Raw genomic sequence first — 57,671 nt, 5'->3', positions numbered from 1 at the left:
TCGTTGATGGTGACGTTCTTGTGCGCAATGATGCGCTTGGCGTCCACATCCAGGTCGACAACCTTGTCGACCAGCAGGAACGGATAGCGGTGCGGGATCAACGTCTGGATGATGTTGACGTCGATGGGCATCTGCAGCGGTGCGTTCATTCTTTCTCCTTGCTCACAGCCAGGATGCGCCTTGCCAGCGAATCGAGCTGCTTGAAGCGCGCGGCGTTTTTGCGCCACGTGCGGTTGTCGGTCAAAGGGGTACCTGACGAGTATTCGCCCGGTTCGGTAATCGAGTTGCGCACCACAGACTTGCCGGTGATGACAACGTGGTCGCAGATTTCCAGGTGGCCAACCACGCCGACGGCGCCGCCTAGCAGGCAGTAGCGGCCGATCTTGGCGCTGCCGGCGATGCCGGTGGAGCCTGCGATGGCGCTGTGTGCGCCGATCTGTACGTTGTGGGCGATCTGCACCAGGTTGTCCACGCGGACGTCTTCGTCCAGCGTGGTGTCTTCCAGTGCGCCGCGGTCGATGCAGGTATTGGCGCCTATTTCGCAATCGTCGCCGATGCGCACGCCGCCCAGCTGCGGCACCTTGATCCAGTGGCCGTTGTCCATCGCCAGGCCGAAGCCCTCGGCACCGAGCACGGCACCCGGATGGATGCGCACGCGCTTGCCCAGTTTGACCCGGGCAACCAGGGTGACGCGGGCCAGCAGTTCCGTGCCGGCTTCGACCACGCAGTCATCACCGATGATGCTGCCGACGCCAATGATGCAGCTTTCGCCGATCACACTGCGCGCGCCGATGCAGACGTGCGGGCCGACATGGGCGCTGGCTGCCACCGTCGCGCTGGGGTCGATGACCGCGCTGGGGTGGATGCCGGGCTCACGGACTGGCACCGTTTCGAACAGCGCGCCGATCTTGGCGAACGTGGTGTAAGGGTCCTTGGCAATCAAGGCGGTGCCCGGCGCGGCTTCGGCGTCATCGGCGCGCAGCAGCACGATGGATGCCTTGCTGTCAGCGAGTTGGGCCCGGTAGCGCGGATTGGCCAGGAAGGTCAGTTGCCCGGGGCCGGCATGCGCCAACGTGGCAACACCATGGATGGCAACCGACGGGTCACCGTGCACCTGCAGGCCGAAACGGTCTGCAAGTTCCTGAGCGGTATAGGTAGGAGTATTCACGCAGCAAGTTTACCGTGTGCGCCGATGGCGGTCATGCGAACGGACGTTATCACCCTTGCAGGGCAAGGGCAGCGGGGTAGGCGTGTCGCCCGAAGTTGTTGGTGCTCTGGCGGGGGCGAAGCATGGCCGCGGTGGGCGGGATGCCTTTCCACAACCTGCACGTGCAAAGCCCTTAAAAGCAAACCCCGGGACTGTATCGCTTCCCGGGGCAGCTTGAGGCAGTAATTCTGGTGTAGAGCCCCCGTTTGTAAAGGGGGCGCGCTGAAAGGCGCGGGGAATCGGTGGACCGAAGCGCGCCCGAATGTCATGCCTGTGACATGACATTCGGTACCCGGGGCTTCACCCCGGGTCAGCGGGTCAGTTCGTCAGAACTGACCACCGAAGGTGAACTGCAGGCGCTCGATCTCGTCGCCTTCTTCCTTCTTCAGCGGGATGGCATAACTGATCGAGATCGGGCCGACCGGTGCGCGCCACAGCAGGGCCAGACCGGCCGACGCGCGCAGTTCATTGGCCTTGAAGTTGCTGGTGCCGTTGTAGACGTTGCCGAAGTCGAAGAACGCCGAGACGCGCGCCGACGGGCTGTCGAACAGCTTCGGGAAGTAGGCTTCGATCGAGCCGACCGTCTTCACCGAACCACCCAGCGGCTGGCCGTTGTAATAGCCGCCGATGATTTCCGAGCGCGGACCCAGGGTGTTGTCTTCGAAGCCACGTACCGAGTTGGTGCCGCCGGCGTAGAAGTTCTCGAAGAACGGCAGACCACTGGCCCTGACCTGGCGGTGGTTGGCGGTCGGGTTGCTGCCGCAGTCGACCACCTGGGTGGTGCCCATGGTGCCGGGGGTGCCTGGTACCGCCGGAGTTGTCGGGGTGGCCGGCGTTCCCGGGGTGCCGGGGGTGCCCGGAATGTCGTTCCAGCAGATATCGCGGACCTTGTCCTTGCCGTAGGAGTCGCCGTAACCCAGTTCCAGACGGGTGTTGATCACCAGTGACGGGATGATCGGCCAGTACTTGGAGAACTGGTAGCTGAGCTTGTAGTACTCAACGGTCGAGCCCGGCAAGGTGGTCTCCAGGCCGAGGCGCTGGTAGGTGCCGCGGGTCGGCATGAAGTAGTCGTTACGGGTGTCGCGTGCCCAGCCCAGCTCCGAACGCCAGGAATGGAAGGTGCGCGTGCCGACCGCATCGATGTAATCGATGATCGCCTTCGGGGTGTAACCCTGATAGGTGGTGATCTGGTTGCTGTCGATACCGAACATCAGCGAGAACGCATCGTTCTCGGTGATCGGAATGCCGAACACCACCTGCGCCGAACCGTTGGTGCTGTTGTACTGCGCGGTGTTGAAGTCAGAGTAATCGAGCTCGCGCCAGGACAGGTTGTAACCCAGCGAGACGCCGTCGTCGGTGAAGTAGGGATTGGTGTAGCTGAAACCATAGCGCTGCAGGTAGCTGCTGCGCGATGCTTCAACCGACACGCGGTTGCCGCCGCCGAGGAAGTTGTTCTGCGACAGCTGCACCGAGGTGGTCATGCCATAGGACTGCGAATAGCCCAAGCCGAACACGAAGCTGCCCGAAGTGGTTTCCTTGACGTTGTAGACCACGTCCACCTGGTCGTTGCTGCCGGTAACCGGCTGCGTCTCGACGTCGACCGACTCGAAATAGCCAAGGCGCTGCAGACGGATCTTGGAGCGGTCGATTGCAGCCTGGGAATACCAGCTGTTCTCGAACTGGCGCATTTCACGGCGCAAGACCTCGTCGCTGGTGCGCGAGTTGCCCTTGAACACGATGCGGCGCACGGCCACGCGCGGGCCCGGCACCACCTGCATGTTCACCGCCACGGTACGTTCGGCGCGGTTGCTGGTCGGGATCGGGTTGACCTTGGCAAAGGCGTAGCCAACGTTGGACAGGCTGTTGGTGATGCCATCAGCGCTGAACTCCAGCAGGGCGCGCGAGAAGGTATCGCCGCTCTTCTGGATGACCATCTTCTCAACGTCTTCCTGCGGCAGGATGGTGTCGCCGGTGACCTTGATCTCGGAAATCTTGTATTGCTCACCCTCGGTCACGCCGGCGGTGACGAACATGTCGCGCTTGTCCGGGCTGATCGAGACCTGGGTGGAGTCGATGCTGAAATCGACGTAGCCGCGGTCCAGGTACCAGGAGTTGAGCTTTTCCAGGTCGCCGGACAGTTTTTCCTTGGAGTACTGGTCATCGCGGCGGTACCACGAGGCCCAGTTGTGCTCCTTGGATTCCCACATGTCCAGGATGTCCTCGGCCGGGAACTTCTCGGTGCCGATCAGGTTGACGTGGCGGATCTTGGCTGCCTTGCCTTCCTTGACGGCAATGGCAACGTCGACGCGGTTGCGGTCCAGCGGGCTCACCGTCGGGGTGATTTCCACATTGTATTTGCCGCGGTCGTTGTACTGCCTGCGCAGTTCCTGGGTCACGCGGTCCAGGCTCAGGCGGTCAAAAGTGCCGCCTTCGCTCAGGCCGATGTCGCTCAGGCCCTTGAGCAGCTGCTCGCTCTTGATGTCCTTGTTGCCGGTGACGGTCAACTTGTTGATCGCCGGGCGCTCCTTGACGGTGACAACCAAAATGTCGCCCTGGCGGTCCAGCTGCACGTCTTCGAAGAAGCCGGTCTTGTACAGGGCGCGGATGGTGTCGCCGGTCTTGGCGTCATCAACCACGTCGCCGCGTTCCACCGGCAGGTAGGTGAACACGGTGCCGGAGGAAATGCGCTGCAGGCCGTCCACGCGGATGTCGCTGGCGGTAAAGGGCTCGGCTGCCTGTGCGAGCACAGGCAGGGCCAGACCAGCGGCAAGTGCGAGGGCCAGCAAGCGGCGATTGGGAAGTCGCGTCATATCACGTCCGGTTGGAGTCGATTTCGATAATGCGTGGGTGCCGGCGTAAGACGACGACAACGGGAAAAAGTTCATCGCGGAACCAAGCTGAGGATGTCGTTGTAGAACGCCAGTCCCATCAGCCCGGCCAGCAGCGCCAGACCGATGAATTGGCCGGCAGCCATGGCACGCTCGCTAAGCGGGCTGCCCTTGACCAACTCGATAAGGTAATACAGCAGATGCCCGCCGTCCAAGATGGGGATGGGCAACAGGTTGATGATGCACAGGCTCAGCGACAGCAAAGCCAGGAAATACAGGAACCAATCCAGCCCGCGTTCAGCCGAGGCGTTGGCGACGCGGGCGATGGTGATGGGCCCGGAAATGTTCTTTACCGAGGCGTGGCCGGTCAGCATGCGGCGCATCATGCCCAGCGAATCTGCTGCCAATTTGCCTGTTTCGCGCACTGCAGCGGGCAGCGCAGCCAGCACGCCGTATTGCTGGCGTGCGTCGTAAGCGGGGGCCTGGTTGGTGGCAAAACCGACCCCGATCAGCCAGCGCGGCTTGCCATCCGGGCCTTGGCCGGCCTGCGGCGTCAGCTCCAGCGCCAGCCGTTCACCGTTGCGCTCGACCTCGACCATGCCCGGGCCTCCGCGCTGACCAAGCTGCTGGATCAACGGCGTAACCTGGTCGGCACTGTCCACGCGCTGGCCGTCCACGGCCAGGATCAGGTCGCCCGGCTGCAGCAGGCCGGTGGCAGCCGAGTCGGCCGAAACCGAGTCAACCTGGGCCGGTTGCAACCAGAACTGCCAGATGAAGCCGGCCTGTGCAGGCACCTGACGTTCATCAAAACCCGCCGGCAGCTGCGACAGCGGCAGCACCCGGGTGCGCTCATTGTCGAGGTTGTCGCGGACGCGCACGTGGGCATCCTGGCGGTCCATGGCAGCGGTGGTGAAGGCCATGCTGGCCTCGGCCCAGGTGTCGACGTTGCGGTCTTCGACGGCGAGGATGCGGTCACCGGCGACAAAGCCGGCTTGGGCTGCCATGCCGGTGGTGCGGCCGATGGTGGCTGAATAGTCCTGGCGGCCGATCACGAACATCGCCCAGAGCAGGGCGATGCACAGGATCAGATTGGCAGCAGGGCCGGCGGCGACAATGGCGATGCGCTGCCAGACGGTCTTGTTGTTGAAGGCGACGGCGCGTTCAGCGGCCGGGACTTCGACCTCACGCTCGTCCAGCATCTTCACGTAGCCACCCAGCGGGATGGCGGCGATGGCGAACTCGGTACCGTTGCGGTTGCGGCGGCTCCACAGTGGCTTGCCGAAGCCCACCGAGAAGCGCAGCACCTTTACCCCGCAGCGGCGGGCAACCCAGTAATGGCCGAATTCATGAAACGTCACCAGCACGCCGAGGCTGACGATCATCCACCACACGGACCCCAGGAAATCAGCCATGGGCACAGCTCGGTTGTAAGGTGGAATCAGACATTCGGCAGGCGGGCGATGGCGGTTTCGGTGATATGGCGGGCCTGGGTATCAGCTGCCAACAGGGCGTCCAGTGTATCGGCCGCCGCGTAAGGCAGGGTAGAGAGGGTGTGCTCGACCAGTGCCGGAATCGACAGAAAGCCTATGCGGCCCTGAAGAAACGCTGAAACTGCCACTTCGTTGGCGGCGTTCAGGATGGCCGGGGCGCTGCCGCCGGCCTCCATCGCCTGCCAGGCCAGACGCAGGCAGGGGAAGGCGTCCATGTCCGGTGCCTCGAAATCCAGCCGGCCCTGGGTCAACAGATTCAGCCCGCCAACGCCTGATTCGATGCGTTGCGGCCAGCCAAGGCCAACGGCCAAGGTGGTGCGCATGTCCGGCAGGCCGAGTTGGGCCAGGGTTGAGCCGTCGATGAACTCGACCAGCGAATGCACCAGGCTCTGCGGATGGACCAGCACGTCGATGCGCGCGCCGGGCACGTTGAAGAGATGATGGGCCTCGATGACTTCGAGACCTTTGTTCATCAACGTCGCTGAATCGACCGATATCTTCGGGCCCATCGACCACTTTGGGTGGGCAACGGCCTGTGCCACGGTCACCGTTTCCAGTTCGGTACGGCTGCGGCCGCGGAACGGGCCACCGGAGGCGGTCAGGATGATGCGGCGGACACCGGCTTCCAGTCGCGCATCGCGCGAGCGCAGGCATTGGAAGATGGCGTTGTGCTCGCTGTCGATCGGGATGATCTCGGCGCCGGCGTTGGCCGCCTCGCGGGTCAGCAGCTCACCGGCCAGGACCAGCGATTCCTTGTTGGCCAGCAGCAAGCGCTTGCCGGCGCGGGCGGCGGCGAGCGTCGAGGACAGTCCGGCGGCACCAACAATGGCGGCCACGACGGTATCGCAGCAGTCGCTGGCAGCCAATGCATCGATGGCTTGATGGCCGGCATGCGCTTCGGTCGCCAGTCCGGCGTCTTGCAGGCCGTCACGCAGGCATGTGAACAGCGCCGGGTCGGCAATGGCGGCGTGATCCGGGCGGTGTTGCCGGCACAGTGCTATCAATGCATCCACATTGCTGCCCGCGGCCAGCACGCTGGCGCGCATCTGCTGGGGATGGCGGGCCATCACATCCAGCGCCGAGGTGCCGATGGAGCCGGTGGCGCCAAGGATGGCGACCTGACGTATAGATGAGGTGGACATGCTCAGAAACCGAAGATTTCCTTGCCCAGTGCGAACACCGGCAGGGCGGCCAATACGCCATCAATGCGATCCAGCACGCCGCCGTGGCCGGGAATGATATGCCCCGAGTCCTTGGCGCCGGCATGCCGTTTTAGCAGGCTCTCAAACAGATCGCCGAGTACCGAGGCCAGCACGGCGACCGCGGTGACCAGCATCAGCCAGCCGAACTGTGAGGTCTGCACGCCGGCAAACCAGCCAAATACGCCGGCGGTGACCAGGCCGGCGACCAGGCCGCCAAGCAGGCCTTCAATGGTCTTGTTGGGGCTGATGCGCGGCGCCAGCTTGTGCTTGCCAAAGGTGCGGCCAGCGAAATAGGCACCGGAATCGGCCGCCCAGACCAGCGACAGCGCGGTCAACAACCACAGGTGGCCGTTGGTTCCGGCATGAATCAATACCAGCGAAGCCCAGGCGGGAATGATCGCCAGGCTGCTGGCGGCGAGCTTCAACATGCGCGCGCTGCTTTCCTCGTGCGCGCCAAAGTCGAAGAAGCGCAGCCATAGCAACGCCAACAGCCAGAAGCCGACGCCGACCAGTGCCGCCAGTTGGAACAGCACCATGCTGCCGTCCGAGGCCCATACCAGCAGCACCATAAGCAATAGGTTCAGCGCCACCAGCACGGTACGCGGCAGGCCAACCACACCGGTGAGCTTGAGCCATTCCCACAGGCCGATCAGGAACACCAACGCGGCAGCGGCGGCCAACCATTGGCTGGGCAGGAACAGGATTGCGCAGATCGCCACCGGGGCCATGATCAGCGCTGCAATCACACGGGTCTTTGTCATGAATGTGCGCTCGCTGCCGCAGCGGCGGCAATCTGGGCGCTGGTCAGACCAAAGCGGCGCTCACGCCTTGCATAGTCATCCAGTGCCAGTTGAAGGACGGCCGCATCGACATCCGGCCACAGCACGTCAGTGAACCACAGCTCGCTGTAGGCCAGCTGCCACAACAGGAAGTTGCTGATGCGGGTGTCGCCACCGGTGCGGATGAACAGGTCTGGCGGTGCCATGTCGGCCAGCGCTACGTGCTGGCCCAGGGCCTGCTCGTCGATCTGCTCGGGGCGCAGGGTGCCGGCGGCAACCTGTTCGGCCAGGGCGCGTGCAGCCAGCGCGATATCCTGGCGGCCGCCGTAACTGGCGGCGATGCTCAGGGTCATCGCGGTATTGCCGATGGTGCGTTGCTCGGCCTTGTCCATGCGCTGGACGATGCTCCCGGCAAAGCGGCTGCGGTCACCGATGAAGCGCACGCGCACGCCGCGGCGGTGGAGTTCATCCACTTCGCGGTCCAGCGCACCGAGGAACAGCTTCATCAGCGAGTCGACTTCTTCCTGCGGGCGGCCCCAGTTTTCACTGGAAAACGCGAACAGGGTCAGTGCGCCGATGCCGCGTTCAAGGCAGAAGTCGATGCTGCGGTTGACCGCGCGCGCGCCGGCACGGTGGCCGATCATGCGCGGCCGCCGGCGTTGCTGCGCCCAACGGCCATTGCCATCCATGATGATGGCAATGTGCCCCGGCAATGCCGGGGCAGCGGTGTCGTCGTGCAGGACGGAGGGCACGCCTCAGACCGCCATCAGTTCCTGTTCTTTGAGCTTGACCACTTCGTCGACGTCCTTGATCGCCTTGTCGGTCAGCTTCTGGATGTCTTCCTGGCTGCGGCGATCGTCATCCTCGGTGATCGCCTTGTCCTTGAGCAGCTTGGCTACTTCCTGGTTGGCATCACGGCGAATGTTGCGGATGGCGATCTTGGTTTCTTCGCCTTCCTTGCTAACCGACTTGGCCAGTTCCTTGCGGCGCTCTTCGGTGAGCGGCGGCAGGTTCAGGCGGATCACGGTACCCATGGTGGTGGGGGTGATGCCGATGTCGGAGGCGTAAATGGCCTTCTCCACTTCCTTGATCATGTTCTTGTCGAACAGGGTGATCACCAGCGAGCGTCCTTCGGACACGCTGATGCTGGCCACCTGATTCAAGGGGGTGTCGGTCCCGTAGGCTTTGACCTTGATGCCTTCCAGCAGGGCCGGCGAAGCGCGGCCCGTGCGGATGGTGGTAAGGGTATGGCGCAGAGCATCAATGCTCTTGGTCATGCGCGCCTGCGCATCTTGCTTGATATCGTTGATCATCGGCCGAATCCTGGATGTTTCTAGAACCGGCCGATTATAGGCGATTACCCCTGCCCACCGCGCCGGCGGCGTGGGTTAGTGTGCGTCGCGGCCGTGGACCAGGGTGCCGATATGCTCGCCGTGCAGGATTTTCAGTAGTTCGCCGGGCTGGCTCATGTCGAAAACGCGCAGCGGCAGGTCGCTGTCGCGGGCCAAGGCAAAGGCGGCCGTGTCCATGACTTCCAGGCCCTGGCTGATGACCTGGTCGTAGCTCAGGCTCTCGTAACGGACCGCATCGGCGTGCTTGTTGGGGTCCTTGTCGTAGACGCCGTCGACCTTGGTGGCCTTGAGCAGCAGGTCGGCGCCGATCTCGATCGCGCGCAGTGCGGCGCCCGAATCGGTGGTGAAGAATGGATTGCCGGTGCCGGCGGCGAAGATCACCAGGCGGCCCTTTTCAAGGTGACGGATGGCGCGGCGGCGGATGTAGTCCTCGCACACGTCGTTGATCTTGATCGCGCTCATCACCCGGGCCTTGCCGCCGGCCTTTTCAAGCGCGTCCTGCATGGCGAGGGCGTTGATGACCGTTGCCAGCATGCCCATGTGGTCGCCGGTGACGCGGTCCATGCCGCCTGCGGCCAGGCCGGCGCCGCGGAAGATGTTGCCGCCGCCAACCACCAGTGCGATTTCAACGCCGGCGCTCTGGGCCTCGATGACTTCGTGGGCCAGACGGTTGATGACCTTGGGGTCGATGCCGTAGTCCTCGTCTCCCATCAGCGCCTCCCCGGAAAGTTTCAACAGGATGCGGCGGTAGGCGAGCTTGGACATGGTGACCTCAGATGGCTGGAAAACGCGGGGGATTCTAACGGATGCCGCAGTTTCAGGTGACATCTATTGTTGCAATGCAGCGACAAATTGCCGGTCAATCGCAATCTGGTTCAGCAGGCGGTGGGGTGGGGGTCCGGTGCGCGGGCGATTACCCGGTTGCGGCCAAGGTTCTTGGAGCGGTACAGCACGTCATCGGCGGCCTTGAGCAGGTCGCGCATGTCAGTGAAGCGCTCATACGCGCCATGGGTGGCGACGCCGGCCGAGAAGGTCACATGCAGCGGCATGTCCGCCACGGTGACGATCGGGGCCTGGGTGATGGCGCCAAGCACGCGGCGTATCACCTCCAGCGCGGTCTGCTCGTTGGTGCCGGGGAACAACACCACGAACTCTTCGCCGCCGAAGCGGGCCACGGTATCGCTGCCGCGCAGCTGACCCTGCAACTGGCTGGCGAACGCCTGCAATACCTGGTCGCCGACCAGATGGCCGTGCTGGTCGTTGATCTTCTTGAAATCGTCCAGGTCGATGAAGGCCACCGACAACGGGCGGTCGGCACGGCCAGCACGGTCGAATTCCTGCGCCAGTACCACTTCCAGCTGGCGCCGGTTCAACAGGCCGGTGAGCGCATCCAGGTGTGCCTGTTCGGTCAGGCGTCGCGCTTGCTGCTCGAAGTCATCGGCGCGTCGCTTGGCGGCGCCAGCGTCCTGCAGTTCGCGCAGATTGCGCAGGGCCATTAATTCGGCGGCGTGATCGAGCAGGTAGGTGATGCGCGCGGGTGAGGGCACTGGCACGTCGAACAGCGTGCTGATCTCCGGCAGCATCTGGCTGACCTGTTGCAGTACCAGTTCGAACTGACTGCTGTCCATTTCCAGCTGTGCATGCACCAGACGCAAAGCGGTGTCGCGGGCCTGGTCGGTGTCCTTGCTCAGCCAGATCTCGGCAATGCTGCCTGACAGGGCAACACAGCGGCCGAACAGATCGGTCGGTTCGGCCGGCGCTTCGCTATGCCTTATGGCGTCGACCAGGTAAGGCGGCAAGCCCCATTGCTCGCACAACTCGGCGCCAACGTCGGCGTGGCTGCAGTCGAATATGGCGCGTTCGTGAGCGAGCAGTTCGTCATTGCTGCCGGCGCCGGCAAGCAGGCCCGGGTAATTGTCGCTGCGCAGCTGCAACAGGGCGAGGATGCCGATGTCCTGCAGCAGGCCGGCCAGCATCAATTCTTCCACGCGGCGCACGTTGCGGGCCAGTCCGAGGTAGCGGGCGGCCAGGGCGCTGAGGATGCTGCGTCGCCAGACCGCTTGCAGCAGCTGGGCGTGATCTTCGTCTTCGCGCAGTGCGCGTGACAGGCTGAAGCCCAGGGCCAGCTGCAAGGTGGCGTTGAGGCCCAGCATGGTCAATGCCTGGCCCAGATTTTCAATGCGGCGGCGACTGGCGTACAGCGGCGAATTGGCGATGCGCATCATGCGTGCGCTCAAGCCCATATCCAGTGCGATCACGTCGGCGGCGCTGGCGATGTCGGTTTCCGGATCCTGCGCAAGCTCAATCAAACGGACAGCGATGGCCGGTGGCGAGGGTAGGTTGCGGCAGAGGGACAGGGCTGCAGTGAGCTCGGGGGACATGTCAAGGAAGCAGGCGGCAGTGGCGCAAGCATACAGGATGCCTTAAGCAAAGACGGGCTGTTGCAGTCCAGTGCCGGGAGTGTGGTGTCGCGGGTACTTTGCGGCAAAGAAAAAGCCGCGGAAATCCGCGGCTTTTTCGGATGTTGCGGGCGGCGGGTGCTTAGACCTGCATCGCCTTGGCAACTTCGGCGGCGTAGTCTTCCACCACCTTCTCGATGCCTTCGCCAACGGCCAGGCGCTGGAAGCCGACGACGTCGCCGCCAGCGGCCTTGACGGCCTGCTCAACGGTCTTGTCGCCGTCCAGAACGTAGTTCTGGCCGTACAGGGTCACTTCGCTGATGATCTTGTTGATCTTGCCGCTGATGATCTTCTCAAGGATTTCAGCCGGCTTGGCCTTTTCCTTTTCGCTCATCTTGGCCAGCTCGATTTCCTTTTCCTTTGCAACGAAGTCGGCCGGAACGTCGGCAGCCTTGTTGTGCGGCGGGTTCATCGCGGCCACGTGCATTGCCAGGCCCGAAGCCAGCTCGGCGTTGCCGCCAGCCAGTTCAACCAGTACGCCGATCTTGCCGTTGCTGTGCACGTAGGTGCCAACGGTGTTGGCGCCGTCAATCTTGACCAGGCGACGGATCTGGATGTTTTCACCCAACTTCTGGATCGCGGTGGCGCGGGTTTCTTCAACGGTTTCGCCGCTGGCCAGCTTGACCGACTTCAGGGCTTCAACGTCGGCGGCGCCAGAAGCCAGGGCGGCAGCGGCGACGGCGTCGACGAACGCCTTGAAGTTGACGTCGTTGGCAACGAAATCGGTTTCCGAGTTCACTTCGACCAGCACGGCCTTGCCACCTTCGCTGGCAACGCCAACGCGGCCTTCAGCGGTGACGCGGTCGGACTTCTTGTCGGCCTTGGCAGCGCCGGACTTGCGCAGGGCTTCAGCCGCTGCGTCGATGTCGCCATTGGTCTCGGACAGAGCGCGCTTGCACTCCATCATGCCGGCGCCAGTGCGCTCGCGCAGTTCCTTGACCAGGGAAGCAGTGATTTCCATGGAATTACCTCATCAATAGAAAGGGGTAGGCCGGCCATGATGGCCGGCCGTTGTTACGCAGCCCTGTCAGTGCTCGGCGCCATTGGTGCCGGTACAGGGGCGGGGGGGGGGGGGGGGGGGGGGGGGGGGGCGGGGGGGGGGGGGGGGGGGCGGGGGGGGGGCGGGGGGGGGGGGGGGGGGGGGGGGGGGCGGGGGGGGGCGGGGGGCCCACGCCGCGCGCCCCCCGGGGTGGATCAGGCCGAAGCTTCGTCGCCCTTCGCGGCGGCAGCCTTCTTGGCCGGAGCGCGGCGAGCCGGCTTGGCTTCTTCGCCAGCAGCGGCGTCAGCGAACTCTTCTTCGCGCACGTTGGCGGCGTTCGGAGTAGCGGCCTTGCCTTCCAGCACGGCGTCAGCAGCGGCGCGAGCGTACAGCTGCACAGCGCGGATGGCGTCGTCGTTGCCCGGGATGGCGTAATCAACCAGTTCCGGGTTGTAGTTGGTGTCAACCACAGCGATCACCGGAATGCCGAGCTTCTTGGCTTCCTTGATGGCGATGTCTTCGTGGCCGATGTCGATGACGAAGATGGCGTCGGGCAGGCGGTTCATTTCCTTGATGCCGCCCAGCGAGGCTTCCAACTTGTCGCGCTCACGGCGCAGGCCCAGCACTTCGTGCTTGACGAGCTTGTCGAAGCTGCCGTCGGTTTCACCGGCTTCCAGTTCCTTCAGGCGAGCAACCGACTTCTTCACGGTGGCGAAGTTGGTCAGGGTGCCGCCCAGCCAGCGCTGGTTCATGAACGGCATGCCGCAACGCTCTGCTTCTTCCTTGATGGATTCGCGTGCGCTGCGCTTGGTGCCCAGGAACAGGATGGTGCCGCGCTTCTGTGCAATCGAGGAGATGAAGTTCATCGCATCGTTGAACAGCGGGACGGTCTTTTCCAGGTTGATGATGTGGATCTTGCCGCGGGCGCCAAAGATGTACTGGCCCATTTTCGGGTTCCAGTAACGGGTCTGGTGGCCGAAATGGACGCCGGCTTCCAACATCTGACGCATGGTGATCTGGGGCATTGCAAAACTCCTGATGGTGGAACTGACACCGCGCGCGACCGGTTTGTTGGGGGTCATGCTGCGATGCGCGGCTTCTATATATAGAGCGCGCAAACAGTTCCGGGGTTGGGCTTCCCTGTTGCCTCCGTGGCCGAACCCTGTAAAACAGGGCACCCCGGCACGGATGGGGGCGACAGGTGAGGATTCACCGGTTGACGCCCGGTGTCAGCGCGCTTCAAAGGACAAGAGCCCGAAAAAGCCGGCGAAGTATAGCCCTTGGCTGGGCTGGGCGCAATTTGCCCGGTCGGCCGGCGATTCTGGCCGCCTTAGTAGGTAAGTGTGACTGTGATCGTGTCGCTGTAACTGCCTGGGATGGGAGCCAGCTGTGGGAATACCCGGCCGTATACCGTGAACGATACGTCCTCGTTTTCACCAACATCACTGGCGCCGGTGGCTGGGGTGTCGCCCCAGGGGACAAGCAGCGCCGGGTCGCGATACAACTCGTAAGACAGGAAATTGCCATTTGAGGCCAACCGCCGTTGGCCGTTGGCGGCGTTTTCGCCGTTGTTCAGGGTCATGGTCCATTCGACATCGGTTGCACAGCGCATCCGGATCAGCGACGCCTGGTCAAGTGGGACATCCAGCCGACTGGTGCTGCCGAAGTCCATATCGGAAGCGATACTGATCAGGCAAGCATCGGGGACGCGGGCAGCCACGGAGCCAAACAGGAACTGTTGCTGACCGGCGCCGCCCAGCAACGGAAAGGTGCCATCGCGGCAATTCTCGGGGGTGGGGGCTGGGAGCAGCTGGGAGCCGTAGCTATAGCGCAGGATCGAGTTTCCAATGAAGTTCTCATACAGGTAGGCGGCCGGCAGTACTTGGCCGGCGGGGACGCGGGCATAGATGTTGAAGGTGATCTGTTGTTGGCTTAGCCCCCCTACCTGGACGGAGATGGCATAGACCGGCTGGCTGCCGCCAAAGGCACCGAGCAGCTGGGTCATGGCCGGGTTTGAATACAGGTCGTAATTCATCAGGGCGCCAGCGTTGTTGGTCAAACGCCGGGGGGCGACGCCAGCGGGAAGGCCCTCGCCCGGAAAGATGCAGGCAGTTATCTGGGTGCCGAACACCGGCGGGCCTTGGCAGGTGACGACGAGGGAGGCGGTCGCGGTGGTGTTGGCGGTGAGCGAGACATTGCCGAAATCAATGCTTGGACTACGGGTCACCTGGCAGCTTTGTGCCCAGACCGAAGCTGCTGGCCACGCAAGCAGTAGCAGCATGATCAGTTGTCGGGTGATGTGCAGGCATCGCTGCGGCGGTTTGATGGTTGGGGTCATGGTGGGCACTGCTGCACCATGGTGTCGCCAGGCGCGACTTGGTATGCAGCGATAGGGAGTGTGATCACGCAATCGGTGCCGTCGTCGGTTGTGATGTGCAGCAGCGCTCCGAGGGGCGAGTCCTGCAAATACACCTCGCCCTCATGGCCAACGATGGTAGTTGCGACGGTCTGGCCGCCAAGTTCGACGATGACCGTGCTGCCGGTGCCCAGCCACTTGCCGTCCGCGCCGCGTACCTGCAAGCGCATCGGGTGGCTGAGCTGAAGTTTGAAGTCCACGCGAGCACCGCTGCCGGATGCGGGCACTACCTGCCGTTGTGGGGCATCCAGCCGCATGTCCATCGGCAGGTCCAAGGTGTCGATACTGATCAGGTTGCGCTGCCACGCGCGCAGCGGTGTCACCAGCAATTGACCGCGCGCGTCGGTGTTGCCGATCAAGCGGTTTTCCAGTCGCACCGGGACCTGAGCCACGCCATTGGTGGAGACCAGGGCGAAGGCGTCATCAACCTGCCGCAGGAGGTGCACGCCCTGGCCAAACCACACGGCGCTGCCGTTGGTATCGGCATAGACAAACGTGCCGCCGATGGCGCTGTAATCCATGCCGATGCGCCATTGGCCGGCATCGCCAAGATGGCGCAGCTCGGCGCTGGCGCTGCGGTGCGCGCCCATGCTCGCCTGCGCGCGCCAGCCCCAGCCGCCAGCATCCATTGGCAAGCTGCGATTTGCCTCCAGTGAGAGCGCCTTGCCATCAGTGCCGTGGCGCAGCGAGCTGCTGAGCTGGGTAAGGCTGCCCAAGGGCAGCGAAAAATAGAGGTTGGCGCTGTCCATCTGGCGGTTGTCCAGATCGTGCTGGAACTGCGCGCTGAGCCAAGCATTGCCGCGCAGATTGCGTGACCAGCCCAGGCCGGCCCGGCGCGTGCGCGCCTGGCCGGGGTAGTTCTGGGAAACATAGCTGAGACTGAACTGGCCGTTGTGAGTATTGCCCATGCCCACAAAAAACTGCTCGGTGCGTCGCGGCAAGGGGGCATTGGCGAGAAACGCAGCCGTATCGCTGAAGCCCGCACTGCGTCGCTGGGTGCTGGCTGAGACACTGAAGCCGCCCGCGTTCCATTGATAGCCGAGCGTCTGCTGGCGGCCCTGCAGCGCGCCAGCGCGACTACTGGTGAAAGAGCTGCTCAGTATCCCGGCGCGCTTTCCGAGTAGGCCAACCGCGCCGATGCCGGCCAGTTGCAGGTCCGTACTGAGTTCTGCATGTGCTTCGATGGTCAGTTGGTTGTACAGGCCGTAGCGCACACTGCCGCTGGCCATCGGCCTGCCGCCATAGGCGAAGGAGCGCAGGCCGTAGTCCTGGCGCAACACGCCGATATCCAGCGACCAGTCCGTAAGTCCCGTCTGCAGCAGTTTTGGCGCCCCGTACAACGAAAATTCCAACATGCGTTGCTGGCCGTTGATGTCGGTCAGCAGCAGCTGTGCCTGGCCGCTGCCATTGAGGGCGGGTGCGGTATCCAACTGGAACTGCCCGGGTTGCACGTTGCGGCTGGCCTGGCGGATGCCGTTGATGTACAGGTCAACCGTCGACGGCAGCACGGCGTCACCAGTGAAGGAGGCAAGGGGCGTGGTCACCCGGTAGGGCTGCAGCGAAAAGTTGCGTGACAGGTGTATGCCGCCGATGCGGGTGGCGCGCGACCAATCAAGCGAGCCGGTTATGTTGTCGCCCACGCTGAGGCTGAGCATCGGGCCGGGCAGGTCCAGCTGCCAGCGGCTGTCCAGACGGGTGTTTTTGCCGCGCGGATTGCCGCTGCCAGAGTCCAGGCGGGTGCTTTGGGTGCTGGACCAGATGCCGGGCCCCGCACCGAACAGGCGCAGTTCGGTGAAGCCGCTGGCGCTGCGGAAGCCATTTTGTTGTTGCGCATGCAGGTCGTAGTTGAGCAGGAGTCCGGGGCTGCTGTCGCTGACTGCAAGCGTGGTGGGTGTGGTTGCAATGCTCAGGTGGGCAAGCGGGCGATTCAATGCTGTCAGTGGGGCCTGCAGTGCGAGGCGCTGATTGGCTGCGTCGTAGTCGATCTCTATGTCGGCCAGTTGCGCAAGGTCAACGGATGGCTGGTCGCTGGTGACGCCTGCGGGCAGGCTCAGGCCGAGTTCCAACAAGGTTGCTGCGCTGGTAGACAGATGTGGCCCGGAAACAACGAAACGCGCAAGTTGGCTGGCCTTGCTCTGATTGATCTGCACTTCCAGATACAGTTCCTGCTGTTGTTCGATAACGGCCGTAGGTGCTGCATCCGTGTGGACAAGTGAGGCAGCGCAAATTGAGGAACTGCTCGCCATGAGCATTGCCAGGTCAAAGGTCAACAGAGGGTAGCGGCTGCGGGATGGCGGCATCGTTCAGCCTGGCCTGCAAAGTGCCGGTGAGGGGGAAAGGAGTTGGTAGCTGCACGGTCCATTGCATGTGTTGGCCCGCGAGCACATAGCCCAGCAGGCCAGGCGTCAGCTCGATCGGTGGGCCGCTCTCAGGCAGCCAGCGCAGCTGGCTCAGGCGCACCCGCTGGGCACCTGCGTTGTGCACCTTCAGGGTCAGTAAGCCGGCCTCCACCCGCCAGTTGGCACGCAGTTCGGCGGTATCAACCGCGGCCCTGGTTGCCCGCTCGCGCGGCAGCGCGCCAGCGGGCAGTACGAATGCCGGGATGGAGTAGCGCAGCAGAAAATTCAAGCCCTGGGCAGGCTTGGCCTGGACACCGGGCAGCTCATCCACCAGCAGGCGATAGGCCTGTTCCTGTACGCCGGGCGCTGGTGACGGTAGCGCCCGCAGTATGCGCACCAATTGCCGCTGGCCAGCGCCGATCTGGACGATGGCCGGGCGTGCCAGCAGCATCTGCGAAGGCTCAAGCACATCGTTCGTGCTGCTCTGGGTCCAGCGCTGTACCCGCACCTGCGCGTGCAAGGGATTGTCGCCGGTGTTCTCCAGCCACAGCGCCTGTGCCTGTGCGTCATCGCTGAACTCGATCAGGATGGGCGAGACTTGCAGATTGCCGGCGCAGGCCAGTGGCGCCACCAACAACACAGCCCACATGGTCCACCTTGAGGTACGTGGCGCCATATTGGATGGACGCCCATGGTGCAGATGCATCAGGCCGGGGCTCAGTAGGTGATCGTGGCAATCACCGTGTCGCCATAGCTGCCGGCTGGCGCATCGGTGGAAGGTACGCGGCCATAGACCGGAATGGTCTGGGCACTGGCAGTACCGGTGCCGGCCAGAGTGTCGGTACCGATCACCTCACCCCAGAAATTCAGCCGCCCGGCATCGCGGTACAGCCCATAGGCAACGAAATTGTTGGCGCCATCGCTCATGCGCCGGTTGTCGGCGGCAGCGGTGGTGCTGGTGGCATTGGCGCCAGGATTCATGCCGATGGTGTAAGGGGTGCCGTTGGTGCAGTTCACCTCAAGTGTGCCTTGCGCTTCAACCGGAGTGCCGGTGGCGCGGGCCAGGCTGCCAAAGTCGATGTCGCCAGCGGCGACGGTCTGGATGTCGCAGGACTCGGTGATGACGATGCGAACCTGGAACTGTGCGGTCTGGGTTGCCGCCTGCGTGAGACCTGCAGATCCGGTCAACGCAATGCTGGCTGCGGTGATGAAAAGCGTGCGCGTGAGCATTTTGATTCTCCCGGCGATTGGCGGCAGCGGCGATGCCATGGGACATGCCGTCGGTGTGCGCGCAAAGCTAAGCATGTCAAGCCGGCGCTGACACGTGTTCACGCTGGCAGCTTCGCCTGAACAGGGGATCTTGCTAAGTTCAGTCAATTGGGGCCTCGTGCCAGCAATTCCGGGTTTCCCCTGACGGCTCGGGGTTCGCCGGTGCCCGCTGTGGTCAGGTGCCTGTTCTGCACGACTCGCATCCGTATGGAAGACGGCTACTGGCCGGGCTTCCCCAGTCAGGAGCGTCCGGGTCGGGTCCGGGCTGGGTGCTCAATTCCGCGTTCATTAATGTGAAATACTTAGCGAAATAGACCAAATGGGGGATAATCGGCCCATGGCAATCAACCTGAAAACCCCCGAAGAAATCGAGAAGATGCGCATCGCCGGCCGTCTGGCGGCTGAGGTGCTCGACATCATCACCCCGCACGTCAAGCCCGGTGTCACCACCGAAGAGCTGGATCGCATCTGCAACGACCACATCATCAATGTGCAGGGCACCATCCCGGCCAATGTGGGTTACCGCGGATTCCCCAAGACCGTGTGCACCTCGGTCAACAACGTCATCTGCCACGGCATTCCCAGCGAAGCCAAGGTGCTCAAGGATGGCGACATCGTCAATATCGACGTGACTGTCATCAAGGATGGCTGGCACGGTGACACCAGCCGCATGTACTACGTCGGCACCCCATCGGTGATGGCCAAGCGCTTGGTGGAGACCACCAAGGAAGCCATGTGGCGCGGTATCCGTGCGGTCAAGCCGGGCGCGACGCTGGGCGATGTGGGTCATGCGATCCAGGAATTCGCCGAAGGCGAGCGCTTCAGCGTGGTGCGCGAGTACTGCGGTCATGGCATCGGCAAGGTCTACCACGATGAGCCGCAGGTGTTGCATTACGGGCGCCCGGGCCAGGGTCTGGTACTCAAGGCGGGCATGACCTTCACCATCGAGCCGATGATCAACGAAGGCACCCGTTACACCAAGGTGCTGCCGGATGGCTGGACCGTGGTGACCAAGGACCGCAAGCTCTCGGCGCAGTGGGAACACACCATTGTGGTGACCGAGGATGGCGTTGAGGTATTGACGTTGTCGCCAGCGGAATCCGCGCAGGCATGACCTCACTGCCGGCGGGCCCGATTCTGGACACGCCGGCAGATCCTGCCGGTGACGCGCAATGGGCCGCCGATGCACGGCAGTCACTTGCCCACACCGATGCCCGTCTGGGCAAGCGCTTCGAGCAGACCGAGAATGTCGAACGTCTGCCCGGTCTGCGCGCGCGCGCGGTTGATCAGCTGATCATCGAAGCCTGGCAGCGCTGCATTCCTGCGGCGGCTGGTTTGGCTCTGTTCGCGGTCGGCGGTTACGGCCGTGGCGAGCTGTTCCCGCGCTCGGACATCGACCTGCTGGTGCTGGCCGAAAGCGATGTGCAGCAACGTCACGAGGCCGCGCTGGCACGTTTGTTCGCCTTGTTGTGGGATGCCGGCTTGCCGGCCAGCCATGCGGTGCGTTCGGCAACGCAATGTGTTCACGCCGCAGCGGATCAGACGGTGCTGACCGCCTTGATCGAGGCGCGCCCGCTAGTCGCCGATGCAACCGCCCAGCACGGTCTGGCGCGGGCAGTCGCGCCGAGTCTGGTATGGCCGCCGCGCGAATATTTCCTGGCCAAGCGCGAAGAGCTGCTGGCGCGCCACCAGCGTTTTGGTGACACCGCCGACAACCTCGAGCCGGACATCAAGGATGGCCCGGGCGGTCTGCGTGATCTCAATACGCTGGGCTGGATGGCGCTGCGCGCCTTCGGCGTCAGCAATATCGATGCGTTGGTCGGGCTGGGCCATCTGGGCCTGGACGAGGCCGCGGCACTGAAGCGCGAACGCCAGGTGTTGGCGCGGCTGCGCTTTGGCCTGCACCTGGTCGCACAGCGTCCAGAGGAGCGGCTGCGTTTCGACTACCAGAAGACCTTGGCTGCGCGCATGGGTTTTGGCGACGACGCCGAAAGCCTGGGCGTGGAAAAAATGATGCAGGGCTTCTATCGCAGTGCGACGGTGATCCGCCGCATCAGCGACCGTCTGCTGCAGCGCTTTGAAGAACAGTTTGACGGCGAAGCCACGCCACTGCCGGTAGGCGAGGGTTTCTCGCTGCGTCGCGGCTATCTGTCTGCTGATGATCCGTTCTGGCCGCATGGTGATATCCGCAGCATCTTTGCGCTGTTCGCCTGCTGGGCACGCACTTCTGAGGTGCGCGGCCTGCACTCGATGACCGCACGCGGTCTGGCCGAGATGCTGGACGAAATTCCCGCCTATACCGCCGTGGACGAAGACGTTCGCGAGCAGTTCATGGCATTGCTGCGCGGCCCGCGCGCGGTCGATACGCTGGCGCGGATGGCGCGCCTGGGCGTGCTGGGTCAGTGGATTCCTGCATTCGCGGCGGTGTCCGGGCGCATGCAATTCGACCTGTTCCATGTCTACACGGTGGACCAGCACACCTTGATGGTGCTGCGGAACATGGCATTGTTTGCCAGCGGCCGAGCTGACGAGCGCTTCTCCATCGCGCACGAAGTGTGGCCGCGCCTGCGCAAGCCGGAATTGCTGCTGCTGGCCGGCCTGTTCCATGACATCGCCAAGGGCCGTGGCGGTGACCATTCCGAACTGGGCGCGGTGGACGCGCGCGAGTTCTGCAGCACACATGGCTTGAGCAGCTCCGACACCGAGCTGGTGGCGTGGCTGGTCGAACAGCATCTGCGTATGTCGATTACCGCGCAGAAGCAGGACATCACCGATCCTGAGGTGATCCACCGTTTTGCCGGTCTGGTCGGCGACCGGGACCGTCTCGATTACCTGTACCTGCTGACCTGCGCCGACATCGCCGGCACCAGCCCCAAGATGTGGAATGCATGGAAGGACCGGCTGCTGGCCGACCTGTACTTCGCCACCCGCCGCGCGCTGCGCGAGGGCTTGGAGCATCCCTTGCCGGAAGCGGAACGGGTGCAGGAAGCGCGCGACAACGTGCGCGAACAGATGCGCCTGCTTGGCCACGACGATGCAGTGATCGACCGCCAGTTCGCGGCCATGCCTGACGAAAGCTTCGTACGTTTCCGCCCCGAACAGCTGGTCTGGCAGGCTGCGTCCTTGGTGGAAATCCACAAGGGCGGCACCTTGGTCAAGGTGCGGCGGATCACCCCCGAGAGTGATGCGCTGGAAGTGTTCGTGCACTCGCCCGATCGCGACGGCATGTTCGCCGCCATCGTGATGACGCTGGACCGTGCCGGCTACGGCATTCACCGTGCCCGCGTACTTGATGGCCCCGATGACACCATTTTCGATACCTTTGAAGTGACCCCAGCAGGCAGCTTCGCCGATGGCGACGCTGCGCGCCTGGAATCCGTGCTGCGCAAGGCGCTGGCCGGTAATATCCTGATCCTGCGCCCATCGCGACGGGTGATGCCGCGCCAGCTCAAGCACTTCCGCTTCGCCCCGCGCATCGAGTTTCTCGACGCCAGTCATGAAGGCCGGACGGTCTTGAATCTGGTGGCGCCGGATCGCCCCGGCCTGCTCGCCGATGTGGCGCATGTGCTGCGTGACCAGCGCCTGCGCGTGCAGGATGCGCGCATTGCCACCTTCGGCGAGCGCGCCGAGGATCAGTTCCAACTTACCGATCGCCACGATCACCCCCTTACCGAAACCTCCATGCAGGCTTTGCGCGATGCACTGCTGACCTGCCTGGATCCCGATAACAAGCCAGGAGACCCCCACTGATGGCAAGCAAGCCCGCAACCAAAAAGACCGTGACCAAGAAGACCGCCAAGAAGGCTGCGCCTGCAAAGGCCGCGCCGAGCAAGGCCGTAGCGCCGAAGAAAAAGGCCGCAGCGACCAAACCGGCCGCCAAGCCTGTTGCGAAGACGGTCAAAGCACCGGTCAAGAAGGTTGCCGCTGCCAAGCCGAAGTCGGCCAAGCCGGCGACGCCATCGGTAGGCCCGCGCAGCCTGCGCAAGCCGCCGGCGCCGGGCGTGGCCGAATTGAAGTTCGGTATTGAAAGCGCATTCGAGCGCCGCACCATGCTGACCATGGACGAGATCGAAGGTTCGACCCGTGCGCTGGTCAATCGCGTCATCGACGGCCTGGAGTCCGGTGAATTCCGCGTCGCCGAGCCCGATGGCAACGGTGGCTGGAAGGTCAACGAGTGGTTGAAGAAGGCCGTGCTGCTGTACTTCCGCGTCAACGACATGGCAGTGATGGACGGCGCTCCGGCGCCGTTCTGGGACAAGGTCGAGTCGCGCTTTGAAGGCTACGACGAAGCCGCCTTCCGCCAGGCCGGCGTACGCGTGGTGCCGGGAGCGATCGCCCGCCGCGGCACGCACTTCGGCAAGGACGTGGTGCTGATGCCGAGCTTCACCAATATCGGCGGTCACGTAGGTGAGGGCACCATGGTCGATACCTGGGCCACGGTGGGTTCGTGCGCGCAGATCGGCAAGCATTGCCACCTGTCCGGCGGCGCCGGTATTGGCGGCGTATTGGAGCCGCTGCAGGCCAGCCCGACCATCATCGAAGACCATTGCTTCATCGGCGCGCGTTCGGAGGTGGTGGAGGGCGTGGTTGTCGGCCACCACAGCGTGATCGGCATGGGCGTATTCCTGAGCCAGAGTACCCGCATCTACAACCGTGCCACCGGCGAAGTGACGTATGGCTATGTGCCGCCGTACAGCGTGGTGGTCAGCGGCTCGCTGCCGTCCAAGGACGGTACGCATTCGCTGTACTGCGCGGTCATCGTCAAGCAGGTGGACGCCAAGACCCGCAGCAAGACCAGTGTCAATGATCTGCTGCGTGGGTTGGCTGACTAAGCCAGCTGGAGGTGCAGCGCCGTCCCTTCTCCCGCGAGCGGGAGAAGGTGCCCGTAGGGCGGATGAGGGGAAGCTTTAGCTTCGCTCTTGCTCTGCGGCTTGTAAGCTTTGATTGCTAGCTAGAAGCTTTCCCTCACCCCCAGCCCCTCACTCCGTGCCCCGGCCCTCGCGCTGACGCGAGTGCGCTCTCCGAGTCGCGAACCTTTGGTTCGCAAGCGACTCGGGTTCGCCCCGCAAGCGGGAGAGGGGAGCACATCATCGCGAGCTTTGAGCAATGACCACCATCTACGGACTAAAAAACTGCGACACCTGCAAGAAAGCCATCAAGTGGCTGGACCGCTTCAACGTCGCCCACACCTTCGTTGACTACCGCGACAACAAGCCCAGCCCGGAAACCCTGCTCGAATGGGCCGGCAAGGCTGGCGGTTTCGCGGCGATGATCAACAAGTCCTCGACCACCTGGCGGCAGTTGCCGGACAACCGCAAGTCGCCCGAGTCCGATGCCGAGTGGAAGCTGCTGTTGCGCGAATACCCGCAGCTGATCAAGCGCCCGCTGGTGATAACCGACGACGGCAGTCTGAGCCAGGGCTTCAGCGACAACGGCTTCAAGGCCCGCTTCAACATCGCCTGATCCGTCCTCCAATAATTGTGGGAGCGGCGTAAGCCTCGAACCCATCGACCCAGAAGGCCGCAATGAACGACGTACTAGCCCTGACCTGCGACCTGATCGCACGCCCCTCGGTAACCCCGGAAGACGCCGGCTGCCAGCAACTGATCGCAGGCCGCCTCAAGGCTGCAGGCTTCAACTGCGAGCACCTGCGCCTGGGCGAAGTGGACAATCTTTGGGCCACCCACGGAAATGGCGCACCGGTACTGGTGCTGCTCGGTCATACCGACGTGGTGCCGACCGGCCCGGTCGAGGCCTGGAGCAGCGATCCGTTCAAGCCGGAAGTGCGCGACGGCGTGCTGTACGGGCGTGGTACTGCCGACATGAAAGGCAGCGTTGCCGCCTTCGTGGTGGCTGCCGAACAGTTTGTAGCCGCACACCCCAACCATCCCGGCACGCTGGCGGTGCTGCTGACCAGCGACGAGGAAGGCGATGCCATTGATGGCGTGCGCCACGTCGCCAAACTATTCGTCGAACGCGGCCAGGGCATCGACTGGTGCATCACCGGCGAGCCTTCGTCCACCGCCAAACTAGGTGACCTGCTGCGTGTCGGCCGTCGCGGCAGTCTCTCGGCCAAGCTGCGCATCAAGGGCGTGCAAGGTCACGTGGCGTACCCGGACAAGGCGAAGAATCCCATCCATCTGGCCGCGCCAGCCTTGGCTGAGCTCACGGCTCGCCATTGGGACGATGGCTATGAGAGCTTCCCGTCCACCAGCCTGCAGATCTCCAATATCAACGCCGGCACCGGCGCCAACAACGTGATCCCGGGCGAGCTGCAGGTGATGTTCAACCTGCGCTACAACCCGCTCTGGAACGCGGACAAGCTGGAAGCCGAGATCGGCGCGCTGCTGGACCGTCACGGTCTGGACTACGACCTGCAATGGCATCGCAGCGGCGAGCCGTTCTATACCCCGGAAGGCCGCCTGCGCAGCGTTGCCCGCGAAGTGCTGGCGGAGTTCGCCGGTGCCGCGCCGGAAGAGAGCACCGGCGGTGGTACCTCCGACGCCCGCTTCATCGCACCCTTGGGTGCGCAGTGCATCGAAGTAGGGCCGGTGAATGCCAGCATCCACCAGGTGGATGAGAACGTCCGCGTTTCCGACCTGGAAGCGCTGCCTGACCTGTACCGGAAGCTGATCGAAAAACTGCTGGACTAAGCTGTTACGGTGCCGGTGCACAATCTTGCCGGGGGGCGAGATGGACAGTGTTCGAATGTGGTTCCGGAAAGGGCTGATGGCGTTTGTGCTGGTGTGCGTACTGCCATTCGCGCATGCCACCACCACGATGCATGGCCCGCCGCCGCTGCGTCAGGTCGCCACCAGCCAGCTACCCGCGTCGCCAACCTATCCAGGCGTAGTTGTTGATCGCGCTGGCAATCTGTATGCGGCCAGTGGCGAAGGGGTGATGATCTTCCGCAGTGGCGTGTGGAAGCTGCTGGAGGCTGCTGGCGAAGCGCCTGTCTACTCGATCATGCTGGCGCGCGATGGCAGCATCTATGCCGCCGGTGCGGGTGTGTTCGGGCAACTGCGACGTCTGCCAGATGGCACGCACAGATTCATCGACCTGTTGCCACGCTTGGCCAATGCTGGTTTGGTGCAGAACCCAGTGGATGTCTACTCGCTGGGAGAAACGTCCCGTAGCATTCATGCAGTTAGCGCCGGGGCATTGTTCTTGCTCGAAAAGGATGGCGGCACTACGCGGCTGCAATTTCCCGTCGGTGCGCGTACGCGCCCACTGGTGGCAGGCGATGTCGTCTATTTCCGGGTTCCCGGAGAAGGCCTGTACCGCGTGGATGGGGCCGCAATGGTTCGTGTCGAGGGAATGGATGCATTGGCAAAATTGCGTGTCCCTGCTGCCTGGGCGTATCGCGGCGGCTTGTTGTTCGACGCTGCTGATGGTTTCCATTTCACTGATGGCGAACGCCTGCGCAAACTCGATGCTCTGACGAAGGCTGGTCGATATATAGGAACCGATGATGATGATGCGGAGTGCTTTTCTTGCCCTGACGGCGACCCTTGGTCTGTTTGCCGTTCCTCATGTGGGTGTTGCGACTGAGGCAGTCCACTTGGAGGAAGTTCCTCTTTGGCCCGGGGACTCTCAGGTCATGAAGGACGGAATCAGGGAACTTGCCGGAGAGGCATGGGCGCTCACCCGTCCAACACTTCTGGTCTATCGTCCGAAAACAGGTTCAGCTCGTGCCGCTATTCTGGTTTTCCCCGGTGGCGGCTACAAGGCTCTGGCAATTGGGCCGAACAGCACGATCGGACTCAATGGAGCCGATGTCTGCAGGTGGCTGACGGACGCAGGGATCACCTGCATTCTCGTGAAATACCGGGTTCCAAACACCGGCTGCAACTGGAACCAGGAAACCAGGCGGCACGAAACACCTGATGTGCCGATGGCTTTACAAGATGCGCAAAGGGCTGTTTCGCTCGTGCGATTCAACGCGGCTGCGTACGGTGTCGACCCGAACAAGATCGGCGTCATGGGGTTCTCAGCCGGCGGCAACCTCGCCATCCTGTCCAGTACTGCGTTCGCGTCCCGCTCATACGCACCGTTCGATGAGCTTGATCTCGTCAGTAGCCGCCCGGACTTTACAATCCCGGTTTACCCGGGGCACCTGACCATGGAGCATAAAAACAGAACCCCCAGAGCCACGGCCGCGCAAGAACTCAATACCGACATTGTGGTCTCGAAAGATGTACCACCGACGTTGCTGATACATGCTGCAGACGATCCTGTCGACCCGGTTCACTACTCTGTGGTGTATGAGCGGGAACTGCGGAAGGCTGGCGCCCATGTTGAACTCAATATCTACGAAACCGGTGGGCATGCCTTTGGAGTTCGGAAGCAGGGAAAGGATTCCGACCGATGGACCGAGGATGCTATTCGCTGGCTTGGTGAGATCAAGATCCTCTGACTCTGTCCCTCCCTGCGTCCGTACCGAATCGCTTGCCTGGTCTAAAGGGCTGAGGGCAATATCGGGTATGACAGGGCTTCAAAAGGTGTTCGAGGAGAGCCGATAGGGGGCGGCGCAGCTTGGTCAGCTCTGACCAGCAGTATTTTCGGTGGCGGCTCGCTTGGTTTCCTGTCGCAACCTCTCAATCAGCAGCAACGGTAGCTGGAGAGGGCTAAGCGACGATCAATCCAAACGCAGCCAACGCCGCCGCAGCTTGGCGCTGAGAGATCACCGCCTTCTTGAAGTACTTCGTATCCATCACGTTGAGCCCGCTGATATCGGTATCACGCAGATCCGCGCCTTCGAAGCGGGTCAGCCGGGTCTGCGCGTTGCGCAGGCTGCCGCCAGTGAACACGGCGTCACGGAAATCGCAGCCGGACAGGTCGGCATCGGAGAAATCCATACCTTCCAGTTCCGCCTTGCGGAATGACAGCCCGCGCAGGTCGGCGCTGACCAGCAGGCAATCGCGGAACTCCAGCGCCCAACCGCTTACTTCCTGCAGGTGGGCGCCGGTCAGCTTGCAGTCCTTGAACTGTACCGACGAGAGCGTGGCGCGTCGCCAGAAGCTGTTGTTGAGGTCGCAATGATCGAAGCGCGAATCACTGAGCTGCGCGGAACTGAAGTCGCAGTGGCTGCCGCGGCATTTCAGCCACTGGCTTTCTTCCAGTGATGCGGCCAGCCAGTTTGCCCTGCTCAGCGAGCACTGCTTGAACTGGAAGCCGTCCATGTCCAGGCGCGAGAAATCGCCTTCGTCCAGCGTGCAGGATTCGAATATCGCTGCACGCGGGTGCGCGCGGATGATCTGCTGCATGCGCGCGCGGTCGATGGTTTCTTCGCGGTAAACGGCTGTGTTCGTCATGTCCAATTCTGCGGATGCCAGCGCTTCATTCTGCGCGACATCGGCGTGCCGATGCAGTCTTGTCGCGCAGGTGTATGTGTGTACAGACCTTGGATCTACTCGAAGATGAAGAACGGTGGCGCGATGGCCCGGCGCCAGTACGACTCCTCGGCCAGATAGAACTCCTGCGCCTGGGCGCGCGCGAACCATGCCGCCGCAGCAGCCTCATCTTTCGGCAGGCTTTTGCTGCCGCGACCGAGCGCCAGGCCGCTGAAGTACTGGCCGTAGACATTGCCCTGTTCGCCGGCGCGCTGGTACCAGCGCAGCGCCTCGCTCATGTCCTCGGGCATGCCGATGCCCGCTTCGTGCAAGGCGCCAAGATCGACCTGGGCCTCGGCATCGCCGCGCGCGGCACGCCGCTGGATGCGGGCGATGGTCGCATTGGTGGAGGGCTGGTCGGGGGCAAGGCGCGCGGCTTCGGTTGAGGCGAGGGTTGCCTTGCGCAACGCATCCAGCTTGTACAGCTCACGCATGTACACCGCCGAACGCAGGCGCCAACGCAGTGCGCCCGCCATGTCGTCCTGGCGTTCGTACCAGCGTGCCAGATCGGACATGGCATACGGCGAGCCGTGGTAAGCGGCACTCTGGTACCAGCGCAATGCTTTGCGTGGCGATGGCTTGAAGCGAATGTCCTCGGGCTTCTGCGGTTCGTCACCGCTGTCGAGGCGGCCGCGCTCAAGGATTCTGCCGAGTTGCTCTTCAGCGCCGGTGCTGCGGTGGGTGCGTGGCGTTGTCGCCGCTGCGCGCGCGTACCAATCCAATGCGCGCGGGTCGTTCCAGGCCTGGTACATCTTGGCCACCCGCAGGGCGGAATCGAACTGGCCGTCAGCGGCTGCGGACAGCGCGTCGCGCTCGGTGTCGCTGGGTGGGCGGGTGCTGGGCCTTGTCGCGCAACCGAGCAGGATGAACAGGGGCAGGGCGTACAGCAGCACGCGGGGAGTGGGACGGGGCATCCAGCAGATCCGGGCAAGGCGGCGGGCGATTATCGCGGAGTGCGCCGGCCCGGCCGCTGAATCGGTTGCCAAAGCAACAGTTGCGCGGGTGCCGAAAGCGGGATACGGTCAGCGCCATGTCCTCGTTCCTGGCCACCGCCGTCAACAATAACAACCGCAATAATCTGCGCGCGAATAATCGTGCGCGGCCACTGCGGGACTGCGACCAGAGCTAGAACAGGCAACACGCTCAGGACACCAGAAAACCCGCATCGGCCGATGCGGGTTTTTTTTGTGGCCGGGGCGGGAACACCGAACGACTGCAGGTCTTGAGGCCGTTGCTTCCAATGTTTGTCCCCACACAACCCAGGAGCTTTCCCATGTGTTCCATCTTCGGCATTTTTGGCCTGCAATCCGGTGACGACCTGCAGGCGCTGCGTCGGCAGGCGCTTGAACAATCCCAGCGCCAGCGGCATCGCGGCCCGGACTGGAGCGGCGTCTACGTGGACGACGGCGCCATCCTGGTGCATGAGCGCCTGGCCATCGTCGACCCGGCTGGCGGTTCGCAGCCGCTGCTGTCCGACGACGGTCAGCTGGCGCTGGCGGTGAACGGTGAGATCTACAACCACCAGGAGCTGAAGAAGGAGCTGACTCAGCCCTACGCCTTCCAGACCGGCTCGGACTGCGAAGTGATCAACGCGCTGTACCGCGAGGACGAGCCGGCGTCCTACTTGAACAGGCTCAACGGCATCTTCGCGTTCGCGTTGTGGGACCGCGCCAAGCAGCGCGTGATCATCGCCCGTGATCCGATCGGCGTGGTGCCGCTGTACTGGGGCCACGACAAGCAGGGCCGGCTGTGCGTGGCCTCGGAAATGAAGTCACTGTCAGATACCTGCGCTGATGTGGCGCAGTTCCCGCCCGGACATTGGTATGACAGCAGCACCGATACGCTGAGCAAGTATTACGAGCGCCCGTGGCGCGAGTACGACGCGGTGGAAGGTGTGGATGTATCGCTGGCCGAATTGCGCGAGGCCTTCGAGCGTGCCGTGCACCGCCAACTGATGACCGACGTGCCCTATGGCGTGCTGCTGTCCGGTGGCCTGGATTCGTCGCTGGTCGCCGCGGTTGCGGCGCGCTATGCACGTAACCGCATCGAGGACGGCGGTCAGAGCGAGGCCTGGTGGCCGCGCCTGCACAGCTTCGCTATCGGTTTGAAGGGCTCGCCCGACCTGGCCGCGGCCAAGGTGGCGGCGGAAATGCTGGGCACCGTGCATCACGGCTTTGAGTACACCTTCGAGGAAGGCCTGGATGCGGTGCCGGAAGTGATCCGCCACGTCGAAACCTACGACGTCACCACCATCCGCGCTTCCACGCCGATGTTCCTGCTTGCGCGACGGATCAAGGCAATGGGCGTGAAGATGGTGCTGTCCGGTGAAGGCAGCGACGAGATCTTCGGTGGCTACCTGTACTTCCACAAGGCGCCGAATGCGCGTGAGTTCCATGAAGAACTGGTGCGCAAGCTCGATGCGCTGAACAACTACGATTGCCTGCGCGCAAACAAATCGATGATGGCGTGGGGCGTGGAGCCGCGCGTACCGTTCCTGGATCGCGAGTTCCTCGATGTCGCGATGAAGATGGATGCGAGCCACAAGATGGTCGACAAGGCCAGCGGCCGCATCGAGAAGGCGGTGCTGCGTGAAGCCTTCGAAGGCTATCTGCCCAAGGAAATCCTGTGGCGGCAGAAGGAGCAGTTCAGCGACGGCGTCGGCTACGGCTGGATCGACGGTTTGAAGGCGCATGCCGAAGCGCAGGTCAGCGACCGCGTGCTGGCCGCCGCCGACAAGCGTTTCCCGCACAACCCGCCGCAGACCAAGGAGGCGTACTACTACCGCCACGTCTTCGAGCAGTTCTTCCCCAGCCACGCGGCCTCGGAAACCGTGCCGGGCGGCAAGTCTATTGCCTGTTCGTCACCAGCGGCGATTGCCTGGGATGCCAGCTTCGCCAGCATGGCCGATCCGTCCGGCCGCGCCGTAGCCGGGGTGCACGAGCAGGCCTTGGCCGGCTGAGTCATGGCGCGCGGCCCGTAGTGATGCGGGTCGTGCGCTTGCAGCTGCCGCAGTGCAGCCGTGGGCCGTATCATCGCCGGCTTACGCAAGGGAAGATCATGGACGCAGGAACGCATCGCCCCGGCTCGCGGGTGCATTGGGGCTGGCTCTATCTGCTTTGGGCCGCACTGCCGCTGCTGGCGGCGCTGCTATTGGCCCGCTACGCCGGGATGGATGTGCCGGCGCCGATGCAGCAGGCGGTCAAGGCCGGCTCGGCGGCACTGCATTCGAGTTCTCCCTTGGGTCTGTTCCTGCTGCAGTTGCTGGTACTGCTGCTGGTGGCCAAAGGGGCTGGACGGCTGTTGCGCTGGTTTGGCCAGCCGGCCGTGATCGGTGAGATGGCGGCCGGCTTGATGATGGGGCCGCTGCTGTTTGGCAGTGTCTTCCCGCAGCTGCAGGCTGCGCTGTTTCCGGCCAGTTCGCTGGGCCCGCTTGGTCTGGTCAGCCAGCTCGGTGTGCTGATGTTCCTGTTGGTTGCCGGAGCGGAGCTGGACATGGGGCGGTTGCAAGGGCGGCGGCGCTTTGCGATTGCAGTCAGTCACGCTGGTATTGCTGTGCCATTTCTGTGTGGCGTGTTGCTGGCGATCTGGTTGTTTCCGGCGCACGGCCCGACAGGTGTGGGCTTCACTTCGTTTGCGCTGTTCATCGGTATCTCGCTGAGCATTACCGCCTTCCCGGTGCTGCTGCGCATTCTTGCCGATCGCGAGATGACGCATAGCCCCTTGGGGCAGACCGCGATCGCCTGTGCAGCGCTGGGTGACGCGACGGCCTGGTGCATGCTCGCGTTGATTGTCGCAGCCACCCAGGCCGCCGGCTGGGGCGCGGCAGGTTTCAGTCTGGCCTGTGTGACGGTTTTCATCGGGCTGATGTTGGGCGTGGTGCGGCCTTGGTTCGCGCGGCAACAGATTGCCGCCGGGCGCGAAGGCGCATGGTTGCTGGGCATGCTGTTGCTGACCCTGGCCAGTGCCTTGTTGACCGAGTCGCTGGGCATACACGCACTGTTTGGTGCGTTTGCCGCCGGCGTCGCCGCGAACGCCAATGCGCAGCTGCGCGAATTGATCATCAACAAGGTCGAACCCTTGGCGGTGACCTTGCTGCTGCCGCTGTTCTTCGCGATGACTGGTTTGCGCCTGCGTGCCGATGCCTTGCAGGTCAGCGATCTATGGCTGTGTCTGCTGGTGATAGCGGTCGCCAGCGTCGGCAAGCTGCTTGGCACGTTTGCCGCTGCGCGCAGTGCGGGCATGCCGGCCCGCGATTCGCTGCGCTTGGGTGTGTTGATGAACACCCGCGGTTTGATGGAGCTGATCGTGCTCAATCTTGGTTATGAGCTTGGCTTGTTGGGCGATCGCCTGTTCGCGGTATTGGTGATCATGGCCTTGGTGACGACGGCGATGACTGGCCCGTTGCTGAGCTGGAGTGCGCGTTGCAGGGCCAAGGCAGGCTGAGCTTCCTCGTAAGCGTATTTCGTTGGTGTTGTTCCTCTCAATTCAAAAGGATTTCCGATGCGCGTATTGCCGTTGTTGATGCTGGGGTTGTTGAGCAGTCCAATTGTCGCGACAGCGACCGAGGTGTCGCTGGAACGGCATCAACTGGGCAGTTGGGAGGCGGATATCGGTTACACCGGCGTGGTCCGCGATGGCGACACACTGCATGTTTCTGGCGTGCCCTGCAGGGGCGCGGACATGCAGGCTGCGGTACGTGATTGCTACGGCAAGCTCACCAAGATCCTGCAGCAGTTTGATGCCGACAGCAGCCAGGTGGTCAAGGAGACCGTGTTCACCACCGATATGGATGGCCTGATCAAGGCCATTCCCGATCGCAAGACCTTCTTCGCTGACGGCAAGTATCCAGCCGCGAGCTGGGTGCAGATCAGTCGCCTGTTCGACGCCGAGGCCAAGCTCGAAGTGGAGTGGACGGTGCGGCTGAAGTAAGGCCGGAACAACCCAGACCCGTCGTTTGTGGGAGGGGCGAAAGCCGCGATGCAGGAACACCATCAGGTTGCACGCGCATCAAGGGTTCCCGAAAATCCAGCTTCGCGGTTTACGCCGCTCCCACAGCCACATGCCATCCGGTAAGCGCAGCGCTTGCCGGGGCTACGTGTCTCTGCGTACAGGCGTGTGCTGCTTGCTCAGCGCGGGCTCAAGCTCAAGCTGTGTGCGGGCTGCCCCGGCAGGAACGGGGTTGGCCGACCTTCGACCCAGTCGTCGTGGCCTGCGCCCCAGAATGGCGATAACGGATGGCCGCTCTGGCCGCCGGGCATGTGTACGATGCCGTCGGCTTCGTGGCCGGGTGACACCACCATGCGCTCGGAGGCACCGAACTTCGGCCCGACCACGCGCGGCATGTTGTCGTCACCGGCCAATGGCTGGGCCGGCATGCACAACCAACGCTTGAACAGGCCCGGCAGCGCTACCGAGACCGGATGGCAGATCGCGGCGGTGTTGCGCTCGCCCCAGCTGCGTTGCGTCAGATCCGCGCCTTGTGCGGCCAGGTCCTTTTCCAGTTGGCGGGCACCGTCCGCCAGCAACGCATCCCAGCTTTGATAGGGCGGTGGCAGCAGGTGCTGCGGACGTTCGCTGAGCAAAGGCCACAGCACGCCTTCGAACTGGGCCAGTTTGGGTGGGATGTAACGTTCGCCCAACCGCTCCTTGGCCGGTGCCAACAGCGCGCCTTCCATGTTGTCCATGAGGATGCCGCGGAAGCCGCGCGCCATCCGGTAACTGACCGAATCAGTAGAAGCGCGGCCCTGCCACTGGCGGCTGGCGGCTTCCAGTCGCTTCAGCGCCGGATCGTCGCTGTGCTCGACGGTCTGCCGTAGCAGCTTCCACCAACGCTCCATCAGCACGGCGCGGTCATCCAGCTGGATCGCCAGCAGGTCAGTTTCCTTGAAGCTTTCACGGGCAAACAGGCCATCGCGGATCTGCTTGGCGCGTGCACCGAAGTCATAGCCGCCGTCACCGGCCTCGGCCAGGGCGGCGCCATCGAGTACGCGGCCATTGGCCGTCCACAGGCGGTGATCGGGTGGGTCGATCAGCGCTGGCGCCTGATCGGTGCGGATCGGCCACGGCGAGCAACTGGCCTGCGCCGCTGCGTCGGCATGGCAGCTCGGGTCACGAGCGGGGCGCGCGCCGATCAGGCGCCAGGCGATGCGGCCGCTGCGATCAGCAACCAGCAGATTCTGTGCGGGGATGCCGGAGCGATTGGCCACCGCAAATGCAGAATCCAGATCGGCGGCCTTGGCCATGTCGGCAAAATCCAGGCGCACCGCACCGGCTTGCTGACCAACCCAGCGCAGGGCGAGCAGCTGACCGTCGGGTTCCTCGTGCAGGATCGGGCCCCAATCGCTTTCGCGCACCAGTAGCATTTCCGGGCTGGAACCGGCGACGGCGATTGCCTCGTTGAAGGTGCGCAGTGACGCATTGGCGGGCAGGGTGGTGTAGTCGGCGGTGTCGATATAGCTGTTGGTGAAGGCCCAGGCCACCCGCGTATTGCTGCCGACGATGACCGCAGGCAGGCCGGGCAGGGTAAATCCGGCAACATCAACCTTGCCCTCCGGTGCGGTCGGGTCGGCGTAGCGCAGGCGTGCGCGGAACCAGATATTCGGCGCACGCAGGCCCAGATGCATATCGTCGGCGATGATGGCGCGGCCGTCGGCGGTCAGAGCACCGGCTACTGCGAAGTTGTTGCTACCTAGGACACCAGAGTCCGCCGCGACCGGCGCGGGTGGCGCAGTGCCAGTTTGCTTGCGCAGGTCCAATGTAGCCGCATCCGGTAACACCGCATCGCCACGGGGTTCGCCGAACAAGGGTGCATCCCAGCTGCTGCCGTCGTGTGCAAGCAGTGCGTAGAGGGCAGGAGGGACAACGCTGCGGATACGCGCCATCGCCAGTTCACGGGTATTGCTCGAGTCCTGTAGGTCGGCATACATGGCCAGCCCGGTCAGCACCGAGTCCTCCAGCTCCCACGGGCGCGGTTGCTGGCGCAGTAGCAGATAAGGCCAGGGCCTTACCGGCAAGGCGGCAAGGCCGGCATTGACGCCGTCGCGGTAGGCTTCGACGACGCCGCGCTTGTCACCCAGGGCCGCGCCCAGGTTCTGCTGGGTGTGGGCGCGCAAGCGGTGTACACGCATGCGCTTGTCCAGCGGCAAGGCCTTGGCGCCAAACAGTTCCGACAGTTCGCCAGCGGCCGAGCGCCGCATCAGGTCCATCTCGAAGAAGCGTTCCTGCGCGTGAACATAGCCCAGGGCGCGGGCCATATCGGTCTCATTGGCGGCCTCGACGGTAAGCACCCCCAGCGCATCACGCTGGATGCTGACCGGTGCCGACAGCCCCGGCAGGGCCAGCTCCCCGTCCAGCTGTGGCAGGCTGCCGCGCAGCAGTCCCCAGACAATCAGTAGCAATACCAGCAAAAGCCCCAATACAACCCAAAGCGAACGCAGTAGCCAACGCAGCACAGGCCTACCCCCGGTAGCGGTTCTGTGGCGATTGTAGACAGCTTGTGAAGCTGAAAGAGAGGGAATCGCAACTGAAAGTGATTCTGATTAGATCATTGGGTTTTCAGATGGGGCACCCTATGCACCATCGAATCATCAGGAGCACCCCCATGCAGGGCAAACCCGAAGTCATTGAGTGCCTGAAGGAACTGCTGCGCGGCGAACTGGCTGCGCGCGACCAGTACTTCATTCATTCCCGTCGTTATGAGGATCAGGGCCTGCTGGCGCTGTACGAGCGTATCGGCCATGAGATGGAAGAAGAGACCGAACACGCCGATGCACTGCTGCGTCGCATCCTGTTCCTCGGTGGTAACCCGGATATGCGTCCGCACGCCTTCGAGCCGGGCGTGACCGTGATGGAGATGCTGGAGAAGGATCTGCAGGTGGAATACCAGGTGCGCGCCAATCTGGCCGCCGGTGTGAAGCTGTGCGAAGCGCAGGGTGACTACGTCAGCCGCGACATCCTGCTGCTGCAGTTGCGTGACACCGAAGAAGACCATGCCTGGTGGCTGGAGAAGCAGCTGGGCCTGATCAAGCGAATTGGCCTGGAGCTGTACCAGCTGAGCAAGATGGATGCCAAGGGCAACCCGGCGCATTGATGTTGTAGTGCCGACCCATGGTCGGCATTTGAATTTATCGGTAACGCCCCTGCCGACCATGGGTCGGCACTACGGGCATTACAGGCGCTGCAGTCTGTAGACGGCTGTGGATAGTGCAGTTACGCCGTCAGCGCGGAAGTCCGGCTGCTGATCGAGGATGTCGCGACGCTCCAGCAGGCCGGCCTGCCACGGGCTGGCGAACAAGTGTTGCACTTCGGCTTCCTCCACTGAGAACGGAGGGCCCTGCTTTTCGTCCTGCGGGTATTCGAGGGTGATCAGCACACCTTGGCAACCTAGCGGCAACTGCCCATACAAAGTGTCGCGGTAGTGCTGGCGCAGGTGCGGCGGCAGGGCTATCAGCGCGGCGCGGTCGTAGGCGGCGGCGATATCCCCCAGCAGCTCCGCACCCAGTGCGAAGGCATCGCCACAGATGATTTCAATCGGCCCGGCGCTGTAGTGCTCGCCGTACTGGCTGCTGTGGCGCTGCGGAGTGACGTCGGCTTCGGCGAAGAACTGCTCGATCGCCATTGGCGACAATTCAACGCCGAGGACGCGGTGGCCTTGCGCTGCCAGCCAGTGCATGTCCAGGGTTTTGCCGCACAGTGGAACCAGCACGCGGCTACCTGCCGGGAGTTGCAGTTCGGGCCAGTGCTTCTGCAGCAACGGCATGACCTCGTTGCGATGGAAGCCGATTTGACCGTTCTGCCAACGTTGTAGCCAGAAGTCGGGTTGCATGGTGGGTTCTCCAGTTGCGTTTGCTGGTGACATGTAGGAGCGGCGTGAGCCGCGAAGCTGATAGCAATGGATCAAGAGTGGTCTATGGTCACTGGGGTTTGCTGGTTCAGTGGCTTCGCGGCTTACGTCGCTCCTACAAAAGCATAAAAAAAGAAGGCCGGGCAATGCCCGGCCTTCTCTTGTTACTGGACTTCCAGGCCTTCGACCTTCTGCCAGCCTCTCGGCAACAAATGCCCGCGCGTCGCCCGTGTGCCCAGATACGTCTCCAGGTCCTTGAACGACAGGTTCATGGTGCGCTGGCCACTGCGTACCTGCAGGGTGTTGCCCGGGCTCACCGCGACCACCGCAACCACGCGCTCGGTGGAGAGCTTGGCCTTGGGGATCTCGATGATCTTGTTGCCCTTGCCCTTGTCCAGCTCAGGCAGATCGCTGGCCGGAATGGCGAGCATGTTGCCGGCGCTGGTGACCGCGACGATGCGGTCGGTTTCCGGGTTGGCGACCAACGAAGGTGTCAGCACCGCCGAGCCGGTGGACAGGTTGAGCATCGCCTTGCCGGCCTTGTTGCGGCCGGTGAGGTTTTCGAAGCGGGTGACGAAACCATAACCATGCGTGGACGCCAACACGAAGCGGGTGTTGTTGTCGCCGCTGGCCACGGTAACGAAGCTGCTGCCCGAGGCCGGCGAGAAGCGGCCGGTCAGCGGCTCGCCATTGCCACGTGCCGAGGGCAGGGTATGCACCGGCGTGGAATAGGCGCGGCCCTCGGTATCGAGGAAGGCCACCTGCTGCGTGCTGCGGGTACGTGCCACTGCCAGCAGGCGGTCGCCGTCGCGGTAGTTCAGGGTTGAGCCGTCGACGTCGTGGCCCTTGGCCGCGCGTACCCAGCCCTTCTCCGACAGCACCACGGTCATCGGTTCGCTGGGCACCAGCTCGGTTTCGTCGATGGCCTGGGCGGCACCACGCTGCACCAGCGGCGAGCGGCGCTCGTCGCCGAACTTCTTGGCGTCGGCCAGCAGTTCGTCCTTGACCAGCTTCTTCAGCTTGGCGCTGCTCTGCAGGATGGACAGAATCTTGTCGCGCTCCTTGGCCAGCTCATCCTGCTCGCCGCGGATCTTCATTTCTTCCAGACGCGCAAGCTGCTTCAGCTTGGTTTCCAGAATGTAGTCAGCCTGCTCTTCACTCAGCGCGAAGCGTGCGATCAACGCAGCCTTGGCATCGTCCTCGCTGCGGATGATGCGGATCACTTCGTCCAGGTTGAGGAAGGCAACCAGCAAGCCTTCCAACAGGTGCAGGCGACGCTCGACCTTCTGCAGGCGGTGGTTGAGGCGGCGGGTGACCGTGTCCTGGCGGAAGCGCAGCCACTCGCTGAGCAGCATCTTCAGGTTCTTGACCTGCGGACGACCGTCCAGCCCGATGACGTTGAGGTTGACGCGGTAGCTGCGCTCAAGGTCGGTGATGGCAAACAGGTGGCCCATCAGCTGCTCTGCATCGACGCGGTTGGAGCGCGGCATCAACACCACGCGCACCGGGTTGGCATGGTCGGACTCGTCGCGGATGTCTTCCAGCCACGGCAGCTTCTTGGCGCGCATCTGCGCGGCGATCTGCTCGATCACCTTGGACGGCGAGACCTGGTGCGGCAGCGCATCGATGACGATGTTGCTGCCTTCCTTCTTGAAGGTGGCACGTGCGCGCACGCTGCCGTTGCCGGTCTCGTAGATGTTCCGCAGGTCCGACGGCGAGGTGATGATCTCGGCGGTGGTCGGGTAATCCGGGCCCTTCACGTGCTCGCAGAGCTCGGCGATGGTGGTGTCCGGCTCGTCGATCAGACGCACCAGCGCGCTGACGATCTCATTGAGATTGTGCGGCGGCACGTCGGTGGCCATACCCACGGCGATGCCGGTGGTGCCGTTGAGCAGCAGGTGCGGCAGGCGTGCCGGCAGCCAGGTCGGCTCTTCCAGGGTGCCGTCGAAGTTCGGGGTCCAGTCGGTGGTGCCATGACCCAGCTCGCCCAACAGCATCTCGGCGATCGGGGTCATCTTGGATTCGGTGTAACGCATGGCCGCGAACGACTTGGGGTCGTCGCTGGAGCCGAAGTTGCCCTGGCCCTCGATCAGCGGGTAGCGGAACGAGAACGGCTGCGCCATCAGCACCAGCGCCTCGTAGCAGGCGCTGTCACCGTGCGGGTGGTACTTGCCGATGACGTCACCAACGGTGCGGGCGGACTTCTTGGGCTTGGCGGCAGCGCCCAGGCCCAGTTCGCTCATCGAATAGATGATGCGGCGCTGTACCGGCTTCAGCCCGTCGCCGATGAACGGCAGGGCGCGGTCCAGAACCACGTACATGGAATAGTCGAGATAGGCGCGTTCAGCGTATTCGCGCAGTGGCTGCTGTTCGAAGCCATGGTAAGCGGGGCGTGCAGAATCAGTCATTGCGGGTGGGTGCTACCTGTTGTGCGGGGCCAAGGCGGGGACCGCCAGCTTCCTGATCCGTCGATTATCCGGATGGCGGCGGAGATGCCAAGCCACGGACCGGATCGAGTCCGCCTTCCAGCCCCTGATTGGCCCGGCTCTGATAGCGGCCCGGGGGCAGGCCGAAGTGGCGGCGGAACACGATCACGAAGGCGCTCGGGCTGCTGAACCCCAGTGCGTGGGCGATATCGGCCACGCCATGACCCTCGTTGAGGCGGCGCAGTGCCTCGGCCAGCCGCGCCTGCTGCCGCCACTGGGCGAAGCTCAATGTGGTCTCATCGCGGAAGTGGCGGCTCAGACTGCGCGGCGACAAGCCCGCCCACTGCGCCCATTGCGCAAGGCTGCGGTCGTCGGCGGGCTCGGCCAGCAGCTGCGAGGCGATCCGCAGCAGGCGCCGATCGGCCGGCATCGGCAGGTGCATGCGCTGGCGCGGCGCCTGCCGTATTTCGTCCAGCAGTACATCCATCATGTGCTGCTGGGGCAGAGACAGCGGTTGTTCCGGCGACCAGTCGCTGATCCGCTCGGCCAAGGCATTGAGCAGGCGGGAAATGCCGATCACGCAGGGATCGTCGGGTAAATCAACACAGATCGGGCTGGCCAGGGCCATACCCCAGCCGCGCAGCGGGCCGTCGATCACCACCGTATGCGGCTCGGCAGCGGGCATCCAGCCGCCCGAACCCGCCGGCAAGGACCAGGTGCCGTGGCGGGTGCGGGTGGTCAGCAGGCCGCGCTCGACGCAGATCAGCTGTGCCCGTGCGTGCTGGTGCCAGTCCACCTCGCGGGCCAGGCCTTGCGGGCTGTCGAAGCGGAAGCCGAAGACCGGCGGTCCGTCGTCGCGCTCGAACCAGTCCAGTTCCTGATCACGCAGCAGCGGGGCGGGCAGCTGCATGTCAAACCCCTGCGGTGCCCTGCGCCGGACCGAAGAGAGGGTTGCGCCTGCGCTTGGCTGGATTTCGTCATTCATTGGCTTGATTGTATTACCGGGCCACGGGCACAGCCATTACTGTGTCCATGTCGGCCGCAGACACCATTGGTGCAACACAGCATTTGATACCAAGTAGAATATTTCCATTGAGAAATATTCCATCTGGAAGGAAGATGCCCGCCCATGATCTGTGCCGACACCACCCAGCCCCCCAGCTTTGGCCTGTTGCTGCGTCAAGTCCGCGACGGCCTCGCCCGGCAGCTTGATGCCTCCATGGCCGAAGAAGACCTCGGCCTTGGATTCAGCCACTACATCGGTCTGAAGACCTTGATGCACATGGCGCCCTGTACCGCCAACCAGCTTGCACGCGGCCTGGACCAGGTCCCCAGCGCGGTGACCCGTCTGCTGGATAAGTTCGAAGCGCTTGGTTGCGTGCGCCGCGAGACGCATGCGCAGGACCGTCGTGCATTGCAGATCGTGCTCACCGATGAAGGCCGTGCCCTGTGGCTGCGTTTGAAACAGCGTGGCGACAAGGTGATGGAAGACGCCATGCGTGACCTGCAGGCGGAGGAGCGGGAGATGCTGATGTCCCTGCTGCTCCGTATACGTGACTCTTTGATGACCCCATGAAAACCATGTCCTCCCCCACATCCCTGGTTTCACCCGCCCGCGGCCTCCTGGCCGCGGCGCTGGTTCTTACGCTGGCCGCGTGCGCCAGCAGCCGTGGCCTGCAACCGCAGGGGCGACTGCTGGATGCCGACAGCCTGCAAAGCAGCCGCAGCCTGGCCGGCACGCCACTCAGTGCCGCAGGCTTTCCTGCCGCCGACTGGTGGCGTGCACTCGCCGACCCGCAGTTGGATGCGCTGATCGATGAAGCCCTGCGCGGCTCTCCGTCGCTGGAGGCGGCCGATGCGCGTCTGCGTCAGGCGCAGGCACACGCTGCCAGCAGCAATGCCGAGCGCAAGCCCAGCCTCTCGTTATCACCGGGCTATACCGGCATGCGCCTGCCCGAATCCATGGCCGGTGATGAAATCGGCGGCCGTTACATGGGCAGCGTGCAGGCCGTGGCCAACTTCAGCTATGGCGTCGACCTGTGGGGCGGCAAGCGTGCCGCCTGGGAAGCCGCCGTCGACAGTGGCCACGCCGCTGCCGTGGATGCGCAGGCTGCGCGCCTGGACCTGGCCGCCGCCATCGTCCAGGGCTACGTGCAGCTGGCCCATGCCGGGCAGCTGCAGCGTGTTGCCAATGACGAACTGGCGCGCGCCGAGAAGACCCTGCAACTGACCCGCCAGCGTCGCGCCGCTGGTATCGATAGCGAGCTACAGGTGCAGCAGGCGCAGGCACGGCTGCCGGCCGCGCAGCAGCAGCAACTGGCCGCGCAGCAGCAGATCGATATGTCGCGCAATGCGCTGGCCGCGCTGCTTGGCAAAGGTCCGGATCGCGGCCTGGACATCAAGGTTCCGGAAGAATTGAATCCGCTGGCCCTGCAGCTGCCAGGTGTAGTTCCCAGCGAACTGCTGGGCCGGCGTCCGGATATCGTTGCCGCGCGCTGGCGCGTGGAAGCGGCGGACAAGCAGGTCAAGGTCGCCAAGACCCGTTTCTATCCCAATCTCAACCTGACGGCTTTGGGCGGGGTCGTGTCCAGGGACCTGGGCAGCCTGCTGGAAAGTGGCTCTACTTTCGGCCTACTGGCACCTGCGCTGAGCCTGCCGATCTTCGATGGCGGTCGCCTGCGCGCCGGCCTGGCCAGCAGCGATGCCGACTATGACCTTGCCGTGGCCAACTACAACCACACCCTGGTGGAGGCCCTGCGCGACGTTGCCGACCAGGTCAACGCCAGCCGTTCGCTGGCCGAGCAGGTGCAGGCGCAGCAGCAGCTGCGTGGCATCGCGCAGACCGCCTACGAGCTGGCGCAGCAGCGCTACCGCGCCGGTATCGGCAACTACCTCGATGTACTCAGCACCCAGGACCGCCTGCTGCAGGCCGACCAAGGGCTGAGCAACCTGCAATCACAGCAGCTGCTGTCTTCGGTACGCCTGAGCACCGCCCTCGGCGGCGGCTTCCAGCCCGCCGCCGACACGGCGCCGGCCGTTGCTGCCGGCAACGACACCACGAATTCCTGAGAGTCCCCCGAATGAGCCAGACAACCTCCCCCGAAGCGGCAGCCGCCGCTCCCAGCCGTCGCGGCAAGCTGCTGCGCGGCCTGTTGTTCGTCATACTGATCCTGCTGGCAGCGTTTGCCGCGTGGTACTACTTCCTCGGCCGCTGGGCCGAGGAAACCGATGACGCCTATGTTGGCGGCAACCAGGTGCAGATCACCCCGCAGATCACCGGCACCGTGGTGTCCATCGCCGCCGATGACGGCATGAAGGTGGAGCAGGGCCAGCTGCTGGTGCAACTGGACCCGGCCGATACCGAAGTGGCGATGCAGCAGGCGCAGGCCAACCTCGCCAGCACCGTGCGCCAGGTGCGCGGCCTGTACCGCAGTGCCGAAGGTGCGCAGGCGGAATTGAACGCGCGGCAGGTGACGGTAAAGCGGGCCCGTGAAGACTTCGCCCGTCGTCGCGATCTGGCTGCTACCGGCGCGATCTCGAACGAAGAGCTGGCGCATGCCCGCGACGAACTGGCCGCTGCCGAAGCCGCGGTTGCCGGTTCGCGCGAAACCGTTGAACGCAGCCGCGCGCTGGTCGATGACACCGTCATCGCCACCCAGCCGGACGTGCAGGCGGCTGCGGCGCAGCTGCGCCAGGCCTATCTCAACAACGCCCGTGCGGGCATCGTTGCGCCGGTCACCGGTTATGTCGCGCGTCGCTCGGTGCAGGTCGGCCAGCGCGTGCAGCCGGGTGCCGCCTTGATGGCGGTGGTGCCGGCTGAGCAGATGTGGGTGGATGCGAACTTCAAGGAAACCCAGCTGCGGCACATGCGCCTGGGCCAGGAAGTGGAACTGCGCTCGGACCTGTACGGTGGCGACGTCACCTACAAGGGCCACATTACCAATCTCGGCCTGGGTACCGGCTCGGCGTTCTCGCTGCTGCCGGCGCAGAACGCCAGCGGCAACTGGATCAAGATCGTGCAGCGCGTGCCGGTGCGCATCACCGTTGATGCCAAACAGCTTGCCGAGCATCCGCTGCGGCTGGGCCTGTCGATGAAGGCAGAGGTCAACCTGCACGACCAGAAGGGCACAGTGCTGCCGGCTGACGTGGCAAAGGGCACGGTGTATGGCACTGAGGTTTATACCAAGCAGCTGCATGATGCCGACGCCATGATCCACGGCATCATCCAGGACAACCTGCCGCCGTCCACGCGCGCCAGCTGAGGTCACCATGTCCGCTCAAGCTCCCACGGCGCCGGCCACGACGGTCGGCGCAGGGCCAGCCAATGTTGCGTTGTGCACGGCAGGCCTGGCGCTGGCCTCGTTCATGCAGGTGCTGGATACCACCATCGCCAACGTCTCGTTGCCGACCATCGCCGGCAACCTCGGCGCCAGTTCGCAGCAGGCGACCTGGGTCATCACCTCGTTCGCGGTGAGCACCGCGATTGCGTTGCCGCTGACGGGGTGGCTGAGTCGTCGCTTCGGCGAGGTTAAATTGTTCATGTGGGCGACGATCGCGTTTTCGATCGCATCGCTGTTGTGCGGTATCGCCCAGAGCATGGGCATGCTGGTGGTATCGCGCGCGCTGCAGGGTTTCGTGGCCGGGCCGATGTACCCGATCACCCAATCACTGCTGGTGTCGATCTATCCACGGGAGAAGCGCGGGCAGGCGCTGGCTTTGCTGGCAATGATCACCGTGGTCGCGCCGATTGCAGGGCCAATCCTCGGTGGCTGGATCACCGACAACTACAGCTGGGAATGGATCTTCCTGATCAACGTACCGCTGGGCGTCATCGCCGCGGCCGTGGTCGGCAGCCAGTTGCGCCATCGTGTGGAAACCACCGAGCGGCCAAAGATGGACTACGTCGGTCTGGTCACCTTGGTGATCGGCGTGGGCTGCCTGCAGTTGATGCTGGACCTGGGCAACGAAGAAGACTGGTTCAACTCGACCAAGATCGTGGTGCTGACCTGCATCGCGGTGGTGATGCTGGCGGTGTTCGTGATCTGGGAGCTGACCGACAAGGACCCGATCGTCGACCTGAAGCTGCTGCGGCATCGCAACTTCCGCGCCGGCACCCTGGCGATGATTGTTGGTTACGCCGCGTTCTTCTCGGTGGCGTTGATGATCCCGCAGTGGTTGCAGCGTGACATGGGCTACACGGCGATCTGGGCTGGTCTGGCCACAGCGCCCCTAGGCATCCTGCCGATCATGGTGGCGCCGGTGCTGGGCAAGTTCGGTCACAAGGTGGACATGCGCTACCTAGCGACGATTGCCTTCTTCGTATTGTCAATGACCAGCTTCATGCGCTCGGGCTTCAACCTGCAGGTCAACTTCGAACACGTCGCCGGCGTGCAGTTGTTGATGGGTGTTGGCCTTGCGCTGTTCTTCATGCCAGTGCTGCAGATTCTGCTGTCCGATCTTGATGGGCGCGAGATCGCCGCCGGCTCCGGTCTGGCGACTTTCCTGCGGACCTTGGGTGGCAGCTTTGCCGCATCGTTGACCACGTGGTTGTGGGCGCGTCGTACCCAGCAGCACCACGCTGATCTGACCGAGCATGTGTCCTTGTACGATCCGAGCATGCATCAGCAGGTGACTGCGATGGGGCAGGGCGACCTGCAGCATGGTGCGGCGGTGCTCAACGAGATGATCAATCACCAGGCCTCGCAGATGGGCTTCAACGACATCTTCCTGCTGCTGGGCTGGGTGTTCCTGCTGATCATCGGCCTGGTGTGGCTGGCCAAGCCGCCGTTTGGTGCGGGAGCGGGTGCAGCGTCGGCAGGCGGGCACTAGCCTCTGGTTTGTAGGAGCGGCGCAAGCCGCGAAGCCGGCACCAATGGAACTACAGCAAAGCCCGCGATCCGAAGGATTGCGGGCTTCGCTGTTTGTGTAGTGCCGAGCATGGCTCGGCACTACAAAAGCATCGGGCACAAAAAAACCCGCTTTCGCGGGTTGTTTCGTTTGAGTCATGGTGCCCAGGAGAGGACTCGAACCTCCACGGAGTTGCCCCCGCTAGCACCTGAAGCTAGTGCGTCTACCAATTCCGCCACCTGGGCGACTCAGGAGCGAGATTATGTAGGACGTTGCTGGTGGCGTCAACAGGTTTGTGAAGAAGAAGCGCGGTCAGTGTAGCCCGGGTAAGCGCAGCGCCTGGGGGTAGCCACGGGGGCCTTCGAGCGTTGGGGGAAACCCGGGTGCGCTGCGCCTACCCGGGCAACCGTGGCCTGTTTGTTCAAGCCGCAGAAACGAAAAAACCCGCTTTCGCGGGTTTGATCTTGAAACGTGGTGCCCAGAAGAGGACTCGAACCTCCACGGAGTTGCCCCCGCTAGCACCTGAAGCTAGTGCGTCTACCAATTCCGCCACCTGGGCACTTCAGGCCGCGAATTCTGCAGAGGATGACGATCGTTGTCAACGCTTTTTCACAAACATCTAGCAGTGATCGTGTGTGTACGCTGTACACCTAGGTGCATGTACCATGGAGGCTGATGAAAAACAAAAAGACCACTGGGGCCGACAAAGCCCGCAAGTCCGCCACCGGCAGCAAGCCGGGCAAGGCGCCGGGCAAAGCCCCCAAAGCAAAAACCGCCAAGCTGCCGCCATGGATGCCGGAGAGTCTGTCCGCACCGGCGAAAGCGGGCGCAACAAAGCCAGGCAAGGCCGGCCCACGCGCTGCCGCCAAGCCAGGCAAGCGCAAATTCACCGACGATGCCGCCCCGCAGAGTTTCGTGCGCGGCCGTCGCAAGTCCGCTCCACCGGTTGCGGCCTTCGATGATCCGTATGCATCGCGCGAAGCCGAGCGCTACGCGCAGCCGATTGCCAGCCGCGAGGCCATCCTGCAGTTGCTGGACCGTTGCGAAGGACCACAGAACGCCGAGGAAATCGCAGCGGCCTTGGGCCTGACCGAGCCTGACCGTGCCGACGCGCTGTCCAAGCGCCTCGGCGCGATGGTGCGCGACGGCCAGTTGGTGCAGAACCGCCGCGGTGGTTTTGCTCCGGTCAGCCAGTTGAGCCTGATCCCCGGTGTGGTCATCGCCAACCCGGAAGGTTTTGGTTTCCTGCGCCCGGACGAAGGCGGCGACGATCTGTTCCTGTCGCCTTATGAGATGCGCAAGGTCATGCACGGTGATCGTGCACTGGCCAACGTCACCGGCATCGACCGCCGCGGCCGTCGCGAAGGCGCCATCGCCCGCGTGCTGGAGCGTGGCGTCAATCGTCTGATCGGGCATTTCAGCATCGAGGCTGGCATCAGCTACGTGGTGCCGGATGACAAGCGCATCCAGCGCAACATCCAGATCCCGGGCGACCTCACTGGTGGCGCCAAGGACGGGCAGCTGGTCGTCTGCGAACTGACCCATGCACCTGACTCGCGGCGTCCGCCAATCGGCAAGATCATTGCCGTGCTCGGCGACAAACTGACCCCGTCGCTGGTGGTGGAAACCGCTATCCACGGCCATGAGCTGCCCTACGAATTCCCGCCGGAAGTGCTGGACGAAGCCACTGCCGTGCCGTTGACGGTGGAAGCGTCGATGATCGGCAAGCGCGTGGACCTGCGCTCGATGCCGTTGGTTACCATCGATGGCGAGGACGCCAAAGACTTCGATGACGCGGTCTATTGCGAGCCGAACCGCGACGGTTTCCGTCTGGTGGTGGCCATTGCCGACGTCTCCAACTACGTGCGTCCCGGCACGCCGCTGGATGACGAAGCACAGCGCCGTGCGACCTCGGTGTACTTCCCCGGTTTCGTGGTGCCGATGCTGCCGGAGACGCTGTCCAATGGCATCTGCTCGCTGCGGCCGAAGGAAGACCGCATGTGCTTCGTCTGCGACATGCAGATCGGGCGCGATGGCCAGGTCAGCGAGTCGAAGTTCTACGAAGCGGTGATGAATTCACACGCACGCCTGACCTATACCCAGGTGTGGGCGGCGGTGGGCGAGGACGACGCGGACACCAAGGCCTTCATCGGCCCGTTGCTGCCGCAGATCCAGAACCTGCACCAGCTCTATCGCATCCTGTCCAAGGCGCGCGAGCGCCGTGGCGCCATCGAGTTTGAATCCTCGGAAGTGCGCTTCGTGCTGGACAACCGCGGCGAGGTCACCCAGGCCGGCATGATGGTGCGCAACGACGCCCACAAGCTTATCGAGGAATGCATGATCGCCGCCAACGTGGAGGCCGCGCGCTACCTGCTGTCCAAGCATGTGCCGGCGCCGTTCCGCGTGCACGAGCGGCCGCCGGAGTCCAAGTTTGCCGACCTGCTGGAGTTCCTCAAGGAATTCAAGCTGAGTCTGCCGCCGTGGAGCAAGGTGCAGCCGGGTGATTACACCAAGCTGCTGAAGAAGGTGCGCGAGCGCCCGGATGCGGCGTTGCTGGAGTCGGTGCTGCTGCGCAGCCAGTCGCTGGCGGTGTATTCGCCGGACAACAACGGTCACTTCGGTCTGGCGCTGGAGGCCTACGCGCACTTCACATCGCCGATCCGTCGTTACCCCGATCTGCTGGTGCACCGCGCGATCAAGTACGCGCTGACCGGCGGCCCGCTCGACAAGTACACCTATACCCCGCGTGAGATGGCTGCGTTGTCGCTGCAGTGCTCCGAGCGTGAGCGCCGTGCCGATGAGGCCGAACGCGAGGTCGACGAGCGTTTCCGCGCGGCATGGATGGAAAAGCACGTTGGCAGCCAGTTCGATGGCGTGATCAGCGGCGTGACCAGCTTCGGCCTGTTCGTCGAGCTGTACGAGTCCAAGGTCAATGGCTTGGTCCACGTGACCCAGCTACCGCACGACTATTATCAGTTCGATCCGATCCGCAAGACGCTCAGCGGCGACCGTCGCGGCAACGAGTTCCGGCTCGGTGACCGGGTCCGCATCCTGGTGCTCAAGGCCAGCATGGAGGAGCGCAAGATCGACTTCCGGCTGGTCGAGGACAAGGACGGCAAGGTCGACCCGCCGGCACCGGCGCCGCTGCCCGAACGGGGCAAGCCGGCCAAGCGCAGCAAGCAGAAGTATTGATGCCGGAAGCGGCCCTCGCAGTAGCGAAGGTCGCCTTTCCCGCACCCCGCAGGCCGGTGGCAGCTGCGGGCCGGGCCGAATCGGCCTACCATTGCCACCCCCAGAAGTCCCCATGTGACGCCCATGAGCAAGCAGAACCAGTGGATCGTCGGCGTCAATGCCGTTGCTTCGTCGATCGAGAAAGACCCCGAGAACGTCCGCGAGGTCCTGATCGAGGCCGGCGCCAAGAACCCTCGCCTGGTTGAAATCGAGGAAGAAGCCCTGCGCAAGGGCATCGACGTACGCAAGGTCAACGCTCAGGCGCTGGGCGGCGTGGCCGGCCAGGTCCGCCACCAGGGCGTGGTCGCGCGCTATGCCGCACCCAAGCTGTGGGACGAGAATGAGCTGAAAGGCCTGATCGAAGCAGCCGAAGGCAAGGCGCTGGTGCTGGTGCTGGACGAAGTGCAGGACCCGCACAACCTCGGCGCCTGCCTGCGCAGCGCGGCTGCCGCTGGCGTCACCGCTGTAGTCATCCCCAAAGACAAGAGCGCCCCGGTCAATGCGACCGTGCGCAAGGTCAGTGCTGGCGCCGCTGACAGCATCCCGGTGGTGTCGGTGACCAATCTGGTCCGCTGCATCAAGGACATGCAGAAGCTGGGCGTGTGGGTGTACGGCCTGGCCGGTGAATCGGACACCACCATCCACAAGCTCGACCTGCGCGGCAACGTGGCGCTGGTGATGGGCGGCGAAGCCGACGGCATGCGCCGCCTGACCCGCGAAACCTGCGACCAGCTGGTGCGCATCCCGATGCCGGGCGACGTTGAGAGCCTCAATGTATCCGTGGCGACGGGTGTGGCATTGTTCGAGGCAGTCCGCCAACGCCTGTAAGGAATACCATGCCCCGCACGCCGCATCGTCTTTTCCTCCGATTGACTGTGGCGCTGGCGGGGCTTTACGTCCTGAGCGCCGCCGCCCAGGACGCACCGCGCGTACGCGCACGCGACCTGGGCGTTGCGCCCGGCATCTTCAGTCCCGGCAGCAACAACGCGATTACCGACGTGGCCGGCGTTCGCGTTGGCCAGGTGACGCTGAGTACCGGCAACACGGTGCGCACCGGCGTTACCGCGATCCTGCCGCACCCGGGCAATGTCTATCGTTCGCGCGTGCCCGCTGCACTTCACGTGGGCAATGGCTTCGGCAAATTCATCGGCAGCACCCAGGTCAATGAGTTGGGCGAACTGGAAACCCCGATCCTGCTGACCTGCACGCTGTGCGTGTGGAAGGCGGCTGACGCGATGGCCGATTGGATGCTGGCGCAGCCGGACATGCAGCAGGTGCGCTCGCTCAATGTGGTCGTGGGCGAGACCAATGACGGTGGCCTCAATGACATCCGCGCCCGGCCGGTCACCGCTGATGCAGTGCGTCGGGCATTGGAAACCGCCAAGAGCGGACCGGTGCAGGAAGGCAGTGTCGGCGCCGGCACTGGCACGGTGGCATTCGGTTGGAAGGGCGGTATTGGTACCTCATCGCGCAAGCTGCCGGAGAGCCTGGGCGGCTGGACCGTGGGTGTGCTGGTACAGGCCAATTTCGGTGGCGTATTGCAGGTGGAAGGCGCACCGGTTGGGCGCGAGCTGGACCGTTATGCGTTCCAGAATGCGGTGGCCGCGCAGGGCAATGTGCGCGGGCTTGCCGATGATCGCGGCGATGGCTCGGTGATCATCATTGTTGCCACCGACGCACCCTTGTCGGACCGCAATCTGCGACGCTTGGCCTCACGCGGGATGATGGGTCTGGGGCGGACAGGTAGTTCAGCATCCAACGGCAGTGGCGATTATGTGCTGGCGTTTTCGACCGCGGAGTCGGTGCGGCGCGGGTTTGATGCGGCACAGCTGCAGACCACCGAGTTGGCCAACGAGCAGATGAGCGCGGTGTTCCAGGCCAGCGTCGATGCGGTGGAAGAGTCGGTTTACAACGCCTTGTTCATGGCGACCACGGTGAGTGGCAATGGACAGACCGTGGAGGCTATTCCACTGGATAAGGTGCGGGAGGTGTTGCAGCGGCATGGGGTTGCGCCGCCGGAGCGCTAGGGAACGCGGGGTATTGCAGATTGCGGCAAAGCTGGACGAAGTTCCTTCTCCCGCGAGCGGGAGAAGGTGCCCGAAGGGCGGATGAGGGGGATTTTGACTTTGCTCGAAGCAGTTTCTTCTACCGCTTGCGGGAAGAGGTGTCTCAAGAGCCTGTCCTGCGAAGGTGGGTAGTGCGAAAAGCAGAAGTGCGCTCTGATCAACATTTCCTCGCCAGGAGCTTCCCCTCACCCCAACCCCTCTCCCGCATGCGGGAGAGGGGCTTAAGCAGGTTTACTTGCTCGTCACCACCGCCCCACCACCCAGCGCCTTGTACAGCGTCACATCATTCACCAGCTGGCTGCGCTTGGTCTGCGCCAGCGACAACTCGGCGTTACGACGGGTCTGCTCCGCTTCAAGCCAGGTGCGCAGGTCGGTGGCACCGGCGCGATAGCGCACCTCATACAAACGCGCGATCTCCACCGCTTCGTCATATGAAGCGTGCGCTGCAGCCACCTGCTCAGCCAAACGCGTGCGCGCGGACAATGCGTTGTCCACTTCCGATAGCGCGGTATACAACGTCCGGCGGAAATCATTGGCTGCGATCTGGTAGGAAAGATCAGCCGACTTGATATCCAACTGCATCTGCCGGAATTTCAGGAACGGCAGACTCAAGCCCGCGCCCAAGGTCGCCACCGGATTGGTCAGCACATCACCCAGCGAAGTGGCAGAACTGCCTACCGAGCCACTCAGGCTCAAGCTGGGGTAATAGCTGGTAGCCGTCACCTTGATGCTCTTCAGCGATTGCCGCAGGCGCAGCTCGGCAGCGCGCAGGTCCGGCCGGCGTGCCAGCAATTCGGCCGGCATGCCTTCGACCAAGGCCGGGCTCTGCGCGACATCCAGATTTTGTGGCTCGTTCGCCAACGGCCAGGGCTGGCCATCGAGCAGCACGGTCAGCGCATTGCGGGTTTCCACCCGTTGCTGTTCCAACTGTGATTGCGCAGCCTTCTGGCTCTCTATGTTCTGCTGCGCCTGACGCACTTCCAGTCGAGAGACACCGCCAGCATCGAACTGGGTCTGCACCAATGAAGCAGTACGCTGCAGGCGCTCAAGATTGGCTTGGCCGGTGGCGATGGCTTGGTTGAGGTAACCCAGCTGCCAGTACAGTTCGGTGCTCTGGCCGACCAGGCTCAGCGCCGTGCTCTGCAGATCCTGCGCGGTGGCCTGCGCTTCCCAGCGGGCGATATCGCGCTGGCCGCGCAGCTTGCCCCACAGGTCCAGCTCCCAGCCCAGCGACAAGCTGGCGCTATTGTTGCGCGACCAGTCATCGCTGCTGTCGATGCTGCGGCTGCCACTGGCGCTCACCGAGCCATTGGCCTGTGGCCATAGATCTGCGGTAGCCAATCCAGCTTGGGCGCGGGCGCGCTCCAGCTTCAAACCGGCCGATGCCATGTCGGTGTTGCTGGCCAATACGCGCTCGATCAGCTGGTCCAGGTTCGGGTCTGCGAAGCCCTGCCACCAGGCATCGGCATGCACATCGGCAACCGGTGCGGTCACTTCGTGCTCGATGGCCTGCACCGGCGCATTGGCGGCAGCGTCGCCACGGCCATAGACATTGGGCACGCGCAGGTCGGCGGCAGGGTCGGCGCTGGGCGTGGTGGCGCAGCCGACCAAGGCGGCGGTCAGGGCGGCGGAGAGCAGCAGGGGACGCAGTGATTTCATGGTCATCTTCATTCGCGGGCCAAGGCCTCGACCGGGTCGAGCTGGGCAGCGTTGCGGGCCGGCAGGAAGCCGAACGCCACGCCGATCAGGGTCGAGCAGGCGAAGGCGGCAACGATCGAGCCGGTGGAGAACAACAGGGTGAAGCTGGCACCAAAGGTCTGGAAGGCCCAGCCGATCGACAGCGCCAGCGCGATGCCCAGCACGCCGCCAAGCAGGCAGACCAGCACCGCCTCGATCAGGAACTGCTGGCGGATATCGCTTTGCCGCGCACCTACCGCCATGCGCACGCCGATTTCGCGGGTACGTTCGGTCACCGATACCAGCATGATGTTCATCACGCCGATGCCGCCGACCACCAGTGCAATCGCGGCGATCGCGCCGATCAGCAAAGTCATGGTCTTGGTGGTGGACTCGATGGTTTCGCGGATCTCGGCGGTGTTGCTGAGGAAGAAGTCCTCGGTGCCGTGGCGCAGGGTCAGCAGCTTGGTGATCGCCGATTGCGCCGCATCCATCGGTGTGTCGTCCTTGACCCGCAGGGTGATGCCGCTCAGGTAGGTCTGTCCCAGCATCCGCGCCATCACCGTGGTGTAAGGCACCCAGACGCTGAGGTTGGTGCTGCCACCAAAGCCCATCGACTGACGCTTGGCTACGCCGATCACCCGTGCCGGCACATTGCCCAGCAGCACGACCTTGCCGAGCGGATCATCACTGCCGAACAGCTGGGTACGTGTGTTCTCGTCGATCACCACCACCTGTGCCAGGCCCTTTACCTCGCTTTCGTCGAAGTAGCGTCCGCTCACCAAAGTCATGCCCTTGACCCGGAAGTACTGGTCACCGATGCCGGCGACCTGCGCCGAGGCAGCCTTGTTGCCGACCCGTGCGGTCACCGAGCTGGATACGCTGGGGGTGACGCTGTCGATATAACTCTGCGTGGCCAGCGCCTCGGCATCGCCGCTTCTCAGCGTCTGCACGCGGCCGGAGCGCATGTCGCCGAAGCCGCGGCCCGGATACACATCGATGGTATTGGTGCCCAGCGAGGAAATGTTCTGCAGGATCTGCTGCTGCGAACCATTGCCCATCGCCACCACCGACACCACCGAGGCGATGCCGATGATGATGCCGAGCATGGTCAGGAAGGTGCGCAGGCGGTGCGCGTTCATTGCCAGCAAGGCCATGCGGAAGGCTTCGACGAAACGATCACGCGCGGCCTGGAAAGCACTGCCGCCGGTGCGCACAGGGGCAGGGCGTTGTTGCTTCTGCAGTGCTGGCACCTTGTCATTGCGACGGTCGGCGACGATCACGCCATCGTGGATTTCGATGATGCGTTGTGCGTGCTCGGCCACGTGCATGTCGTGGGTGACGATGATGATGGTCTGGCCTTCGGCATGCAGTTCGCCAAGGATGTTCATCACTTCCTCGCCCGATGCGCTGTCCAGCGCGCCGGTAGGCTCGTCGGCCAGGATCACCTCGCCACCGTTCATCAGCGCACGCGCGATGGAGACGCGCTGCTGCTGGCCGCCGGACAGCTGGCCCGGCTTGTGGCCCATGCGGTCGCTCAGGCCCAGCCGCGCGAGCAGCGCCTCGGCGCGGCTGCGGCGGGCCTCGGCCGGCGTACCGGCATAGATCGCCGGTACCTCGACGTTGCCGCGTGCATCCAGATCCCCCAGCAGGTGATAGCGCTGGAAGATGAAGCCGAAATGTTCGCGGCGCAGCTCGGCCAGTTCGTCCGGTTGCATGCGCCCTGTTTCGCGGCCGGCTACTTTGTAGGAACCAACGGTGGGGCGGTCCAGGCAGCCGAGGATGTTCATCAGCGTCGACTTGCCCGAACCGGACTGGCCAACGATGGCGACCATCTCACCGGCGTGGATGTCGAGGTTGACGTCCTTGAGCACGGCGATGGTTTCCTCGCCGGCTGGGAACTCGCGACGCAGATCGCGTAGTTGCAGCAGTGGTTGGCTCATCGGCGCGGGCCACCCATCATCGGGCCCATCGGACTACGTTGGTTGCTGCTCGACTTCTCGCCAGCGGTGACTTCGCCAACCACGACCAGCTCGCCTTCCTTCAGGCCTTCCAATACTTCGACGTTGGAGCCGTTGTTGAGGCCGACCTTGATCGTGCGCGGCTCAGGCTGCCCATCCTTGTTGACGACGCGCACCACGTAGCTGTTGCTCTTGGCCAGTGCGGCGGCATCCGGCTGGCGGCGTTGCTGGCGCTGGCCTTCCTGCTTGCTGCGGGCGGCGCGCTGCTCACCATTGGCGGCACTCGCGCCGGGGCCGCGGCCACCTTCAGGCACCTTGGGGCCGAGTGCTACGGTGGGAATCAACAGCGCATCCTTGGCCTGGGCGAGCATCACCGAGACCTGCGCGGTCATGTCGATACGCAGCGTGCCGTCCGGGTTCTCAACGTCGAATAGCGCGTTGTAGTACACGGCGGTGCTGGAGCTGGATGAGGACGAGCTGCTGGAGCTGGTGCTGTCGGTGCTGATCGAGGCCGGCGCCGGGTTCACCGTGCGCAGCGTGGCCTGGTACTTGTGGTCCGGCTTGCCGAGGATGGTGAAGTACACCGGCATGCCGGGCTTGACCTTGACCACGTCGGCTTCGGAAATCTCGGCATTCACGGTGACCAGGTCCAGGCGCGCCAGCTTGACGATGGTCGGTGCGGACTGGTTGGCGTTGACGGTACGACCTTCTTCGGCAACCACCGCGACCACGGTGCCGTCGATGGGCGCGGTGATGCGGGTATAGCCGAGGTTGGCCTGGGCGGTGCCCAGTTCGGTCTCGCGCTGGCGGATCTGCGCATCGAGCGCCCGGATCTGCGCACGGGTGCTGGCCAGGTTGGCCTCGGCCGACTCGTAGTCGGCGCGCGAGGTGGCTTCGGCGGCCAGCATCTCCTCCTGACGGGCGAAGGCCAGCTCGGACTCCTTCAGCGAGGCGGTCTGCACCGCACGCTGGGCGCGGATGTTTTCCAGCGCCGCTTCGGCGTTCTTCAGACTGTTTTCCTGGGTGACCGAATCGATCTCGGCGATCAGGTCGCTTTGCTTGACCACGTCACCCAGCTGCACCTTCAGCACCTTGATCTGGCCGGAGGCCTGCGCACCGACGCTGACCAGCTTGTAGGCATCGATGACGCCGGTGGCGTCGACGGTCTGTTCCAGGTCGCCACGGCTGACCGGCGAGGTGGCCATCGAAGGGGCAGCGGGCTTGCGCGTGGCCCAGAACACGCCGCCAGCGATCAGGGCGACGATGGCAGCGGCAAGCAGGATGCGGTTGCGGCGGGAGGAGGGCAGCAGCTTCACGGTGATCAGGCACTCAGGCTGGGCCGCAGCGTGCGGCGTTGATGCCAGTGTGGTCAGCGCCCTGTTCAGCCTCAAGGCACAGTGTGTGTCGGCATGTATCAGGTTCAGCCAGCCATGTATCGGCGTGTATCAAGTGCGGGCGTTGATACCTGTGGATACACTGCGGCCGCGCACGACGATCCGCTAGCATGGATCATTGGCCCATGACGGACATACAGACCTTGCACCGCTTGTTGGTGGTAGACGACGACAGTGACATCCGCAGCCTGCTGGCCGAGCAACTGGGCCGGGCCGGCTATGCCGTGAGCACGGCGGCCGATGGTAACCAGATGCGTCAGGTATTGGCGCGCGAGCACATCGACCTGATCGTGCTTGACCTGAACCTGCCGCGCGAGGACGGCCTGGCGCTATGCCGCGAGCTGCGCGTGCGTTCGACCACGCCGGTGATCATGCTCACCGCGCGCAGCGAGCCGATTGATCGGGTGCTGGGGCTGGAAATGGGCGCCGACGACTACCTGGCCAAACCATTCGAGCCGCGCGAGCTGCTGGCGCGCATCCGCAACGTGCTGCGCCGGACCGAGGCCTTGCCGGCCAATATGGAGCCGCTGGCGATGCGCCGGGCGTTGTTCTCGGGCTGGATATTCGATCTGGAACACAGGCATCTGATTGATCCGGCCAAGCGTGTGGTGATGTTGTCGGGGGCCGAGTTCCGTCTGTTGCGGGTGCTGGTGGCGCATGCCAACAAGGTGTTGTCGCGCGAGCAGCTGGTGTCGCTGAGCAGTGGCCGCAACTACGAGTCGCAGGACCGTGCGATCGACCTGCAGATCAGCCGCCTGCGGCAGAAGCTTGCCGATGCAGGCGGTGCCGATGGCCTGATCAAGACGGTTCGCAACGAGGGCTATGTGTTTGCCAGCGCGGTGACCCTGGAATGAAGCGGCTGCGCCTGTTCCTGTCGTCTATGGCCGGGCGGCTGTTCGTCATCCTGTTGGTCGGCATGATGGTGGCGGCGATAGGGGCGACGCTGCTGGCCGAGAGCCGTCGCCAGCAGGAATTCGAGCGGCAGAACCTGGCCCGTATCGCCGACCGGCTGCAGGGCTTCGTCAATCTGTTGGACGGCAATCCTGAGTTGCGTAGTCGCCTGCTGGCGGTAGGCGGACCCAGCGTGCGCGAGGTGAAAGGCGAGTTCCGCGTCGGTGATGTGGACGACGCCTTGATGGCGGTGCTGTCCGCACGCGGTGGCGCAGTCGCCAGCGCACAGGTACGTGCCAGCAGCTTCCGCGCCTGCATGCCGCCGTTGCCGGAATTCCTGCCGCCACCCGGGCGCGGACAGCGATCGCAGCACACGCGTGAGCGCGATCCGGCATTCACCCCGCCGCGCTGTCGTCTGGTGGAATTGAAGCTCACTGACGGTACACCGCTGCGGCTGGCGCTGGAGTCCCCGGCGGTGGCGAGGCGCAGTGGGGCGGCATTTGACCCGTGGTTCCTGTCGCTGCTGGCACTGGCGATCAGCCTGCTGGCCTATGTGGTTGCGCGTATCGCCAGCTCGCCGCTGCAGCGCTTGGCAAACCATGCCACCGAGCTCGGTCACGACCTGCAGCGTGAACCATTGCCGGTCAGTGGACCCTTGGAAGTACAACGCGCTGCCGAAGCCTTCAATGCCATGCAGAAGCGTCTGCAGCGCCACTTGAGCGAGCGCACGCAGATGTTGGCGGCAATCACCCATGACCTGCAGACGCCATCGACACGGCTACGGCTGCGGTTGGAAAACGTGCAGGACGAACAGCTGCGCGAGCGCCTGATTGGCGATCTTGCCGCGATGCAGGCCTTGATCCGCGAGGGATTGGATCTTGCCCGCAGTGCCGAAAGTGCCGAGCAACGTGCTGCGCTGGATCTGGACTCGCTGCTGGAAAGCGTGGTCGAGGACGCTGCAGAGTCTGGTCACGACGCTATGCTGGAGCAGGGCAGTGGGGCGGTGCTGATGCTGCGTCCGCTGGCGATGCGACGCTTGTTCTCCAACCTGGTCGACAACGCGGTGAAGTACGGCCACGCCGCGCAGGTGAGCGCACGCCGCGATGGCGGTGCGGTTGAGGTAGTCGTGCGTGACAACGGACCGGGCCTTGCCGAGGACGAGCTGGAAGCGGTATTCACGCCGTTCCTGCGCTTGGAGACTTCGCGCTCACGCGAGACCGGCGGTGCCGGCCTTGGCCTGACCATCGCTCGTGCGCTGGCTGAAAAAGACGGTGCCAGCCTGACCCTTCGCAATCACCCCGAAGGTGGCTTGGAGGCCATCGTTCGTTGGGATGCACCGCAGTGGCCAGCCAACGGCTAGCGGCAACGCCGGGCTGAGTGGTTGCAGGTGCGGTTGTAGGAGCGCCGTAAGCCGCGAAGCCACCGCTGTATCCGGCGCCAATGAAAGTGCGCTGCTGTCGCTGTGGCGATCGGGGCGACTGCCTTTGCAATCCGGGGGATCATCAGCTTCGCAGCTTACGCCGCTTGTGTCTGCCAGCCGAGTAGATTGTGGTTGAGAGCGGAGTGCGGCAGCCCGTTACGTCGCGGTGCCCAGAAGCACGTGTAGGAGTTGGGGCGCCGCACT

45 protein-coding genes and 2 tRNA genes (1 of these 47 running past the window's edge) are annotated in these 57,671 nt (G+C 63.9%); 20 read left to right on the top strand and 27 right to left on the bottom strand.

Going from position 1 to position 57,671, the window contains the following annotated elements; all coding sequences use genetic code 11:
- The 16 genes from fabZ to ACVOK8_RS07035 form a co-directional block, all read right to left on the bottom strand.
- Positions 1-149, bottom strand: the 5' end (the start) of a protein-coding gene (fabZ, locus tag ACVOK8_RS07110) for a 3-hydroxyacyl-ACP dehydratase FabZ (protein ID WP_481566215.1). Its footprint begins 310 nt before the window's first position; 149 of the gene's 459 nt are visible here — the first part of the coding sequence; it begins with the start codon at positions 147-149; its stop codon lies off the left edge, out of view.
- Positions 146-1,168 carry a UDP-3-O-(3-hydroxymyristoyl)glucosamine N-acyltransferase gene (lpxD, locus tag ACVOK8_RS07105; protein ID WP_481566214.1) on the bottom strand — a complete coding sequence of 341 codons (1,023 nt, stop codon included), beginning with the start codon at positions 1,166-1,168 and terminating at the stop codon, positions 146-148. Before lpxD ends, fabZ begins: the two co-directional genes overlap by 4 nt.
- A gap of 365 nt (positions 1,169-1,533) precedes the next feature.
- Positions 1,534-4,017 (bottom strand): outer membrane protein assembly factor BamA, encoded by a 2,484-nt coding sequence (gene bamA / locus ACVOK8_RS07100; RefSeq protein ID WP_481566213.1) that lies wholly within the window; start codon positions 4,015-4,017, stop codon positions 1,534-1,536.
- A 71-nt stretch (positions 4,018-4,088) separates the two neighbouring features.
- Positions 4,089-5,447, bottom strand: a complete 1,359-nt coding sequence (gene rseP, locus ACVOK8_RS07095; RefSeq protein WP_481566212.1) for an RIP metalloprotease RseP — start codon at positions 5,445-5,447, stop codon at positions 4,089-4,091.
- Positions 5,448-5,473: 26 nt separating this feature from the next.
- Complete coding sequence (locus tag ACVOK8_RS07090) at positions 5,474-6,667, bottom strand: 1-deoxy-D-xylulose-5-phosphate reductoisomerase (RefSeq protein ID WP_481566211.1); 1,194 nt, start codon at positions 6,665-6,667, stop codon at positions 5,474-5,476.
- 2 nt (positions 6,668-6,669) lie between these two features.
- Positions 6,670-7,488, bottom strand: coding sequence for a phosphatidate cytidylyltransferase (locus tag ACVOK8_RS07085; RefSeq protein ID WP_481566210.1), 819 nt, complete (start codon positions 7,486-7,488; stop codon positions 6,670-6,672).
- Complete coding sequence (uppS, locus tag ACVOK8_RS07080) at positions 7,485-8,258, bottom strand: polyprenyl diphosphate synthase (protein ID WP_481566209.1); 774 nt, start codon at positions 8,256-8,258, stop codon at positions 7,485-7,487. The genes ACVOK8_RS07085 and uppS overlap by 4 nt, the downstream gene beginning before the upstream one ends.
- Positions 8,259-8,261: 3 nt before the next feature.
- Complete coding sequence (gene frr / locus ACVOK8_RS07075; protein WP_481512700.1) at positions 8,262-8,819, bottom strand: ribosome recycling factor; 558 nt, start codon at positions 8,817-8,819, stop codon at positions 8,262-8,264.
- 75 nt (positions 8,820-8,894) lie between these two features.
- The gene (gene pyrH, locus ACVOK8_RS07070; protein WP_481512701.1) at positions 8,895-9,623 is read right to left on the bottom strand and encodes a UMP kinase; all 729 of its coding nucleotides are present in this window, start codon (positions 9,621-9,623) and stop codon (positions 8,895-8,897) included.
- A gap of 110 nt (positions 9,624-9,733) precedes the next feature.
- Positions 9,734-11,239 carry an HDOD domain-containing protein gene (locus tag ACVOK8_RS07065; RefSeq protein ID WP_481566208.1) on the bottom strand — a complete coding sequence of 502 codons (1,506 nt, stop codon included), beginning with the start codon at positions 11,237-11,239 and terminating at the stop codon, positions 9,734-9,736.
- Positions 11,240-11,399: 160 nt separating this feature from the next.
- A complete protein-coding gene (gene tsf, locus ACVOK8_RS07060) occupies positions 11,400-12,278 on the bottom strand; it encodes a translation elongation factor Ts (protein ID WP_481512703.1) in 879 nt (292 codons plus the stop codon).
- A gap of 233 nt (positions 12,279-12,511) precedes the next feature.
- Positions 12,512-13,321 carry a 30S ribosomal protein S2 gene (rpsB, locus tag ACVOK8_RS07055; protein ID WP_481566207.1) on the bottom strand — a complete coding sequence of 270 codons (810 nt, stop codon included), beginning with the start codon at positions 13,319-13,321 and terminating at the stop codon, positions 12,512-12,514.
- A 305-nt stretch (positions 13,322-13,626) separates the two neighbouring features.
- Positions 13,627-14,634, bottom strand: a complete 1,008-nt coding sequence (locus ACVOK8_RS07050; protein ID WP_481566206.1) for a Csu type fimbrial protein — start codon at positions 14,632-14,634, stop codon at positions 13,627-13,629.
- Positions 14,631-16,862, bottom strand: a complete 2,232-nt coding sequence (locus tag ACVOK8_RS07045; protein WP_481566205.1) for a fimbria/pilus outer membrane usher protein — start codon at positions 16,860-16,862, stop codon at positions 14,631-14,633. The genes ACVOK8_RS07050 and ACVOK8_RS07045 overlap by 4 nt, the downstream gene beginning before the upstream one ends.
- Before the next feature lie 109 nt (positions 16,863-16,971).
- On the bottom strand, positions 16,972-17,700 hold the full coding sequence (locus tag ACVOK8_RS07040; RefSeq protein ID WP_481566204.1) for a fimbrial biogenesis chaperone: 729 nt from the start codon (positions 17,698-17,700) through the stop codon (positions 16,972-16,974).
- A 68-nt stretch (positions 17,701-17,768) separates the two neighbouring features.
- A complete protein-coding gene (locus tag ACVOK8_RS07035; RefSeq protein WP_481566203.1) occupies positions 17,769-18,281 on the bottom strand; it encodes a Csu type fimbrial protein in 513 nt (170 codons plus the stop codon).
- A 376-nt stretch (positions 18,282-18,657) separates the two neighbouring features.
- Here ACVOK8_RS07035 and map point away from each other — a divergent pair, with 376 nt between their 5' ends.
- The 7 genes from map to ACVOK8_RS07000 all read left to right on the top strand — a co-directional run bounded on the left by map (position 18,658) and on the right by ACVOK8_RS07000 (position 26,736).
- Positions 18,658-19,434: a type I methionyl aminopeptidase gene (map, locus tag ACVOK8_RS07030; protein ID WP_481566202.1), complete on the top strand. Its 777-nt coding sequence runs from the start codon at positions 18,658-18,660 to the stop codon at positions 19,432-19,434.
- 20 nt (positions 19,435-19,454) lie between these two features.
- Positions 19,455-22,070, top strand: coding sequence for a [protein-PII] uridylyltransferase (locus ACVOK8_RS07025; RefSeq protein ID WP_481566223.1), 2,616 nt, complete (start codon positions 19,455-19,457; stop codon positions 22,068-22,070).
- Positions 22,070-23,152, top strand: coding sequence for a 2,3,4,5-tetrahydropyridine-2,6-dicarboxylate N-succinyltransferase (gene dapD, locus ACVOK8_RS07020; protein WP_481566201.1), 1,083 nt, complete (start codon positions 22,070-22,072; stop codon positions 23,150-23,152). The genes ACVOK8_RS07025 and dapD overlap by 1 nt, the downstream gene beginning before the upstream one ends.
- 274 nt (positions 23,153-23,426) lie before the next feature.
- The gene (locus ACVOK8_RS07015) at positions 23,427-23,783 is read left to right on the top strand and encodes a Spx/MgsR family RNA polymerase-binding regulatory protein (protein ID WP_481566200.1); all 357 of its coding nucleotides are present in this window, start codon (positions 23,427-23,429) and stop codon (positions 23,781-23,783) included.
- Positions 23,784-23,845: 62 nt separating this feature from the next.
- Positions 23,846-24,973 (top strand): succinyl-diaminopimelate desuccinylase, encoded by a 1,128-nt coding sequence (gene dapE, locus ACVOK8_RS07010; protein ID WP_481566199.1) that lies wholly within the window; start codon positions 23,846-23,848, stop codon positions 24,971-24,973.
- Positions 24,974-25,049: 76 nt separating this feature from the next.
- Complete coding sequence (locus ACVOK8_RS07005; protein WP_481566198.1) at positions 25,050-25,871, top strand: hypothetical protein; 822 nt, start codon at positions 25,050-25,052, stop codon at positions 25,869-25,871.
- A gap of 49 nt (positions 25,872-25,920) precedes the next feature.
- A complete protein-coding gene (locus tag ACVOK8_RS07000) occupies positions 25,921-26,736 on the top strand; it encodes an alpha/beta hydrolase (RefSeq protein WP_481566197.1) in 816 nt (271 codons plus the stop codon).
- 211 nt (positions 26,737-26,947) lie between these two features.
- Here the strand turns inward: ACVOK8_RS07000 and ACVOK8_RS06995 are convergent, their stop codons facing one another.
- Both ACVOK8_RS06995 and ACVOK8_RS06990 read right to left on the bottom strand, forming a co-directional pair.
- Positions 26,948-27,634 (bottom strand): pentapeptide repeat-containing protein, encoded by a 687-nt coding sequence (locus tag ACVOK8_RS06995; protein WP_481566196.1) that lies wholly within the window; start codon positions 27,632-27,634, stop codon positions 26,948-26,950.
- A 95-nt stretch (positions 27,635-27,729) separates the two neighbouring features.
- Positions 27,730-28,626 (bottom strand): tetratricopeptide repeat protein, encoded by an 897-nt coding sequence (locus ACVOK8_RS06990; protein WP_481566195.1) that lies wholly within the window; start codon positions 28,624-28,626, stop codon positions 27,730-27,732.
- Positions 28,627-28,985: 359 nt separating this feature from the next.
- On the opposite strand from ACVOK8_RS06990, the gene asnB reads away from it, so the two are divergent.
- The 3 genes from asnB (at position 28,986) to ACVOK8_RS06975 (ending at position 32,641) form a co-directional block, all read left to right on the top strand.
- Complete coding sequence (gene asnB, locus ACVOK8_RS06985) at positions 28,986-30,671, top strand: asparagine synthase B (RefSeq protein WP_481566194.1); 1,686 nt, start codon at positions 28,986-28,988, stop codon at positions 30,669-30,671.
- A gap of 98 nt (positions 30,672-30,769) precedes the next feature.
- Positions 30,770-32,155, top strand: coding sequence for a cation:proton antiporter domain-containing protein (locus ACVOK8_RS06980; protein WP_481566193.1), 1,386 nt, complete (start codon positions 30,770-30,772; stop codon positions 32,153-32,155).
- A gap of 57 nt (positions 32,156-32,212) precedes the next feature.
- A complete protein-coding gene (locus ACVOK8_RS06975) occupies positions 32,213-32,641 on the top strand; it encodes a RidA family protein (RefSeq protein WP_481566192.1) in 429 nt (142 codons plus the stop codon).
- Between the two features lie 197 nt (positions 32,642-32,838).
- Here ACVOK8_RS06975 and ACVOK8_RS06970 read toward each other — a convergent pair whose 3' ends face one another.
- Positions 32,839-35,163, bottom strand: coding sequence for a penicillin acylase family protein (locus tag ACVOK8_RS06970; protein ID WP_481566191.1), 2,325 nt, complete (start codon positions 35,161-35,163; stop codon positions 32,839-32,841).
- Positions 35,164-35,312: 149 nt separating this feature from the next.
- Between ACVOK8_RS06970 and ACVOK8_RS06965 the strand changes: the two genes are divergently transcribed.
- A complete protein-coding gene (locus ACVOK8_RS06965) occupies positions 35,313-35,801 on the top strand; it encodes a bacterioferritin (RefSeq protein ID WP_481566190.1) in 489 nt (162 codons plus the stop codon).
- A gap of 78 nt (positions 35,802-35,879) precedes the next feature.
- On the opposite strand, the gene ACVOK8_RS06960 is transcribed toward ACVOK8_RS06965, so the two are convergent.
- From ACVOK8_RS06960 to ACVOK8_RS06950, 3 genes are all read right to left on the bottom strand, one after another.
- On the bottom strand, positions 35,880-36,536 hold the full coding sequence (locus ACVOK8_RS06960; protein ID WP_481566189.1) for a thiopurine S-methyltransferase: 657 nt from the start codon (positions 36,534-36,536) through the stop codon (positions 35,880-35,882).
- A gap of 182 nt (positions 36,537-36,718) precedes the next feature.
- Positions 36,719-38,962: a DNA topoisomerase IV subunit A gene (gene parC / locus ACVOK8_RS06955; protein ID WP_481566188.1), complete on the bottom strand. Its 2,244-nt coding sequence runs from the start codon at positions 38,960-38,962 to the stop codon at positions 36,719-36,721.
- Between the two features lie 64 nt (positions 38,963-39,026).
- Positions 39,027-39,890 carry a helix-turn-helix domain-containing protein gene (locus tag ACVOK8_RS06950; RefSeq protein WP_481566187.1) on the bottom strand — a complete coding sequence of 288 codons (864 nt, stop codon included), beginning with the start codon at positions 39,888-39,890 and terminating at the stop codon, positions 39,027-39,029.
- 219 nt (positions 39,891-40,109) lie between these two features.
- Between ACVOK8_RS06950 and ACVOK8_RS06945 the strand changes: the two genes are divergently transcribed.
- The 4 genes from ACVOK8_RS06945 to ACVOK8_RS06930 are packed head-to-tail and all read left to right on the top strand — an operon-like array spanning position 40,110 to position 44,809.
- Positions 40,110-40,556: a MarR family winged helix-turn-helix transcriptional regulator gene (locus tag ACVOK8_RS06945; RefSeq protein ID WP_313169384.1), complete on the top strand. Its 447-nt coding sequence runs from the start codon at positions 40,110-40,112 to the stop codon at positions 40,554-40,556.
- Between the two features lie 5 nt (positions 40,557-40,561).
- Positions 40,562-42,049, top strand: coding sequence for an efflux transporter outer membrane subunit (locus ACVOK8_RS06940; protein ID WP_481566186.1), 1,488 nt, complete (start codon positions 40,562-40,564; stop codon positions 42,047-42,049).
- 11 nt (positions 42,050-42,060) lie between these two features.
- The gene (locus ACVOK8_RS06935; protein ID WP_481566185.1) at positions 42,061-43,242 is read left to right on the top strand and encodes a multidrug transporter; all 1,182 of its coding nucleotides are present in this window, start codon (positions 42,061-42,063) and stop codon (positions 43,240-43,242) included.
- Positions 43,243-43,249: 7 nt separating this feature from the next.
- The gene (locus tag ACVOK8_RS06930; RefSeq protein WP_481566184.1) at positions 43,250-44,809 is read left to right on the top strand and encodes a DHA2 family efflux MFS transporter permease subunit; all 1,560 of its coding nucleotides are present in this window, start codon (positions 43,250-43,252) and stop codon (positions 44,807-44,809) included.
- 176 nt (positions 44,810-44,985) lie between these two features.
- Here the strand turns inward: ACVOK8_RS06930 and ACVOK8_RS06925 are convergent.
- A tRNA-Leu gene (locus tag ACVOK8_RS06925) sits at positions 44,986-45,072 on the bottom strand.
- Positions 45,073-45,299: 227 nt separating this feature from the next.
- Positions 45,300-45,386 (bottom strand) — tRNA-Leu (locus ACVOK8_RS06920).
- Positions 45,387-45,502: 116 nt separating this feature from the next.
- Here ACVOK8_RS06920 and rnr point away from each other — a divergent pair.
- The 3 genes from rnr to ACVOK8_RS06905 all read left to right on the top strand — a co-directional run bounded on the left by rnr (position 45,503) and on the right by ACVOK8_RS06905 (position 50,085).
- Positions 45,503-48,019, top strand: a complete 2,517-nt coding sequence (rnr, locus tag ACVOK8_RS06915) for a ribonuclease R (RefSeq protein WP_481566183.1) — start codon at positions 45,503-45,505, stop codon at positions 48,017-48,019.
- Between the two features lie 123 nt (positions 48,020-48,142).
- Positions 48,143-48,886 carry a 23S rRNA (guanosine(2251)-2'-O)-methyltransferase RlmB gene (gene rlmB, locus ACVOK8_RS06910; RefSeq protein WP_296252531.1) on the top strand — a complete coding sequence of 248 codons (744 nt, stop codon included), beginning with the start codon at positions 48,143-48,145 and terminating at the stop codon, positions 48,884-48,886.
- A gap of 8 nt (positions 48,887-48,894) precedes the next feature.
- A complete protein-coding gene (locus ACVOK8_RS06905) occupies positions 48,895-50,085 on the top strand; it encodes a DmpA family aminopeptidase (protein WP_481566182.1) in 1,191 nt (396 codons plus the stop codon).
- 270 nt (positions 50,086-50,355) lie between these two features.
- Here ACVOK8_RS06905 and ACVOK8_RS06900 read toward each other — a convergent pair whose 3' ends face one another.
- From ACVOK8_RS06900 to ACVOK8_RS06890, 3 genes are read right to left on the bottom strand one after another with little or no spacing between them, the layout of a single operon-like run.
- A complete protein-coding gene (locus ACVOK8_RS06900) occupies positions 50,356-51,783 on the bottom strand; it encodes an efflux transporter outer membrane subunit (RefSeq protein WP_481566181.1) in 1,428 nt (475 codons plus the stop codon).
- 8 nt (positions 51,784-51,791) lie between these two features.
- Positions 51,792-53,744, bottom strand: coding sequence for a MacB family efflux pump subunit (locus ACVOK8_RS06895; RefSeq protein WP_481566180.1), 1,953 nt, complete (start codon positions 53,742-53,744; stop codon positions 51,792-51,794).
- On the bottom strand, positions 53,741-55,084 hold the full coding sequence (locus tag ACVOK8_RS06890) for an efflux RND transporter periplasmic adaptor subunit (RefSeq protein WP_481566222.1): 1,344 nt from the start codon (positions 55,082-55,084) through the stop codon (positions 53,741-53,743). Before ACVOK8_RS06890 ends, ACVOK8_RS06895 begins: the two co-directional genes overlap by 4 nt.
- Before the next feature lie 197 nt (positions 55,085-55,281).
- Between ACVOK8_RS06890 and ACVOK8_RS06885 the strand changes: the two genes are divergently transcribed.
- Entirely contained in the window at positions 55,282-56,010 is a 729-nt protein-coding gene (locus tag ACVOK8_RS06885) for a response regulator (protein WP_481566179.1), read from the top strand.
- Positions 56,007-57,407: an ATP-binding protein gene (locus tag ACVOK8_RS06880; RefSeq protein WP_481566178.1), complete on the top strand. Its 1,401-nt coding sequence runs from the start codon at positions 56,007-56,009 to the stop codon at positions 57,405-57,407. Before ACVOK8_RS06885 ends, ACVOK8_RS06880 begins: the two co-directional genes overlap by 4 nt.
- Positions 57,408-57,671 lie beyond the last annotated feature (264 nt).

This window comes from Stenotrophomonas sp. STEN083 (assembly GCF_056759195.1).
The sequence above is the reverse complement of the archived record's forward strand: the minus strand, read 5'-3'. Positions and strand labels throughout refer to the sequence as shown.

Excerpts from the sequence above, each read along its gene's own strand:
- ACVOK8_RS06965 (WP_481566190.1), top strand. The coding sequence starts at position 35,313 with ATGCAGGGCAAACCCGAAGTCATTGAGTGCCTGAAGGAACTGCTGCGC.
- dapD (WP_481566201.1), top strand. The coding sequence starts at position 22,070 with ATGGCAAGCAAGCCCGCAACCAAAAAGACCGTGACCAAGAAGACCGCC.
- parC (WP_481566188.1), bottom strand. The coding sequence starts at position 38,962 with ATGACTGATTCTGCACGCCCCGCTTACCATGGCTTCGAACAGCAGCCA.
- ACVOK8_RS07040 (WP_481566204.1), bottom strand. The coding sequence starts at position 17,700 with ATGTGGGCTGTGTTGTTGGTGGCGCCACTGGCCTGCGCCGGCAATCTG.
- rlmB (WP_296252531.1), top strand. The coding sequence starts at position 48,143 with ATGAGCAAGCAGAACCAGTGGATCGTCGGCGTCAATGCCGTTGCTTCG.
- ACVOK8_RS07000 (WP_481566197.1), top strand. The coding sequence starts at position 25,921 with ATGAAGGACGGAATCAGGGAACTTGCCGGAGAGGCATGGGCGCTCACC.
- ACVOK8_RS06885 (WP_481566179.1), top strand. The coding sequence starts at position 55,282 with ATGACGGACATACAGACCTTGCACCGCTTGTTGGTGGTAGACGACGAC.
- ACVOK8_RS06980 (WP_481566193.1), top strand. The coding sequence starts at position 30,770 with ATGGACGCAGGAACGCATCGCCCCGGCTCGCGGGTGCATTGGGGCTGG.
- ACVOK8_RS06990 (WP_481566195.1), bottom strand. The coding sequence starts at position 28,626 with ATGCCCCGTCCCACTCCCCGCGTGCTGCTGTACGCCCTGCCCCTGTTC.
- ACVOK8_RS06900 (WP_481566181.1), bottom strand. The coding sequence starts at position 51,783 with ATGAAATCACTGCGTCCCCTGCTGCTCTCCGCCGCCCTGACCGCCGCC.
- tsf (WP_481512703.1), bottom strand. The coding sequence starts at position 12,278 with ATGGAAATCACTGCTTCCCTGGTCAAGGAACTGCGCGAGCGCACTGGC.
- rpsB (WP_481566207.1), bottom strand. The coding sequence starts at position 13,321 with ATGCCCCAGATCACCATGCGTCAGATGTTGGAAGCCGGCGTCCATTTC.
- asnB (WP_481566194.1), top strand. The coding sequence starts at position 28,986 with ATGTGTTCCATCTTCGGCATTTTTGGCCTGCAATCCGGTGACGACCTG.
- ACVOK8_RS06880 (WP_481566178.1), top strand. The coding sequence starts at position 56,007 with ATGAAGCGGCTGCGCCTGTTCCTGTCGTCTATGGCCGGGCGGCTGTTC.
- ACVOK8_RS07015 (WP_481566200.1), top strand. The coding sequence starts at position 23,427 with ATGACCACCATCTACGGACTAAAAAACTGCGACACCTGCAAGAAAGCC.
- bamA (WP_481566213.1), bottom strand. The coding sequence starts at position 4,017 with ATGACGCGACTTCCCAATCGCCGCTTGCTGGCCCTCGCACTTGCCGCT.
- ACVOK8_RS06935 (WP_481566185.1), top strand. The coding sequence starts at position 42,061 with ATGAGCCAGACAACCTCCCCCGAAGCGGCAGCCGCCGCTCCCAGCCGT.
- ACVOK8_RS06895 (WP_481566180.1), bottom strand. The coding sequence starts at position 53,744 with ATGAGCCAACCACTGCTGCAACTACGCGATCTGCGTCGCGAGTTCCCA.
- ACVOK8_RS07085 (WP_481566210.1), bottom strand. The coding sequence starts at position 7,488 with ATGACAAAGACCCGTGTGATTGCAGCGCTGATCATGGCCCCGGTGGCG.
- ACVOK8_RS06975 (WP_481566192.1), top strand. The coding sequence starts at position 32,213 with ATGCGCGTATTGCCGTTGTTGATGCTGGGGTTGTTGAGCAGTCCAATT.
- ACVOK8_RS06995 (WP_481566196.1), bottom strand. The coding sequence starts at position 27,634 with ATGACGAACACAGCCGTTTACCGCGAAGAAACCATCGACCGCGCGCGC.
- ACVOK8_RS07090 (WP_481566211.1), bottom strand. The coding sequence starts at position 6,667 with ATGTCCACCTCATCTATACGTCAGGTCGCCATCCTTGGCGCCACCGGC.
- rseP (WP_481566212.1), bottom strand. The coding sequence starts at position 5,447 with ATGGCTGATTTCCTGGGGTCCGTGTGGTGGATGATCGTCAGCCTCGGC.
- ACVOK8_RS06960 (WP_481566189.1), bottom strand. The coding sequence starts at position 36,536 with ATGCAACCCGACTTCTGGCTACAACGTTGGCAGAACGGTCAAATCGGC.
- ACVOK8_RS07035 (WP_481566203.1), bottom strand. The coding sequence starts at position 18,281 with ATGCTCACGCGCACGCTTTTCATCACCGCAGCCAGCATTGCGTTGACC.
- ACVOK8_RS07065 (WP_481566208.1), bottom strand. The coding sequence starts at position 11,239 with ATGTCCCCCGAGCTCACTGCAGCCCTGTCCCTCTGCCGCAACCTACCC.
- ACVOK8_RS06940 (WP_481566186.1), top strand. The coding sequence starts at position 40,562 with ATGTCCTCCCCCACATCCCTGGTTTCACCCGCCCGCGGCCTCCTGGCC.
- ACVOK8_RS06930 (WP_481566184.1), top strand. The coding sequence starts at position 43,250 with ATGTCCGCTCAAGCTCCCACGGCGCCGGCCACGACGGTCGGCGCAGGG.
- frr (WP_481512700.1), bottom strand. The coding sequence starts at position 8,819 with ATGATCAACGATATCAAGCAAGATGCGCAGGCGCGCATGACCAAGAGC.
- rnr (WP_481566183.1), top strand. The coding sequence starts at position 45,503 with ATGAAAAACAAAAAGACCACTGGGGCCGACAAAGCCCGCAAGTCCGCC.
- ACVOK8_RS06950 (WP_481566187.1), bottom strand. The coding sequence starts at position 39,890 with ATGCAGCTGCCCGCCCCGCTGCTGCGTGATCAGGAACTGGACTGGTTC.
- ACVOK8_RS07050 (WP_481566206.1), bottom strand. The coding sequence starts at position 14,634 with ATGACCCCAACCATCAAACCGCCGCAGCGATGCCTGCACATCACCCGA.
- ACVOK8_RS06905 (WP_481566182.1), top strand. The coding sequence starts at position 48,895 with ATGCCCCGCACGCCGCATCGTCTTTTCCTCCGATTGACTGTGGCGCTG.
- ACVOK8_RS07005 (WP_481566198.1), top strand. The coding sequence starts at position 25,050 with ATGGCGTTTGTGCTGGTGTGCGTACTGCCATTCGCGCATGCCACCACC.
- dapE (WP_481566199.1), top strand. The coding sequence starts at position 23,846 with ATGAACGACGTACTAGCCCTGACCTGCGACCTGATCGCACGCCCCTCG.
- map (WP_481566202.1), top strand. The coding sequence starts at position 18,658 with ATGGCAATCAACCTGAAAACCCCCGAAGAAATCGAGAAGATGCGCATC.
- pyrH (WP_481512701.1), bottom strand. The coding sequence starts at position 9,623 with ATGTCCAAGCTCGCCTACCGCCGCATCCTGTTGAAACTTTCCGGGGAG.
- ACVOK8_RS06945 (WP_313169384.1), top strand. The coding sequence starts at position 40,110 with ATGATCTGTGCCGACACCACCCAGCCCCCCAGCTTTGGCCTGTTGCTG.